We start from the raw sequence: 56,419 nt of genomic DNA on the forward strand, positions 1-56,419 counted from the left end.
GTGTTCAAGGCGTATCCCGACATCAAGCTGCTCGATGCGAAATTCGCCAACTGGAATCGCGACGACGCCTTCAAGGTCACGCAGGACTTCCTGACGCGTTTCAAGGAGATCGACGCGTTCTGGGCAGCCGATGACGACATGGCGTTCGGAGCGCTGCGCGCGATCGACCAGGCCGGCCGCAAGGACATCAAGGTGCTCTTCGGCGGCGCCGGTGCCAAGGACATGGTCAAGGTCATCCTCGACGGCAGCGACCCCCGTATCCAGGCCAATGTCAGCTACTCGCCGAAATTCATCTATGACGCGATCACGCTGACCGCGGAAGCGCGGCTGAAGGGCGAGAAGCTGCCGGCGACCACGATCATCCCCTCGGTGCTGATCGACAAGAGCAACGCCAAGGACTTCTACTACCCCGACTCGCCGTTCTGATCGGCGCCTTCTTGGTCTCAAGCGGTCGCCGTCACGGCGGCGACCGCTCTTTTCAGCACGGACAGGACATGAGCGAGGAATCTCCGCGCAAGCTGCGCTATGCGATGGTGGGCGGCGGTCGCGATGCTTTCATCGGCGCGGTCCATCGCCACGCGATCGCGCTGGACGGCATGGCCGAGTTCACGGCCGGCGCCTTGTCTTCGACGCCTGAACGCGCCGTCATGTCGGGGCGTGCGCTCGGCCTCGTCGACAGCCGTAATCATGGCGACTGGCGCGCGCTGCTCGATGACGAGTTGCGGCGCCCAGCCGATGAGCGCGTCGATTTCGTCTCGATCGTCACGCCGACCGATACGCATTTCCCGATCGCGCGGGCCTTCGTAACGGCCGGCTTCCATGTCGTCTGCGACAAGCCGCTGGTGCAGAGCAGCGCGCAGGCGCAAGCCCTGGTCGAGGCCGTAGCGGAACGCAAAACCGTCTTCGGCGTGACCTACAACTACACCGGCTACCCAATGGTTCGTCAGGCGCGCGACATGGTGCGCGACGGCACGATCGGGACGGTGCGGAAGGTCGTCGTCGAATACAATCAGGGCTGGCTCGCGACTGCGCTCGAGCGTGACGGCAACAAGCAGGCGAGCTGGCGCACCGACCCGGCGCGCAGCGGCATCGCCGGCGCTCTCGGCGATATCGGCTCCCATGCCGAGAACCTCGTCGCGACCGTCACCGGGCTGGAGATCGAAACGCTCGTGGCCGATCTCAGCGCCCTGGTGCCCGGCCGGCAGCTCGATGACGATGCGAGCGTCCTCCTGCGCTTCAGAGGCGGCGCTCGTGGCGTCCTGGTCGCATCGCAGATCAATGCCGGCCTTGAAAACGACCTGCGCCTGCGCGTATCCGGCACTCTGGGTTCGCTGGAATGGCGGCAGGAGCGCCCCAGCCGGCTCGTCCATTACAGGCTTGATGGCGCCATGACGGTGCTGACGCGGGGCTCTCCCTGGCTGAGTGCCTCCGCGCAGCTGGCAAGTCGCATTCCCGCCGGGCATCCGGAGGGTTTCATCGAGGCCTTCGCCAATATCTATCGCGGTGTCTTCGCCGATATCCGCGCAAAAGGCGCCGGCCACGCAGCTGATCCGCTCGAGACCGATTATCCGCGCGTCGAGGACGGGGCGCGCGGCGTGCGCTTCATCGAAAGCGCGGTCGAATCCTCCCGCGAGGGGAAGTGGCTGGCTTTCGGCCCAGGCCACGCGGCCGGCTGAACTCGTCTTTCAAAAACAATGTGGCGCGCCTTTCAGCGCGCCACATCCTGACGGGGCTCGAAAGCGGTTACTTTGCCCGCTTGGTGCCGACTTCCTCGTCCCAGCGGCGGAAGGCCAGGACCATCTTGTCGGGCGTCAGCGGCACCTCGATCTTGTTGTTGGCGATCAGGTCGGCATATTCGGGCCGGCCATATTCGGCGATCGCCTTCTGGCTGCTTTCCGGCGCCATCGAAAGCGGCACGTCCTTCACCGCCGGGCCCGGATAGAAATAGCCCTCGTCATAGGTGAAGGCCTGCTGCTGCGGCGTCATCGTGTGGCTGATGAGGTCGAGCACCACAGCGAGCTTATCGTTCGAGACGCCCTTCGGCACATACATGTACTGGGCGTCGGAGACCCAGTGGAAGCCCTTCAGCGTCTGGATCTTGGCTTCCTTGGGGACGATACCGAGCACGCGCGGGTTGATGTCCCAGCCGGTGGTCGAGATGATGATGTCGCGCGAACCGTCGCCGAATTCCTTCATCGTCGCGCCGGTGCCGGTCGGATAATATTCGACGTATTGGCCGAGTTCCTTGAGATAGGCCCAGGTCTTGTCCCAGCCATTGACCGGGTCCTTCGGGTCTTTGTCGCCCAGCAGATAGGGCAGGCCCATGATCCAGGTGCGGCCGGGGCCGGAATTGGCGGGGCGGGCATAGAGGAAGCGGTTGGGGTTCTGCTTGGCCCAGGCCAGCAGTTCCTCGGCCGTGGTCGGCACCTGCTTGACGCGGGCGGGCATGTATTCGAGCAGCGGGCCGGAGGGATAGTACACCACGCACATGCCTTGGCCGGAGCCGAGATTGTGCATGTCCAACGCTGCCGGCATCAGGATCTTGGCGGGATCGGGCAGCGAGGCAGCATGGTCCGGGAACAGCTTGACCCAGAGGTTCTGGTCGATGCCGGCCGCCAGGGCGTCGAGGCCGCCGATGACGAGGTCGATGTCGACGCGATTGGCTTCCTGCATCGCCTTGATCTTGCCCGGCAGTTCGGGGGCAGGGGCCTTGATGAAGGTCATGCGCGAGACGAGGTTCTTCTTGGCGTCCCGGTAGTTCTCCAGCGGCTTCTGGAGCAAGGCGAGCGCGCCGCCGACATCGATGATGTTCAAGGCGACAGGCGATTTCGGCAGGGGCAGGCCCTGTGCCGACACTCCTGTCGCATGCAGTGCGGCCAGCGTCGCGATGCCGCCTTCGACGAACTGCCGGCGCGAGGTGCCGGTCTTCTTATCCGAATGATCGTTCTTCATTGTTGTCTCTCCCTGTACTTTCGTTGCTTCCTGTTCCGTCAGGTTGGGCCTGCCGTCGATTGGCGCACCACAAGTTCGGGTGCGAAAATGTAATTTCTGGGGCCGGGCGAGCGCCCTTCGAGCCGCGCTACAATGCTCTCTATGGCGGCTTCCGCCATCTGCCCGAGCGGCTGCCGGACTGTGGTGAGCGGCGGGTTGCCGAGAGAGGCGAGGAACAGATCGTCGATCCCGACAAGCGACAACGCGTCGGGGATGCGCAAGCCCACTTCCCGAAAACCGGCCGACAGGCCGATCGCCAGGATATCGTTCATCGCAACCACGGCCGTCGGTCGAGAGTTGATCGCAGCAATGTTGCCGGCGGCGCTGCGCCCGAGTTCAGCGATCATGTCGTCGCCATGGCTATCCCCGGCCACCATGATCTCATGGATGCTAGCTTCCGCCTCCAGGCCATGCAGCGCGACTGCCTGCTGGAAACCCGCCAGCCGACCCGTGCGGCTGGCCGTCCGCGTCGGCGCCGTGACATAGACGATCCGGCGATGGCCGAGCTCGACGAGATGGCCGACGGCAAGCGCCATTGCGGCGCCATTGTCGAGGGACACGACATCCACGCGATCATCCTGCAGGTTCCGCGCGCGGGCATCGAAGGCGACGACGGCAAGGCCGCAATCGGCGAGGGCGCTGGCGTGCTGCTCGTTGAGCGGTGCCGAGCCGGTTATCAGGCCGCGCACGCCAAAAGCCGCAAGCTCCCGCGCGATAGCCAGTTCGCTGCCGGCGTCCCGGCGCGTGTTATAGAGCAGCGTCTGGTAGCCCCGTGCCTGTGCCGCCGTCTGGATGGCCATGGCGAGCTGTCCAAAAAACGGGTTTGCCACCGACGGCACTACGAGCCCGATGATGTCCGATTGCCCGGTCTTCAGCTGGCGTGCCACCCGGCTCGGCGAGAACGCGAGTTCGCTGATCGCCCGCTGCACCCGGGCCTGCGTCGCCGGCGCCATACGCTCCAGCCGACGGTTCAGGTAGTTCGAAACCGTCGAGACCGAAACATTGGCGCGATGCGCAACATCGAAGATTTTTGCAGCCATCGGGATCCCGTTCAGAGCGCTTGTATATCGTTATACTAAACCGATACACAGGCAATCGGGATTCTCGCCCCGGACTGCGCGAGCGGGATTGAAGGGCAGGGGCCATGGCGGGGAATGCAGCTCAGGACCTTCTCGACTGGCTGACGGGAACCCTGTTGCCGCTCTGGATCGCGCGCGCCTACGACCCGGCACGCCCGGGCTATGTCGAGGCCCTACAGGCCGATGGCACGCCCGAGGACGGGGACCGGCGAACCACGCTTGTGACGGCGCGGCTGGTCTATGTCTTCAGCCATGCCCATATCCTCGGCGTTCCCGGAGCGCTGGATGCTGCGCGCCATGGCCTGTCTTTCCTGCTGGAGCGCTGCCGACGCAGCGACGGCCGCTTTTCCCACTCCTGCACTGCCGCGGGCGAGGCTGTGGATGGCAAGTCGGATTTCTACGATCTGGCCTTCGTGATGTTCGCGCTCGGCTGGTATGCGCGGGCAACCGGCGAGGCCGAGGGGATCGCGCAGGCTGAAGAGGTGATGGCGTTCCTGGAAGACCATCTCGCCAGCCCGGCAGGCGGCTTTCTGGAGGATACGCTCGGCTCTCTGCCGCGCCGCCAGAACCCGCATATGCATATGCTGGAAGCCTGTCACGCGCTCGCCGAAACCAGCGACGACCCGCGTTGGCTGCGCCGCGCCGACGCCCTCGTGGCCCTGATGCAGGATCGTTTTCTCGACGATGCAACCGGCTCGCTGGGCGAGTTCTTCGATGACGATTTGAATCCCAACAGCGGACCGCAGGGACAGGTGAGGGAGCCGGGCCATCATTATGAATGGGTCTGGCTGCTCTACCACCACGAGCGACTGACCGGCTCGACCAGCGCCCGCAAGACCGCGCAGGAGCTTTACGCTTTTGCGGAGCGCTTCAATGCCGGCCCCGTTGCCCGGCCCGTCGTGAACGAGGTCGCTCCAGATGGAACCGCGTTGAACGATGCTGCGCTGCTCTGGCCTCAGACCGAGTATCTCAAGGCGCTGGCCGCGAGGATCGAGTTCGAGGGCGACGAGGCAGCGGCCGACCGGCTCGATGGCCATCTGCGCCTGATGTTCGATCTGTTCGTCGATAGGGAGACGGGGCTCTGGGTCAATCAGGTCGACCGGACAGGACGGCCGATCATCGCGCCAATCCCGGTCCGCGTGCTCTACCATCTGGTCCTGGCTATCGCCGAGGTTTGCCGGGTGAAGGGGCGGTAGACGCGGCGTCGAAGGTGGCGGAGTCTGCCCATGTATGATTCGCATAAGACATATTATGGAACTTAAATGGCGATCAGATTCGGGCTCCCGGGCGATATTTGTTCGCTACCATGACCCGAAAGAATATCGCGCTGCTTATTCAAGACGCCCTGGAACTGGCTGATCTTCCAGACGAATGTCTGGTCGAGCAAGGCGCTACCGGCGTCGATCAAGCGGCCGTGAAGCCGATAGCCCTCAGGCTGTGCGCCGCCTCGCGAATTGCGTCGCGAAAGGCAGCGATCGCGTCGGGCGCGCGAGGCTCGGCTGCAACCGCGAAATCGTAATGCTCCTCGGCCAGCGGCAGGAAGCCCAGTCCGCATGCCTCGGCCACCGGTCGGATCGCGATGCCCCAATCGGCTCGACCCTGTGCCACTGCGGCCGCGACCGCATTGTGCGAGCGTGGCTGGTTCCAGTAGCCTGGCGGTCTGGCGCCAGCCAGCAACTGGTCGATCAGGATGCGCGTGCCTGCGCCCTGGTTGCGGTTGACCATCAGGCAATCGGGATCGGCCAGAGCCGTCCTCACAGCCTCCTGGATATCGGCGGCGTGCGAGAATCTCGGATCGCCGTCGCGAAACACGATGCCTTGCAGCCGGCGCCAGCCCGGAATGAGGGTCATGCCATCGCCCAGAAACGGCGCGTTGTAGGTATTGGTCTTGGGATCGAACAGATGGATCGGGGCGAGGTCGCATTCGCCGCGCTTCAGCGCCGATAGTCCGCCAAGACTCCCGAGAGACAGAGAGCGGGCCGTCGAACCGCGATCCGCCAGACAGGCGATCACGGCATCGAGCCCGACACAATGGCTGCCCATGATGACGAGATCCGGCGTCGAAAGATGCGGCGTGAACAGCGTCACAGGCGCGATCGTGCCGGCAGGCAGCGCCTCGCTGAGAGCGTCGATCGTCACGAAGCCATCGGCCTGGGAAAAGGCCGTGACGGCGCCGGAGCCCTTGCCGACGGGAATAGCGACCATGCCTTCGGCGGCCTGCGCCAGCGACACCATGACGAATTCGGTCCGGCCGAGATCGGACGGGATACGCACCGGCACGCGGGCGCTGACCTTGATCTCTTCGCGCTCCGGCATGCCCGCAAGGATGCGCAGCACCGGCGCGACGATATCGTGGAAGGTGAACATCGCCGAAGTCGGAAAGCCCGGCAGGATGATGACCGGCTTGCCGTCGCAGACCGCCAGGCACAGCGGCTTGCCTGGCTTCAGCGCGACGCCATGGGCCACGATGCCGGGCGCGCCGAGACGCTCGACGATGCGATATGTCAGATCGCCCGCCCCCTTGGAGGTGCCGCCCGACAGGATGACTGCGTCGCAGCTCGCGTGAGCGCTGCGCATGGCCTCTTCAAGTTGAGCTGCGTCATCAGGATACGCGCCGAACCGATTGGCTTCGCAGCCATTTTCTTCCAGAGCAGCGGCAATGATGGGGCCGTTGGAATCGTAGATCGCGGCTGGCCGCAACGGCTTGCCCGGCTGTACGAGTTCGTCGCCGGTGGAGATGACGGCGACGCGTGGGCGGCGCCAGACCGGGGCTTCGGCAAGCCCGACCGCGGCCAGCATGCCGATCTCGCGCGCGCCGATCGAAATGCCCTTGCGCAGCAGCGTCTCGCCGCGAGCGATATCGGAGCCGGCGAAGGCGATGTTCTGGCCAGGCGCCACGGCGCGTCCTACGGCGAGTCTTCCGTCGAGCTCCGGCTCGGTCTGCTCGATCATGACCACTGCATCAGCCCCGCGCGGAATGGGGCCGCCGGTCGCGATCGGCGTTGCCGTGCCCGGCGCGACGGCAAGCCTTGGCTCCGTGCCGCAGGCGATGGTCTCGCCATTCAAGGCGAGCAGCACCGGCGCGGCCTCGCTGGCGACTGCGACATCCGCTGCTCGTACGGCGAAGCCATCCACGACCGAGCGGTCGAAGGGCGGCGTATCGACCGGCGCAGCGATGTCCCGCGCCAGCACGCGTCCGACCAATCGATCGAGCGGAACCATCTCCTCGCCGAGCGGCCTGGGCACAAGCGCAGCCCGGAAGCGAGCGATGGCCTCATCGCGCGACAGGACTGTAAGGAACTGGTCCTGATTGAGTTCGGGGCGTTGGATCATGCGCGGATCGGACCCAGTGGATCGTGAATCGGGATTGCAGCGAGCGGCGTTCCGGCCGCAGCACCTTCGCTTTCGGGCGGGATCAGCACGATAGCATCTGCCGCCAACAACGCCGCAAGCGTGACCTGCCCGACGGCAAGCGGCTCATAGCTGCCCCCGGACCGGCGCAGCAAAGCGATTTCGCTGAAGCCGACCATCGATACGATCTTGCGCGTCAGGGGGCGTGTCTCGACCCGCAGCGCCTGTCCGGTCAGCCGCGCGACGAGAGGCAGGATCAACGCATGGAACATCGCCACCATCCCATCGAAACGCGCCGGAAGGATGAGCGCCGGATCGCATCGCGCATCATCAAGCCTTCCGGCCCAGGCGCCTGGACGCAAAGCAATGCCGACCGATATCTGCCCCGCCGCCATGTCGGGTTCTGGCGCGTCGGTAAAAGCGAACGACAGGTCTGTGCGATCGCCCGCCGACGGCGCGCAGCCTAGCATCTCCAGGGTTGTGCGCAGCCAATGGCTTTCCGCCGTCCCACCGCCCTTCCCCGCCGGCAACAGAACCCGAAAGCCCGGCCGCCGCACCGCGACCTCGCGCATGCGGGCGATGTCCAATGCCAGCACCGTCGCAGGCGTGACGCGTTCGCCTTCGCGGATGATCGCGCTGCCCGCTGGCAGATCGGTGCCGGCCAGCGTGACGTTCTCTCCGGGATAGGCGGGTTGGCTGATTTCGATGAGCGCTCCGACCTGGCTGGCGGCATCGGCAGGCAGGATGGCGTCGGTTCCCGCCGGCAGCAGCTCGCCCGCTGCGATCGGCGTCGGAGATTCGACGACCAAGGCTGGCGCATAAGGCGAAGCGCCGATCAGCTCGGCCGAGACAACGGCGATGCCGCCGCGCTGAGCGACGGGCCGCTCCGGCACCGGACCAGGTGCCAGCACGGTCTCGCCGGCGACGAGGCCAAGCGCATCCCTGATGGGCAGCCTGACGGGCACGACCGCTTCGCGGCCGGCGAGCACGAGAGCGAGCGCCTCGGCGACCGATATCAGGCCCGGTGCCGACATGACATCAGCTCCTGACACTACATATTGAGCCGGATCATGCCGGCCTCCCCGACATCATATCCCCCGAGTTCCGCGGCCCTGCGGGCGAAGTCCGGCTGCAGCAGGAAGCGAAGCAATTTCTGTGGGCCGGGCTCGAAATAGCTGCGTCGCCGCAGAACCAGGTCGAAACGCTCCCAGGTCAGCGGCTGGAAGCCCAGGCCGTGGGTTGCGGCCACGGCGCGGGTAGCGATGCCGCAATCGGCCTCGCCGACCCGGATCGCAAGGGCGAGATCGGCGCCCGTCGGATAGGGGGCCGCGACGCAGTTCAATCCCGCCAGGGGTACGCCGAGGCGATCGAGCATCACCTTGAGGAGAAGCTGCGCCCCTGCCCCGGCCTGTCGCAGGCCAAAGCGCGCGCCGTTGGCCGTCGCCTGCTCGAAGCTCTTGAGACCGAGGGGATTTCCCGCTGCTATGACCAGCCCCTGCTCGCGCCTGGCCACAGAGACGACCACGGCATCATGCAGGCCCGAACGGGCCGCAACAGCCGAGAGGTTGGCGGTCTCGTCGGTTTCATGTCCGTGCAGATGGATTGCTGCCGCCGCCACCTCGTTGCGCTCGAGCCGGTCCAGACCTACTTCCGAGCCTTCCGCCAGCAATGCGAGCCCCGAATCCGACTGGCGGGCGGCCCATTCGAGCAGTGGGTCGTGACTGCCGCCGATGATCGCGGGCGGCGCCTCGGCCTGAAAGCCCTGCGGGTGCGACAGGCCAGCGGCAATCCAGCGATCCAGCGCGGCGCGCGGAAACAGCCATTTTCCAGTGACCTTGGAGCATGGCACCGCGCCCTGAGCCACGAGATCGTAGAGCTTACGCTCCTTGAGCTTCAGGTAGGCGGCGGCCTGATCGGTCGTCAGGTAGATATCGACCTGCATTGTTATGCGTATGACTGCAGATGTTACAGATTTTAATTTCTATAAGCCTGTCCCATAACAGGTGCAAGAAACAGATCAGGCCAGACAGGGAAGGCCGCCGCCAGTGGATGTCTCGGCAGCGTTTTCGGCAGCGATCGATCTCATCATCGGGCTCGATCCCGGCTTCCTCGGGATTGTCAGGCTCTCGCTCGGGGTGACGCTGTCTGCCGTGCTGATCGCCGCGATCATTGGGCTACCTCTCGGCGCCCTGCTGGCGCTATCGCGCTTTCCCGGTCGTGGTGGCGTGATCGTCTTCGTCAACGCCATGATGGGCTTGCCCCCGGTGGTGGCGGGGCTCGTGATCTTCCTGTTGTTGTCCCGTTCCGGGCCGATCGGCTTTCTCGGCCTGCTGTTCAGCCCGAGCGCCATGGTGCTGGCGCAGGCCGTGCTGGTGCTGCCGATCATCGTCGCCATCACCCGGCAATTGACCGAGAATCTCCATGGCGAGTATCGCGAGCACCTTGCCTCGGTCGGGCTTACCGGGTTTCGCGCCATTCCTACCCTGCTCTGGGATGGGCGTTTCGCACTTGCGACCGCCATTCTCGCCGGCTTCGGCCGGGCCAGCGCCGAGGTCGGCGCGGTCCTGATCGTCGGCGGCAACATCGCCGGCTATACGCGGACCATGACGACCGCGATCGCGCTGGAGACCTCCAAGGGGGATCTGCCGCTGGCCCTGGGCCTTGGCCTCGTGCTGATCCTGCTGACGCTTGTCATCAACGCCGTAACCTATGGCGCGAGCCGGGCCGGCGCACGCTTTGCTGGATGAGGGCGATGCGCGAGACGACATCGATCCTGCCGCTCTCCGCCGAGGATCTCTCCTTCGAGGCCGGCGGAAAGCTGCTGGTCTCGCAATTGCGCTTCGCGATCCAGCGCGGCGGGCTCACAGCCTTGCTGGGACCGAACGGCTCGGGCAAGTCGCTGACGCTGCGCCTGTGCCATGGCTTGATCCGACCCAGCGCCGGCAGGGTCGCATGGGGCGCGGAGAAGGGCGTTCTGGCTGGCGTGAAGCGCCATGCCATGGTGTTCCAGAAGCCCGTCATGCTGCGCCGCTCGGCACGGGCGAACATCGTTCATGCGCTGGCGGCGGCCGGGGTGGCGCGCGCAGAGCGCCAGGAGCGAGCTGTCGCGGCGCTGGCTCGTTTCGGCCTCGACGCTCTCAGTGAGAACCCCGCCCGGCTTCTGTCCGGCGGCGAGCAACAGCGCCTCGCCATTGCCCGCGCCTGGTCGCTCAGGCCGGAACTGCTGTTCCTGGACGAGCCCTGCTCGCAGCTCGACCCCGGCGCGACCCGCCAGATCGAGGAGATGCTGGCCGCTCTCAAGGCCGAGGGTGTCACGCTCGTCATGGCAACGCATGACATGGCGCAGGCACGCAGGATCGCCGATCGCGTGCTGTTCCTGCATCGCGGGCGGCTGGTCGAGGACAGCCCCGCCGCGAGCTTCTTCACCGCGCCCGCAAGCGCCGAGGCGCGCGCCTTCATTGCCGGAGAGCTGCTCTGGTGAACGCCCCCAGCCAACAACAGGAGACGATCATGCTCGCAAGACGCGGCTTCATTCTCACGCTCGGCGCCGCTCTAACCCTGAGCTCGGCAGTGTTGGCACAGGATGCCCGCCCACTCGCGCCGCCTGCCGGCAGCGATGCGGGAACGCATTTCATCACGGTTGCTTCGACAACCTCGACCGTCGATTCAGGGTTGTTCAACCACATCCTGCCACTGTTCAAGGCCAAGACGGGCATCGAGGTCCGCGTCATCAGCCAGGGAACCGGACAGGCGCTCGACACCGGGCGGCGCGGTGATGCCGACGTCGTCTTCGTTCATGCCCGCGCCTCCGAAGAGAAATTCGTCGCCGAGGGCCATGGCGGCCCGCGCCGACCGGTCATGTACAACGATTTCGTGCTGATCGGCCCCAGGAGCGATCCAGCCGGCGTGAAGGGCTCCAGCGATATCGTTGCCGCATTGAAGGCGATCCAGACCAAGGCTGTTCCCTTCGTCTCGCGCGGAGACAAATCCGGCACGCATCAGGCCGAGCTGGCCCTCTGGAAGGATGCCGGCATCGATCTCGCTGCAACGCGCGGCTCCTGGTATCGCGAGATCGGCCAGGGCATGGGCGCGGCGCTCAACACAGCGTCCGGCATGAACGGCTATGTGCTGGCCGATCGCGGAACCTGGCTCTCCTTCAAGAACCGGGGCGAGCTCGACATTGTCGTCGAGGGCGACAAGCGCCTGTTCAACCAATATGGCATCATGCTGGTGAACCCGCAGCGCCACGCGCATGTGAAGCAGGCCGCAGGCCAGCTCTTCATCGACTGGGTCCTCGGCGCCGAGGGGCAAAAGGCGATCGCCAGCTACAAGATTGACGGCCAGCAGCTGTTCTTCGCCAATGCCGCGGATGGTAACGCCTGAGGCGACGTGCCATAATCGACAAGGCCGGCGTTCTCCGCCACAACAATGGGATGCCGGCCGCCATCCCTCCCGTACTGCCCCCTCTCCTGGCCCCCAACCCGGCCGATCCCAGGCTGACGGAACGCGTGAGCGGAGTAGACGAGCGCGGCGAGCGTCTGGAAACCTCGGTCACGGTCGAACGGCCGTTGACGCTCTACCTGAACAGCCAGGAGATCGTCACGATGATGACGATCGGCGACTACCCGGACTATCTGGCGATCGGCTATCTGCTGAACCAGAATATGCTCAAGCCCACGGATATCGTCACCGGGGTCGACTATGACGAGGAACTCGAAGTGGTGGTGGTGCGCACCGATGCGCATACCAATTTCGAGGAGAAGCTGAAGAAGCGCACCCAGACTTCCGGCTGCGCCCAGGGCACCGCCTTCGGTGACCTGATGGAGGCGCTGGAAGAGATCGAGCTGCCCAAGGCGCAGCTGCGGACCTCATGGCTCTACCGTCTGACGCATGCCATCAACACCATGCCTTCGCTCTATCTGGAGGCCGGCGCGATCCATGGCTGCGTGCTCTGTCGAGAAGACCGCCCGCTGGTCTATATGGAGGATGTCGGCCGCCATAACGCCGTCGACAAGATCGCCGGCTGGATGTTCCGTCATGGCGAAAGCGGCGGGGACAAGATCTTCTATACGACCGGGCGCCTGACCTCCGAGATGGTGATCAAGACGGTGAGGATGGGTATCCCGATCCTCGTCTCGCGCTCGGGCTTCACCGCCTGGGGAGTCCATCTTGCAAGGCAATGCGGATTGACACTGATCGGGCGGGCCAAGGGCAAGCGCTTCCTGGCGCTGTCGGGCGAGGATCGTATCGTCTTCGACCAGGACCTGTCTTATGTCGAGGACGAGAGCGCCCGCCATCGCCGGAAAGGCTCCGATGACTGAAATCCCCCCCCCTACGCTCGGGGTCCTCTTGGCTGGTGGTCTCGCCCGACGCATGGGTGGCGGCGACAAGCCCCTGCGCGAGATCGGTGAGAAGACCCTGATCGAGCGGGTCGCCGAGCGTCTCACGCCGCAATGCGATGGCCTCGTCGTCAATGCCAATGGCGATCCGGCACGCTTTGCATTCCTGCACATGCCAGTCGTAGCCGATGATGTGCCGGGCTTTGCCGGGCCGCTGGCCGGCATCCTGGCCGTGCTCGACTGGACCGCCCTGAACCGCCCCGGCGTCGAATGGGTGGTGTCAGCTGCGGCCGACTCGCCGTTCCTGCCCCGTGATCTGGTGCGTCGGCTTCATGAGACGCGCCTGCTGGCGGGAACGAAGCTCGCCTGCGCCCAGAGTGGCGAACAGGCGCATCCGGTGATCGGGCTCTGGCCTGTCGCGTTGCGCGATGATCTGCGGCATGCGCTGGTGTTCGAGGATATGCGCAAGATCGATCGCTGGACGGCTCGACACGGCGTCACGGCAGCGATCTGGCCGACGGAACCGTTCGACCCGTTCTTCAACGCCAATACGCCCGACGAACTGGCTGAGGCCAACCTCATCGCCAACCGCTATCCCGACGCTTGATCGGATCCGGTCAGGTGGTAGTTTCGACGGCAGAACAAGCGCTTCCGCGCCAGCAGCGGAAACGACATGCAAGGAGAAGCGACATGAAGGTCATGCTATCCGCATTCGCGGTCGCCATCCTGCTTGCAGTGGGCGCGGGCACCCTGCTCAACACCACCTTCCAGCAAACGGCCGACCAGCGCTTCACCACAACCGGCGCGAAACTGAATCATGGCGAGGCCGGGAGCAATCTGGTCGGGCAGGACTGGTCCGGCCTGGCCCGGCCTTCCACGACTGAATAGTCCGCCAAGGCTGAGTTATCGGCGCGACGGCATGATCAGCGCAGCAGGGCGTAGGCGAGGAAGCCGACCATCTCGCCAGCCTGGATCTGCGTCACGCTTTCCGGCAGTTCGACGAGCCCATCCGTTTCCGTCAGCGACGTGATGATTCCAGCGCCCTCGCGCGGATGCTTTTGCGCTTCGACAACGCCATCGGCGGCACGGTTCAGCTGGACGCGGACATATTCGCGCCGCCCCTCTTTCTTCCGATAGTCGAAGGCCGAGCGGACTGGCAGCGCGAGCGGCGCCTGCGGCCGGCCGCCGCCAAGCGCGGCAAGAAATGGCCTGACGATATTGGCGAAGGTGACGAAGACGGCGACGGGATTGCCGGGCAGCCCTATAAAGGCCGCTGCCTCGCCCCCTGAGGCCGGGATCACGCCCATCGCCACCGGCCTGCCCGGCTTGATCGCAAGCCGCCAGAGCGCGAGCGTTCCGACCTGCTCGACCGCTGCCTTGACGTGGTCTTCCTCGCCGGTGGAAACGCCGCCCGACGTTAGGATCAGGTCGTGGCCCTGAGCCGCCTCCGCCAGCGCACGTGCCACCACCGCCTGATCGTCACCGAGAATGCCGAGATCAGTCACTTCGGCGCCGAGACGACGCAGCAGCGATTGCAGCATGAAGCGATTGGAATCGAAGAGCTGTGCCGGCCCGAGCGGGTTCCCGGGCGAGACGATCTCGTCGCCTGTCGAGAACACCGCGACCCGGACTTTCCGACGCACCGACAGGTCAGTCAGGCCCAGTGCTGCGGCGAGTGCCAGAGCCTCGGGCGTCACCAACTGGCCATCGTGCAGCGCCACGCTGCCCTTCGCCAGATCCTCCCCGGCCGGCCGGCTGTTGGCGCCCGGCTTCAAGCCTCTGGGCAGGACGACCTTGTCGCCCTCGCGCCGGGCATCCTCCTGCATGAACACCGTGTCGCTGCCGTCCGGCATCGGCGCGCCGGTGAAGATCCGCACGGCCTCCCCCTGCCCGATCGAACAGCCGGCGAGAGCGCCTGCGGCAACACGCCCCGCAACGGGCAGGACGGTTTCACCCTGTTTCAACAGATCGGCGAAGCGCACGGCGTAACCGTCGACAGCGGAATTGAAGAAGGGCGGCAGATCGTAGCCGGCCACGACATCACCCGCGAGGATGCGCCCCTCCGCATCGAGCAGGGGCAGAATCTGCGTTTGTGCAACTGGAACGAGATCGCAGTTGACGCGCGCAAGAGCGTCGTCGATCGAGAGGAGTCCGCCGCCAAAGGCGAACTGATCCGAGGAAAGCTGAGCCATGCTGAAGGCTTAGCACGCACGATGCCGTTGCGGGAGACGTGCCGGAAAGAACTCCCGCTTGGACCGGCCCACATCTCTCGAGCGAAGGCCCAGGGATGCAAACGGGCTCATTCGGCTGGTTGGGCGGCTCCAGGCGGCAGCTTGCGGCTCCTTGAGGCGACCTCCTCGACCCAGAGGGAGTGATGCTCCTTGGCCCAGTTGAGATCGACCTCGCCGATCGTCATCGCCTCAAGGGCGCCCTCCATGCCGAGCGTGCCGATATAGATATGGGCGAGGATGACGGCGATCAGCAGGACACCGGCGAGGCCGTGGATGATGTTCCAGAACTGCATCGCCAGCACGCCACCGGAGACGAAGGGGAAGATCAGGAAAATCCCCGAAACCGAGAGCGCTGCCCCACCGATCATGACGGCCCAGAAGACGCCCTTCTGCCCGGCATTGAACTTACGCGCTGGTGGATGGTCGTGGCCGATGATCCCGCCGCCCCGGCGCAGCCACTCCCAATCGAGGCGGCTGGGGATGTTGTGCCCGATCCAAACGAGGAACATGCCGGCAATCCCGAGCATGAAAGGCCAGGCGAGATAGTTGTGAGAGTATTTCGCCCATTCCGACAACGTCGCGAACGCATCCTCGCCGACCAGCGGCAGCAGGATGAATTTGCCGATCGTCACGTTAAGACCCGACAGAGCGAGGATGATGAAGCTGCCCGCCACGAGCCAGTGGATCATCCGCTCGAATGCCGAAAAGCGAACGATCTTGACGCCGGAAAAGCCCTTTTCCAAGCGAACCCGGCCGCGCACCAGGTAGAATACCACCAATACGGCGAGCATGCCGAGAATGGCGATGGCGCCGACCCAGTGCATCGCGCCCTGATGGAAAGCACGCCAAGCCTGCCCCTGCGGCTGGACGAGATTGGCGGCGTTCCGGTCGGGGATCGTGATGCGGCCCGACAGCGTTGTCCCCGTCCCCGGCGTGCCGGCACGCAAGGCCTCGATGAGCTGCCGCTCCTGCACCGATGACGCGGTCGGATTGACCGAGTCCGGTTGCTGCGCGACGGCCGGAGCCGCGACGCCGCAGGCCAGCGCGAACAGCAAGGCCATTGCGAGAGACCGAAGCGGATTGCGCATCGGGTGGTCCTCCCTCTCGGGCTGCCCACGATGCTGCGGGAGCCCTTTTGCGATGCGGTGGCGGGGTACCCTGCCACCGAAACAGATCAAACCGCGACGGTTTCCTTGTAGGCCGTCTGCCAGCCCCAGGCTCCGGAGCCATAGCCGCGCTTCAGCACGCGCTCCTTGTAGATGGTCGCGATCATGGCGCTGTCGCCCGCGAGCAGCGCCTTGGTCGAGCACATCTCGGCGCAGAGCGGCAGCTTGCCCTGGGCGAGGCGATTGGCGCCGTAGGCGGCGTATTCCTCGACCGAATTGTCGGCCAGCGGCCCGCCGGAGCAGTAGGTGCATTTGTCCATCTTGCCGCGCGTGCCGAAATTGCCGACGCGCGGATATTGCGGCGCGCCGAAGGGGCAGGCGTAGAAGCAGTAGCCGCAGCCGATGCACAGCTCCTTGGAATGCAGCACGACGGCGTCATCGGTGGTGTAGAAGCAGCTGACCGGGCAGACCGCCGCGCAGGGCGCGTCGGTGCAGTGCATGCAGGCCATCGAGACCGAACGCTCGCCGGGTTTGCCGTCATTGATCGTGACGACGCGGCGACGATTGATGCCCCAGGGGACATCATGCTCGTTCTTGCAGGCGGTGACGCAGGCGTTGCATTCGATGCAGCGGTCAGCGTCGCAGAGGAATTTCATACGGGCCATGATCTCGGTCCTCCCCTCACGCTGCCTGGATCTGGCAGAGCGTCGCCTTGCCTTCATGCATGCCCGTCACGGGGTCATAGCCGTAGGTCGTGATGGTGTTGACGCTTTCGCCCAGCACGATCGGCGAGGCGCCTGGCGGGTAATTGCCGCGCTGGTCGACACCCTGGTACCAGCCGCCGAAATGGAACGGCATCCAGGCGACGCCTGGGCCGACCCGCTCGGTCACCAGCGCCTTCACCCGGGCGCGGGCGCCCTCGGGCCCCGCGACCCAGACCCATTGGCCATCGACGATGCCCCGCTGGCCGGCATCGCGCGGATTGATCTCCACGAACATGTCCTGCTGAAGTTCGGCGAGCCATTTGTTGGAGCGCGTTTCCTCGCCACCTCCCTCGAACTCGACGAGGCGTCCGGAGGTCAGGATGATCGGGAAGCTCTTGGCGATACCGCTGGCGACCGCGCCGTTCTGGTAGGTTGCGCCGAGATTGGGCATGCGCAGCGTCCGCTCGTCGGCCCGCGTCGGATATTTCGCGACGAGATCGGGGCGCGGCGTGTAGATCGGTTCGCGATGCACCGGCACCGGATCCGGCAGGTTCCAGGCGATGGCGCGGGCCTTGCCGTTGCCGAAGGGGCAGACGTTTTTCTCGAGGCAGACGCGCTGGATGCCGCCCGAGAGGTCGGTCGACCAGCTGACGGTGCCGGGATTGCCGCCGCCGATCTGTTCGATCGTTGCCCTTTCTTCGGGCGTCAGATCGGCATCCCAGCCCAGGCGCTGGAAGACCGCATAGGTGAATTCCGGATAACCGTCCTGGATCGGCGAATCGAGGTTCCAGGAGTTCTGCGCGAGCAACGTCTCGCCATTGCGCTCCAGGCCGAAACGCGGACGGAAGGCGCCGCCACCATCCATGATGCGCAGATTGGTGTTGTAGAGGATGTGGGTGCCGGGATGGCGCACCTCGGGCTTCCCCCAGCACGGCCAGGGCAGGCCGTAATAGTCGCCGCCTACGTCGGCGGCGTCCTTGGGGGCGCGCAGCGAGACGATGTCGAACTTGCCCTGGTTGGCCATATGGGCCTTGAGACGCTCGGGCGACTGCCCGGTGTAACCGGTGGACCAGCCGCCGCGATTGATCTCGCGCAGCAGGGATTCGGCCTCCGGCTCGTCACCGAACTTGCCTTTGACCAGCTTGATGTTCTTGAACATCTCGGTGGCGAAGCCGAGCTTCTGGGCAAATTTGTAGATGATCCAGTAGTCGTTGGCGGATTCGAATATCGGCTCGACGATCTTCTCGCCCCATTGCAGTGAGCGGTTCGACGCCGTGCGTGTGCCGTCGCATTCGAAGCTCGTGCAGGCCGGCAGGACATAGGTGCCGTCGCGCCGGTTGTGGAGCGAGACGAAATTCGTCGGATGCGGGTCGATGATGACCAGCATCTCCAGCTTGCCGAGGCCTTCCACCGCGCCGGGCACACGGGGAATCGTGTTGCCGCCATGGCCCATGACGAACATCGCCTTGATGTTGTCCTTCTGGTCGACCTGATCCGTCGGGAGCAGTGTCGCGTCGAACCAGCGCGTGGAGGGAATTCCGGAGACCTCCATGTTCTGCTTGGCGGTTCGCGCGGCACGGCCTGCCTTGGCGGGCACATCGTCGAAGCGCGAGACGAAATAGTCGTAAGGCACGTCCCAGACGCGGGCCCAATGCCGCCAGGCGCCCTCGACCAGGCCGTAATAGAGCGGCAGATTGCTGACATCGAGGCCCAGATCGGTCGCGCCCTGCACATTGGTGTGGCCGCGGAAGATGTTGGCGCCGGTGCCCTCCTTACCGACATTGCCGGTGAGCAGAAGCAGCGTGCAATACGCCCGCACATTGGCGGTGCCCACGCTGTGCTGCGTCGCGCCCATGCACCAGATCAGGGTCGACGGCTTTTCGGTCGCGAACATCTTCGCGACGCGCTCAAGCTGCGCGCCGGGAACCCCGGTGACATCCTCGACGGTCTTGGGATCCCATTTCTCGACCTCTTTCAGCGCCTCGGACATGCCGTAGACACGCTTGGCCAGGAAATCCTTGTCCTCCCAGCCATTCTTGATGATGTGCCACATCAGGCCCCAGATCACCGGGATGTCGGTGCCCGAGCGGATGCGGACATACTCCGTGGCGTGGGCGGCGGTGCGCGTCATCCGCGGATCGATGACGATCATGTTGGCGCGGTTGATCTCCTTGCCGGAGAGCACGTGCTGCAGCGAGACCGGATGCGCCTCGGCCGGATTGCCGCCCATGATGATCATGGTCTTGGCGTTGCGGATGTCGTTGTAGGAGTTGGTCTGGGCGCCATAGCCCCAGGTGTTTGCGACACCCGCGACCGTGGTCGAATGGCAGATGCGGGCCTGATGGTCGACGTTGTTGGTGCCCCAGAACGCCGCGAACTTGCGCAGCAGGTAGGAGGCTTCGTTGGTGAACTTCGCCGAGCCGAGAATGTAGACGGAATCGGCACCGGACTTCGCCCGGATGTCGAGCATCTTGTCGCCGATCTCGTTGAAGGCCTGGTCCCAGGAGATGCGCTGCCACTGGCCGCCGACAAGCTTCATCGGGTATTTCACCCGGCGCTCGCCATGGACGATCTCGCGCACCGACGCGCCCTTGGCGCAATGCGTGCCGCGATTGATCGGGCTTTCCCAGGCCGGTTCCTGGCCGGTCCAGACGCCGTTCTGCACCTCGGCGCGTACCGTGCAGCCGACCGAGCAGTGGGTGCAGATGTTCTTCCTGATCGTGATCGCGACGCCGGGCTCCGGCGGCGAGATCGCTTCCGCGCGCCGCACGGCGCCCAGGCTCAACGCGCCGACAGCCGCCGCGCCGGCAACGCCGAGACCGGAACGGGCGAGAAAGGTGCGTCGGTCCATCACGCCCGAGGTCAAACCGCCGGCAAGACCCGCCAGGCGGCTGCGGGTCGCATCCTGGGACCTGCGCTTGATCAGCATGGCTTAAGTCCCCTCAGTAACGGTTGGTGCGATAAAAGGCCTGCACGTCGGGCGCGTCGGGCTGATAGCGCGCCTTGGTGCGCTCCGCCTTGGTCTCGCGAACCGACGATTTGCCTGGCTGCTGGGCCTCGGCCTCGGGCGCGGCACCAACGAGCGCGGCAGCCGCCACCGCGGTGGCGCCGGTCATCGCCTTCAGGACATCGCGGCGCAAGGCCGTGGTCCCCTGCCCGCCGACCTCCTGCCCCTTATCCGTCCCTGTCTCGTTCGACATCGGTCCGTCCTCCATCATCTGCTCCGGCGCCTAGGCGTCGAAGGAGAAAGCCTCGCTCTCGATTTCCATGAACAGCCGGCCCAACGCGCCGACGGCGCTGTAAAGGGGGCGGCCCTGAATCGTTTCCAGATCAGCGAAAAAACGCGCGGCCCAAGGCTTCAGATGTGCCTCGAAAAAGGCCTTCTCCGTCGCATAGCCGTCGCCGACTTCGCCCCTTGCCAGATTGGCCATCACATCGAACAGCAGCGCGATATGATCTTCCGGCTCGCAGGAGCCGTTCTCGCGGACGACGCCGAGCTCGACGAAAGACTGGCGCACCTCGGCAAGCGGCCGCTCATGCAGGAAGCCCGTCAGGTAATAGGATGCATAGGGCAGGAGCTCGCCGCGCCCGATCCCGATGAAGAGATCGAAGAACTCGCGATTGGCCGTCCCGAGATCGGTCTCGGATGCCGCCTGTGCGAGCTTCAGATGCGCCATGCCGAGCGGCGAGGCATCGCCCTTCAGGGCCGCCACCTGCTGCAACACCGCATCCGTGGGAGCCCTGAACAGCAGGCGGGCGAGCAGCCCGTATTCCGCCGCCCGGTGACGGTCCATTTCGTCGATTGCGGTCGCGCCATTGCCGGCTTGCGGCGCCGAATCGATGCTTGCATGGGTCTGGGGGTAGAGGTCAGGGCGCAACAGATGCCGGCCGACGCCCGTGATCTGCTCGACCGCTATGACGCGCTCGGGCGGGATGCGCTGCCAGTTCGAGACCGAAGGCTGCGAAATGCCGAGCGCGCGGGCGAGAGCACCTACCCCGCCGACGGCATTGATCGCCACTTCCAGGCCCTGCTCGCGCATCCTCTCGCCCGTTTTTGTGCCTCGGTCAGGTTCGGTGCATCTGTGAGGACACGTCCGATTCAAAGCCGAGGCTTATTCGGTTTAGAATAGCTACAAGCTATGAGCGCAGGGGGCAAGTTGGCCAATAGCCGCAGTCAGCCCGGCAGGGCGCCGCCATGCCGGCGCGGATTGGGCGCCATTTCGCTCCGTGTCGCGCGCGGGCTCGGGGGCTCGGAATGCTCGGAAGCGTCCATTTTTTTCCCCTGCCCGCCTTCTCCGATTCGATCCGCCAGCGGTAAGGGCTCGTTTTCCGGCAGTTTTGCTAGCGGCAGGTCGGCAGAAGCCACCGCTGCTTCGGTTGCGGCCTCGCCCTCTTCAGCCTGAGCCATATTGGGTTGGGCTATGGGTTTGATTGGTTCGCCGCGCTCCCCTGCAACCACGCGCTCGAACATGTCCGTCACTTCGCGGACCATCTCCGCGGATGTCTCCATCGGCCCGTAACCCGGAGCGCCTCCGGGGATGTTGTAGTCATAGGCATAGTCGAGAGCCGGATTGACGTAGTCGCGGATCGCAGGGTCGAGCAGCCACATGCGCCGTAAGGCGGCCGTGCGGATATCGGTTGGAACCCATGACTGCATGAAGGCCTGGAGGCTCTGGCCGGGCACGAGATCTTCGAGGCGCGGCAGTTCGGCGATGAGGTCCTCAAGTGTGCGGCCCTCCGGCAGAGCCGGTTCGGCGACCGGGGCCGCCACGGGCGCGGCAGCCTTCTCCGGGTCCCGCTTGCGCCGCGACCAGCGTGCAAGGAAGCCCTCCCCGCCCTCGTCGGCGCTCATGACTGCCCCCCGCCCGGCGGACGACGCAGATTGGCGGGGTGACCGAGCCCGACCGGCTCGACAGCGTTGTCGTCCTTCCGATCGCGCTTGCGCTTGAAGAAGGTCTGCTCGACATGATGCGCATCGAAGAAGGCCTGAAGCTCGACCGCGATCTCGTGCGGCATCGGCAGGGCTTCGACCCTGTCGGTCACGACATCGACGAAGGCCTCGCCCTCATAGGGGTCGATGGTCGCTCCGGCGACGCGCCAGAGACCCTCGCCGTCCTCGCGCAAGGCGACCCAGACGGCGGGGCGGCCCGATACGAGATTGTCGCGGTAATGGGAGGTTTCTCCGGAATGAAGGGTCAACTCGGCCGGGCCGAGATACCAGCGTTCAGACGTTCCCTCCTGCCCGATCAGCGTCTGCGGCGCGACCTCCGGCAGGCCCGGCAGGACAGCCTCGGGAAACCATTCGAAATCGATCCACGGATTGCTGAGCTTGCGCTTCACCGCGACGATACCGACCGTCATGTAGCGGACTGGCATGGCATCCTCCTCACGCTTGTGCGCCGGCCAGCGGCAGGCCGACGATGAGGTTCTGCGGCTTGAGGCGCAGCGTCATGTCCTCACTGAACGCCATGATGAGATAGACCGGCTTGCCGGCAATTTTAGGGGAGACATTGCGCGGATCGGCAAAGTCGAGCCGGAACAGCCCGCAGATGCGCGCCGCGACGGAAGGCTCGACCGCCTCGCCTTTCCAGAATGCGTTGCCGATCGCGGTCGCCTGCGCGTCGAGCCCGACGAACCAGCGCCAATCCGCATCCTCGATGCGCGCCTCTGGTGTCACGGTCACCGTGATGCCAAGCATGTGGCCGATCCAGATCTCGACGACGCGGCAGAGCGCCTCGCGCGCTCTGGGATCGCCGCCGACATTCAACGCCATCGAGAACGCATCCGAGCAGGACCAATAGGTTGCCGCGTTCGGCTCGCTCATCACCTCCAGTTCGGCCATGGCATCGCCGCCGAGCATCGCGGCCAGCGGCGCCGTATGCATCAGCGAACTGCGCTCCGCCTCAAACCCCTCGATCAATTCCGCATCGGCGAGCAGCAGCGTGCCGTCCCTGAAGGATGCCTTTTGCGGGCGGAAGAACAATTCAGCCGCACGAAGAACATAAGGATCATCGCAACCATCGAGCGCATTGCGCAGGATGAGATGCACGAGTTGGTTGAGGAACAGCGGCGGAATGCCCGCCGCGCCCTGTCGTATCATGTCGAGATAGGCCGCTTCGATGCTGGGACAGGCAAGCAGCCGATCGCGGAAACCGATCATGAACGCCCAGTTCTCGCGCGCGTCCTCGTCTTCAATCGCCGCGATCATCGCCTGTGGCACCGGCCGCGCCGGGGCTGTCATGAGCATGGCGTGCAGGGCGCGCTCGGCGGCACAGGCATCCTCGGGCGGTACCAGCTCCGGACGCGCGAGATAGGCGAGGATCATCTCGTCGGTGACGGCGAGGCCGCCGCCTTTGGTCGGCTGGGTCATATGATGGCCCGACGAGACCCAGAATTCCTTGATGGTGCGGGTCGCGTGGTTCACCTGCGGGTCTCCATCATGCCGATAAGATCGACCTGCTCCGCCACTTCGCCATCCTCGATCACTTCGTGATCCTCGATCACCTCATGGAAGGAGAAGGCCCGGATCTGCGCATGCAGGCTATCAGCGCCCGGCGCAAGCTCCCGCGGCTTGAGCGTGCGGAACTGCTCGCGGATTTCGCCATTCTCGACGAAGCGATGCATCGCGACCAGCGTGCCCTCGTCGTGATCGGCCAGCGAAACCGAGAAGGCGATTTCCTCCTCGGCTGCCATGCGGGCTGCTGCCATGTCCGGCGCGCCGAGTTCATCGCAGAGATGCCGCGCCAGCGCCCCGACCGCTGCCTCGCGTTCATCTGGCCGAATCGGCTGGACCACGCTCAGGGTCGAAAAGCCCAGACTGTCGACACCGACGAATCCGGCGCGGAACGCAGTGCGCTGCTTGCCATCGAAGCCGGCAGGATCACGCCCCCAGAAGAGGAACGAGCCCGCCACGGCCCACTCGCCCGGTTCCGCAGCATGCGCGAACACGAAACGATCGGACGGGTCGAGCCTGATGGTGCGGAGCATCTTCACAGTTTTGGCGCTCCCGTATCGCGATCATACCAGGCGGCGGCCTCGAGCCCCGAGCGAAAACTGCTGCGTCTGACGGCACTGGTCACGATCGAGCGCGTCAGGAGATCGCCGTCGCCATCCAGTTCGCGATCGTCGCCGGGGCGTTCCTTGGCAAGGCGGGCGAGATAATCGGAGGCAATCGGCTCAAAACCGTTGTTTTGCCAGATGTCGACCTGGCGCAGAAAGAAGCGGGCGAAACTCTCCACCAGCGTGGCCGGCCCGAGCCCGTCGAAGCCTTCATCGTCGAGCGCTGCCGCTTTGGGTGCCTGGCCGGGCTCGACGAGGCCGGCGAAGGTCACGCGGATGATCGCGCCGACGACGAGCCAATCCGGCACCGCATCCTCGGCGCAGCCCTCCGGCCAGCCGATGCGCGCGCCGCCGACGAGCCCGCCATCGAAACGGATGCAATCCGGCCAGTCGAACGTTACATCCCGCTCGGGCGGGCAATGGGCCGAGATTGCATCGCCGACGGCGTTCATGGCCATGAACAGAGCTTTTCGCGCCTGGGCGAGCGGCTCCAGTGGCTCCAGCACGACGGCGAACTCCGCGACATCGAAGCGCCGCACCCAGACGAGCGTCCCCGCCCCCTCCTCCGCGGCTTTACCGCAGGCATGGGCGAAGGCATCGCCGGATTCGCGGAGCGCCACGACCGAGAACCCGGGTGGAAGGGAAAGCGTTGCATGCGTGTCCGAGGCAATCAGCGGCATTGGAGTATCCGGAGCTAGCCGCCAGCACGCGGCCGAGGGTCGCATGATTTTTCTTTCGACCACTTCCAATATATGACGGGAATGGGCGGTGGAAAGTGCCGCCGACTGGAGAGCAGCATGGCAGCTGGCACCACCTTCCTCTGTTCCTGCGAGGAAACCATGCCCCTGCATGGGGAAACGGTGGCGAAAGCCTGCCGGACTAAGGTGCGGACCGCCCATCAGCTCTGCCGCAAGGAACTGGACTTCTTCAAGACCGTCCTGGCGCAGGACAGCGAGGTGACGGTCGCCTGTACCCAGGAAGCACCCCTGTTCGAGGAGGTCGCCGGCGATATCGGCTTTGGCGGCCGGCTGACCTTCGCCAATATCCGCGAGCAGGCGGGCTGGTCGAAGAATGCGAAAGCGGCAGGTCCGAAGACCGCCGCGCTGATCGCCGCTGCCGCCGAGGAGATGCCGCCCGTTCAGGCCGTGACGCTCGAATCGAAGGGCGTTGCGCTGATCTATGGCCGCGACGAGACCGCGATCACCGTTGCGCGCCGGCTGGCCGACACGCTCGACGTCACCGTCCTGCTGACGCGCCCCGGCGAGGTCACTCCGGCCGCGACGACCGATTTTCCCGTGGTCAAGGGCAGCATCACCTCTGCAAAGGGGCATCTCGGTACCTTCGACCTCGCCGTCGACGATTACGCCCTGCCCTCGCCTTCCTCGCGGCGGGCCTATCTCTGGCAGGCGCCGCGCAACGGCGCGTCCTCCTCCTGCGATATTCTGATCGACCTGTCGGGTGGCGCATCGCTCTTCCCGACCCCGGAGCTTCGGCCGGGATATCTGCGCGTCGATCCGCGAGACCTGACGGGCATCGAGCGGTTGATCGGCGAGGCACGCGGACTCGTCGGCACCTTCGACAAGCCGCGTTTTATCCAGTTCCGCGAGGATCTCTGCGCCCACTCCCGCTCCAAGATCACCGGCTGCACGCGCTGCCTCGATCTGTGCCCTACAGGGGCGATCTCGCCCTCCGGCGATGTCGTGTCGATCGATCCGGCCGTCTGCGCCGGCTGCGGGCAATGTGCGGCCGTCTGCCCGACGGGGGCCGCAGCCTATGCCCTGCCGCCCGCCGATGCCTTGATCCGCCGTCTCCGGAGCCTGCTCACGACCTATCGCGCGGGTGGCGGCGCAACTCCTGTGGTGCTGCTCCATGACGGCGACCATGGCGCCCCGTTGATCGATGCGCTGGCCCGTTTTGGGGATGGGTTGCCGGCTCATGTGCTGCCGCTCGCGGTTAACGAGATCACGCAGATCGGGCCTGAGATGCTGGCGAGCGCGCTGGCCTATGGGGCGGCGGGCGTGGTCATCCTCGGCCGCGCCAAGCCCAGGCACGACCTGATGGGGCTTCACGCCACGCTCGCCATGGCAGGCACCGTCGCCGATGCCCTCGGCTATGGCCGCGACATCCTGCGCCTCGTCGAGACCGATGATCCCGATCGCCTCGCTGCCGATCTCGCGCTGCCCTTCGCGACGAAGCCAGCTCCCACCCCTGCCAACTTCCTGCCCATGGGCGGCAAGCGCGGTCTGCTGGAGATCGCTTTTGGCGAATTGCATCGCGTGGCGCCGGCGCCTGTCGACGTCGTCCCGCTCGCCAAGGGCGCCCCTTTCGGCAAGATTCAGCTCGACAGGGACGCCTGTACGCTGTGCCTCGCCTGCGTATCCGCCTGCCCGACCAGCGCGCTTGCCGACAATCCCGACAAGCCTGCCCTGTCCTTCAGCGAGAGCCTGTGCGTGCAATGCGGCCTGTGCGAACAGACCTGCCCGGAAGATGCGATCTCGCTGGTGCCGCAGATCGACTTCATCGCCTGGAGCGAACCCAAGCGCGTCCTGAAGGAAGAAGAGCCTTTCCATTGCACCAGTTGCGCCAAGCCGTTCGGCACGCGTTCCACCATCGAGCGGATCGCGGCGAAACTTGAAGGGCACTGGATGTTCTCAGGCGCAAACGAGGCCCGTCGCGCCGCGCTGTTCATGTGCGAGGATTGCCGGGTCGAGCGCGTCGTCAACGAGAGCTTCGACCCCTATGGCGCACCTGGCCGCCCGGCCGTACGGACGACCGACGACTATCTGCGAGAGGCCAAGGCGGCAAAGGACAGGCTGAGCTGAGGCCCAGCCTCCTTCGGATCAGCCGGGCAGCCGATCAGCTGAGCATGCGCGTGTCCCCGCAGACCGAGACTTCCTGGCCTGAGATCGTTTTGGCGAAGGGCGAGGCCAGGAAGACGATCTGCTTGGCGATGTCGTTGGGGTCGACGAATTCCTTGATCGAGACGCCGGCGAACAGGCGCTGGGTCATCTCCTCATGCGAGATGTTGAAGCTGCGCGCCTTGTTGGCGATCACGCTCTGGATGCGCGGCCCTTCGACGAGACCGGGGCAGATCGCGTTGGCCCTGATGCCGAATTCGCCGAGCTCAGCCGAAAGCGCCTTGGTGAAGCCGATCACGCCCCATTTCGCGGCGCCATAGGGCGAACGCAGCGGAAAGCCGTGCTTGCCGGCCTGGCTCGACAGGTTGACGATGCTGGCATTGGCGGATTGCTTGAGGTGCTGGACCGCAAGCCGCGTGCAATTGAACTGGCCGGTGAGGTCGATGGCGAGACAGCTGTCCCAATCGGCAGGATCGATCTCGTCCACGCGCCCGGTCGGTCCGGCGATGCCGGCATTGTTGACGAGGCAATCGAGACCGCCAAGCGTCGTCAAGGTCTCTTCGAACAGTCTCGCTACGGCGCCACGGTCAGACACGTCGCAGACGGACTGCGTGATCGCCGGGTCGCTGCTGGCCATCGCCCCCATTGCCTCCCGATCGACGTCGCAGATATGCACCTTTGCGCCTTCGGCGGCGAAGGCCCGCGCCGTCGCGCGGCCGATACCGTTGGCTCCGGCGGTGATGAGAACGCGCAAGCCTTCGATCTGCAAATCCATCGTTTTCTCCCTTGATTGACGTCAGCTCGCCAGGCGGCCGACACTTTCGATATGAGCCGCAGCTGCCGCGATATCGGCTTCGAGCGCGGCACGGGCAGCGGCCGAATCACGCCGGCGCAGCGCATCGAGCAGGGCCGCATGCGCCTGCATGGCGCTGCCGCCTTTCAGCCGCCGCGGCTCGCCGCGCATGTCGATGTTCAGGATGGGGCCAGCCTTGAGCCAGAGCCGTTCGATCATCTCGATCAGGCTCGGCATGCCCGCCGCCTCATAGAGCGCGAAATGCAGGTCGCGATTGGCTGCGACTGCGCCGGCAGCGTCAGGCGGGTCGGCAGTGGCGGCTCGCCGGAAGGCCGCTTCATGCGCAGCGACCTGCGCGATCTGCTCAGGCGTCGCATGACGCGCCGCCTCCTCCGCCGCAAACCCCTCGACGACCAGCCTCAGGCGCGTCAATTCGCGGAACTGGCCGAGTGTCAGCATTGGCACGCGCACGGCCCGGCCGGGCAGCACTTCGAGCGCCCGGTCGGCCGCCAGACGGCTCACCGCCTCGCGCACCGGCATCATCGAGACACCCAGCGCCTCGGCAACGCGTCGCAATGAGAGCTTTTCACCCGGTGCAAGACGGCCTGCGACCAGGAGCGCGCGCAGTTCCGCGGTGACGCGTTCGCCCAGCGTCTCGCGAGTGAGCGCGCCGACCTCCTCCAGAACCCACGGATCGCGCGCCGCCGATACGCCGTCTTGCGCATCTTCGGGCGGGGGCGAGACACGGTCGGGTGGGGGCTGGACAGGGGCTATCATGTCTGCCAACCTAACTGTGATCACAGATCACGACAAGCGGCTCCAAAGACCGCAAGCCAAGAAAATCACGGGTCACATCAACCCGCGCACAGCGCGGAACGGTTCTGGGAGGAACGCGTATGACGGATCATCAGCAGTCGAAATTTCGTGTGTCGCGCCGTCAGGCGATCGCCGGCCTCGGTGCCGGTGTGGCGACTGGCCTCATCGCCAGCCCCTCGCTGATCCTGGCGCAAACACCCGACGCCATCCGCTACGGGCATCTAACACCGCGCACCGGCTTCCTCGGGCCGCTCGGCGAATATGGCGTGATGGCGGTCGACCTTGCCACGGAGGAGATCAATGCATCCGGCGGCGTGATGGGCCGCAAGCTCGAGGTGCTGAAGGAGGATTCGGTCAATCCGCAGACCGCCTCGACCAAGGCCGAGCGCATGATCGAGCGTGACAAGGTCGCCTGTATTCTCGGCGAGATCTCGTCGGCCTCCTGCCTGACGATCTCGCAGGTCGCCGCGCGCAACAAGACGCTCTTCGTCAACACCGGCGGCAATTCGGACGCGCTGCGCGGCGAAAGCTGCAACCGCTACATGTTCCATGTCGAGCACCAGAACTCGATGTATGTGAAAAGCTGTGGGCGCTCGCTGATGGCGCAGGGGCTGGTGAAGGGCAAGAAGTGGTTCTCGCTCACCGCCGACTACGCCTTCGGCCATGACCTCTTGAAGGTCGCCAAGCGCTTCATGGAAGCCAATGGCGGCCAGTTCGCCGCCGACAAGCTGGTGCCGACCGACGCGACGGACTTCTCGGCCCTGCTGCTCGAAATCCGCGCGGCCAAACCCGATCTCGTGATCTCGAACCTCGCCGGCAACCAGATCACCAATTTCCTGAAACAGTATTCGGAGTTCGGCCTGACCTTCCCGGTCGCCGGATTCGGCTTCGATACGGCGCTGGCCTGGGCGGCGGGCAAGGATAATTTCGGCGGCGTCTGGCCCTGCGTCTGGCACCATCTCATCGACACGCCGGAAACCAAGAAGTTCGTCGCCGCCTTCACCAAGAAATACGGCAAGCCGCCAGAGAACCAGGCCTGGGGCGACTATATGGCCGTCAAGATCATGGCGCAGTCGATGAACGAGTTGAAGAGCGCCGACACGGCCAAGATCCTCGAATATTGGGAGAAGGGCGCGAAATTCGACGTGATGAAGACCCGTCCCGGCTATTTCCGCGCCTCCGATCACCAGTTGATGAGCGAGATGTACACCATCACCGCCCTGCCGGCGGCGCAGGTCAAGAACCAGTGGGACCTCTTCACCTCCTCGCCCCCGGTACCCGGCCCCAATGAGGATCTCGAGGTCATCGCCACTGTCGGCGACGAAGCCGTCTGCAAGATGAGCTGAGGCTCCTCCGTCGTTCTCGGGCGGCGCGCAGCGTCGACCCGAGAATCTCATGGCGAGAGGCTTCTGGTTTCCGAGATGGTCGGGTCAAGCCCGACCATGACGCGCCGCTGATGCATCCCCGCGCACCGCATTCCCCAGCAAAGGCCAATCCTTGCTCACCCTCTTCATCCAGCAGGTACTGAACGGGCTGCTCGACGGGGTTTATTACCTCCTGATCGCGCTCGGCCTGTCGCTGATCTTCTCGCTCGGCGGCATCGTCAACCTCGCCCATGGCGCCTTCTATGCCATCGGCGCCTATCTCACGATCGTGCTTGCGCCCCATATCGGCTTCGGCGGGGCGATCATCGCCTCCCCGCTGCTGGTCGCGTTGATCGGCATCGTCGTCGAACGCGGCCTGTTCCAGCGCTTCTATCGCTCGGACCCGATTTTTTCGCTGCTGCTGACCTTCGGCCTCGCCATGGTGGCCGAGCAGTCCCTGCGCATGATTTTTGGCGCGCCGCCGCTCTCCTTCTCGATCCCCCCGGAACTGCGCGGCCAGATTTTCATCGGAGACTTCATCTATTCGCGCTACCGGGCGATGCTGCTGCTGATCGCGGCGGCCTGCGTGCTCGGCCTCTGGTTCCTGCTCCAGCGCACGTCCTTTGGCCGGGTCGTGCGCGCCGGCGTCCAGAACCCCGACATGGTCGGCGCTCTCGGCATCTCGCTGCAGCCCTATATGGTCGCCGTCGCCGGTATCGGCATCGGCCTTGCGGGGCTCGCCGGCGTGCTGCTCGCGCCGATCTATTCGATCCATCCGGCCATGGGCCAGGAGATCATCACGCCCGCTTTCGTCGTGGTCGTCATCGGGGGCCTGGGCTCGTTCTGGGGCGTCGTGGTGGCTGCCCTTATGGTCGGCCTCGTCAAGGGCATCACGATCGGGCTCGGTCTGACGCAATGGTCGACCGCCGTGATCTATCTGATGATGCTGCTCGTCCTGCTGTTCCGGCCACGCGGCCTGTTCGGCGAACGCATCCAGCGCTTCGAGTGAGGAACTAAGATGACTTCCTCCCAGCGCGATTATGCGCCACTCCTGATCGCCGCAGCCGGGCTGATCGCCTTGCCTTTCCTGATGCATGCGATCGGCCTCGGCACGACCTCGGCGACAGAGATCGTCGTCTTCGCCATCGCCTGCATGGCGCTGAACATCCTGGTGGGAACGACGGGGCTGGTCTCCTTCGGCCACGGCGCCTGGTTCGGGCTTGCCGCCTATGCGGCCGGGCTGATCCAGCGCAACTGGCTGCCGGGGCAGTTCGCCTTGCCTATCCTGCTCGCGGTCGCTTTCGTGGCGCTGCTGGCCTTCGTCTTCGGGGCGCTGATCCTGCGCCGCAAGGGTGTCTATTTCTCGCTGCTGACGCTGGCGCTCGCGGCGATGACCTATTCGGTCGCGTTCCGCTGGACCGCGGTGACCGGCGGTGAGGATGGCTTGGGCGGGATCAAGCGGCCACTGTTCCTCGGCATCGATTTCGAGGCGGCGCTGCCCTTCTACATGCTGGTCGCGACCATCGGCATGGTCGTCATCTACGCGCTCTGGCGCTTCCACCGCTCGCCTGTCGGCACGGTACTGGTCGCGATCCGCGAGAACGAGCAGCGCGCCCGCTTCCTCGGCTACGCGACAGACCGCTACAAGCTCGTGGCGTTCACGATGTCGGCGGGGCTGACCGGACTTGCCGGCTCGCTCCTGCTCTTCAACAACCGCATGACCTCGGCCGATCCGATCTCCGTCGCCTTTTCCGGCGAGTTGCTGGCTATGGTCGTGATCGGCGGCATGCGCTCGTTTCTTGGCCCTGCGCTGGGCGCCCTCTTCTTCGTGATCTTCCGCGACTACCTCTCCAGCATCACGCCGAACTGGCTGTTCTGGTTCGGCCTGCTTTTTGTGGCCTTCATCGTCTTCTCCCCGACAGGGCTCGTCGGCGTCGGGGAAAGGCTGCTACGGCCCTTCCGCAAGCAGTCGGCCGGAGATGCCGCGATGTCGGCGCGTCAGGCCGGCGCGGTCACGCTGCCCGATTTCATGAAGCCGGCCGATATCGTCGACGGGCCGATCCTATCGGCAAGGGGGCTCGCCAAGAGCTTTGGCGGCATCAAGGCGGTCGAAGGCGTGGACATCACCATGCATGACCGGCGGCTGCACGCGCTGATCGGCCCCAACGGCGCCGGCAAGACGACCGCCTTCAACCTGATCTCCGGCCTGTTCGCGCCCGACCGCGGCGAGGTCAGGCTGCGCGACCGCCAGATCGGCGGCCTTTCACCCGAAGCGATCACGCAGGCAGGCATCGGCCGCGCCTTCCAGATCACCAACCTGTTCCCGACACTGTCGGTTGCGGAGAACGTAAGGCTGGCCGTGCAGGCGCGAGCGGTCGAGCGTTTTAATCCCTGGCGCGCCGCATCCTCGCTTGCCGAGGTCAACGACCAGACCAAAATCGTGATCGAGACCATGGGTCTGCGCGGAATCGACGGCGCCGAGGCTGGCTCGCTCAGCTATGGCGGCCAGCGCCTGCTCGACATGTCGCTCGCACTCGCCACGAAGCCGCGGGTGCTGCTGCTCGATGAGCCGCTGGCGGGTCTGGCGGCTGCCGAGCGTGAGCGCGTCGGCAATCTCATCAAGTCGATCTCGACCGACCTGCCGGTGCTGTTGGTCGAGCATGATATCGACCGCGTCTTCGCCATCGCCGACCATGTCACGGTGATGAACGAGGGCAGCGTTCTCGTCGACGGCACGGTCGAGGATGCACGGTCCTCTCCGCGCGTGCAGGAGGTCTATATCGGCTCGGGCGCGCATGCGCTGGCGCAGAAGCCACGCACCAGCGCCGCAAACGAGACCGTGCTGCTGGGTCTCGACGGCGTCGATACCTATTACGGCAAGAGCCATATCCTGCGGCAGGTTTCCTTCGACGTTCATGAGAACGAGATTGTCGCCCTGCTCGGTCGCAATGGCGCCGGCAAGTCTACCCTGCTCAAGACCGTCACCGGCATTGCCCCGCCCGCGACCGGCACGATCACGCTGGCGGGAAGCGACATTGCCGGACGACCCCCCGCTGCGATCGCCCGCGCCGGGATCGCCTATGTGCCGCAGGGGCGCGGGCTCTTCGCCGGCATGAGCGTCAAGGACAATATGGAGCTCGGCCGCCTCAAGCGCGTCACCGGCAACGGCACGCATTGGGACGACGACAAGATCTTCGCCTTCTTCCCACGCATCAAGCAGCGCTGGCATTCGCCTGCCGACTATCTGTCGGGCGGCGAACAGCAGATGGTGGCGGTGGCGCGTGCGCTGTCGGGCGATACCCGCGTGCTGCTGCTGGACGAGCCTTTCGAGGGGCTGGCGCCTGCGGTGGTCGAGGAGCTTTTCGAGGCTTTCGACAAGCTCAGGCAGGAGATCGCCATCGTGATCGTCGACCACCATCTCGATCTCGCCCTGGCGCTGTCGGACCGGACCGTCGTGCTCGAACGTGGCGCCGTCGTGCATACCGGCCCCTCGCGCGCGCTCAGCCAGGATCTGGCATTGCGCCGGCAGGTGCTGTGGCTGTGACGAGCTTTCTCTTCCCCTCAGCCCTCATCCTGAGGAGCGCCCATCGGGCGCGTCTCGAAGGATGCTCCAGATCGCTCCGGAGCCTCCTGAAACATCCTTCGAGACGCCGCTGCGCGGCTCCTCAGGATGAGGGCTGAGAGATGGATCGGACACCAAAGGACCTTACTGCATGACCAAGATCGCCATCGTCGGCTCGGGCCTTATCGGCCGCGCCTGGGCCACCGTCTTCGCCAGCCATGGCTTCGAGGTCGCGCTGCACGACGTCGCAGCGGGTGCCGCCGAAGCTGCCCGCGCCCATATCGGCACAAATCTCGAGGAACTTGCCGGCCACGGCCTCGTCGCCGACCCCAAGGGTTCGCTCAGCCTCATCCGCGTGGCTGCGGGGCTTGCGGATGTCCTGGAAGGAGCTGATCTCGTTCAGGAAAACGGGCCGGAAACCATCGAGGCCAAACGGCAGCTGTTCGCGGAGATGGATTCGATCGCGCCCTCCTCCACCATCCTTGCCTCTTCGACCTCCTTCATCATGGCGTCGGCCTTCAGCGAGAGCCTGAAGGGACGGGCGCGCTGCCTCGTCGCGCACCCGGTCAACCCGCCCCATCTCGTGCCGATCGTCGAACTGGCGCCTGCCCCGTGGACCGACCCCGCTGTGGTGGAGCGCGCCAAGGCGATCTACGAACAGGCCGGCCAGGTTCCGATCACCCTGCGCAAGGAGAAGCCCGGCTTCGTCCTGAACCGGCTGCAGGCCGTTCTGCTGGCGGAAGCGTTCCGCCTTGTCGGCGAGGGCGTGGCAAGTGCCGAGGATGTCGACAAGACGATCCGCGATGGGCTGGGCCTGCGCTGGTCGTTCATGGGGCCGTTCGAGACGATCGAACTCAATGCGCCGGGTGGCATTCCCGATTACTGCGCCCGCTACGGTGCCTCCCTGACCCGCATGGTCGCCGATAGCGCGGGCGGCGATCCCTTCGGGACAGAGACTGTCGCGACTGTGATGAGCGAATGGCGGGGCGTGCAATCGCCCGAGCGGGTCAAGCGGCTCAGCGACTGGCGCGATACCCGGCTCGCTGCTCTGCAAGCCCACAAGCAAGCGTCAGCTCGGAAGCCCGAATGAAACACGCCGTCATTCCGGGGCTTCGCGCAGCGAAGAGCCCGGAACCCAGAACCGCAAGCGGCAGGCCAAGAACGCCAACATATCGACGGCGTCGCTTCTAGGTTCCAGGCTCGCGGCTCCGCCGCGCCCCGGAATGACGCCGTGGTTCGCAGCCCACGTTCAATCGAAACCAAAGGACCCCACGCCATGGCAAAGAACCGCAAAGTCATCATCACCTGCGCGGTCACGGGCGCGATCCACACGCCCTCGATGTCGCCTTATCTGCCGGTGACGGCGGACGAGATCATCGACGCGGCCGTGGGTGCAGCCGAAGCCGGCGCGGCGCTGGTGCATGTCCATGCCCGCAACCCCAGGACCGGCCAGCCCGACCAGTCGCCGGAAGCCTTCGAGCCCTTCCTGAAGGTGATCAAGCAGCGCTCGAACTGCGTGATCAACATCACCACGGGCGGCGCGCCGACGATGGGCATCGAGGAGCGTCTGGGCCCTTGCGCGCATTTCAAGCCCGAGGTCGCCTCGCTCAACATGGGCTCGATGAATTTCGGGCTCTACCCGATGCTCGCGCGTTTCAAGGACTTCAAGCATGACTGGGAGCGGCCCTATCTCGAGGGTTCGAAGGACCGCATCTTCAAGAACACGTTCCAGGATATCGAGAACATCCTGACGACCTGCGCCGAGAACGGCACGCGTTTCGAGATCGAGTGCTACGACATCGGCCATCTCTACACGCTGGCGCATTTCGTGGATCGCGGGCTCGTCAAGCCCCCCTTCTTCGTCCAGTCGGTGTTTGGCATCCTGGGCGGCATCGGCCCCCATCCAGAAGACGTCATTCACATGAAGCGCACGGCCGACCGGCTCTTCGGTGACCAATATCAGTGGTCGGTGCTGGGCGCGGGTCGCCATCAGCTGCCCATCGCCGCGATGGCGGTCTCGATGGGCGGAAACCTGCGCGTGGGGCTGGAGGATTCGCTCTGGCTCGGGCCGGGCCAGTTCGCCAAATCGAACGCCGACCAGGTCAAGGCCGCGCGAATGATCATCGAAGGGCTCGGGCTGGATGTCGCGACGCCCGAGGATGCCCGCGAAATGCTGGAGCTCAAGGGCGCGGACAAGGTCGCGTTCTAGCAGGCCGTGCACTTGTCGCCCCTTGCATGACGATCTCGCAGGATCAGCTTTCCTGCGAGATCCTCATGCCGTCGAACGCGACTTCAATCCCCGAAGGCAAGCGACTGGAAAGGCTTGCGAAATCCAGGTCGACATGCAGGTTCGTCAGGATCGCGCGGCGCGGTTTCAGGGCAGCGATCGCCTCGAGCGATTGCGCCAGATGGAAATGGCTGGGATGCGGCGTCTCCCGCAGGCAGTCGAGGATCAGCACATCGAGATCAGCCATCGCGCTCATTGCAGCCAGCGGAATCAGGCTGACATCGGGCGCATAGGCCAGTCTGCCGAAGCGAAAGCCGAGCGCATCATAGTTCGGGCCATGTTCAAGCCTGAACGGCTCGGCCTCGATCGCGCCGCCGGCGCCCTCGATGACGAGCGGGCGCCCCGCATCCATCCGGCCCAGATCGAGGATCGGAGGGTAGTAGCTGCCCGGCGGCGTCTCGAAGAGATAGCCGAAACGCGATTTCATCGATGCGCCGGTCACCGCGTCGGCATAGACCGGAATCCGGCGCTTTGCATGCAGCACGAGCGCGCGGAGATCGTCGATGCCATGGGTGTGGTCGGCGTGATCATGGCTGAGCAGGACCGCGTCGAGCGCGGGGACCTCGGCATCGATCAGCTGCTCACGTAAATCAGGCGATGTATCGACGATGAGACGCGTGGTTCCCTCAACGCTGGAGCGTTCGACGAGGATCGAGCAGCGCCTGCGGCGGTTCCTCGGATCGGCAGGGTCGCAAGCGCCCCAGCCGGAGCCGGGACGCGGCACGCCGCCGGAGGAACCGCAGCCAAGGATGGTCACCGTCAGCGTCATGGGGCTGCGATCTCAGGCGACCCGCGCGACAGGCGCCGCGTGGTCCATCTTCCAATAACAGCGGCGGGCATTCTCTGTCGTCAGGCGGGAAATCTCGTCGAAGCCGACGCCTAGGGTGTCGCCGAGAACACGCGCCGTTTCAACCACATAGGAGGGTTCGTTGCGCTTGCCCCGGAACGGAACCGGCGCAAGATAAGGCGCATCTGTCTCGACCAGAAGGCGGTCGCGCGGGATCATACGGGCGATCCGGCGGAGGTCTTCCGAGGTCTTGAAGGTCAGGATTCCCGAAAAGGACACGTAGAGCCCCATCTCCACGCCGGCCATGGCGAGCGCCTCGCCTGCCGTGAAGCAGTGCAGGATGGCGGGAAAGGCACCTTTCCCCATCTCCTCGCGCAGAATGGCGATCATGTCGTCATCGGCCTGGCGGGCATGGATGACGAGCGGCAACTGCGTTATCCGCGCCGCTGCGATGTGAGTGCGCAGGCCTTGAGCCTGCGCCTCGCGCGGGCTCTTGTCGTAATGATAGTCGAGCCCGGCCTCGCCGATCGCGACGCAGCGCGGATGCCGCGACAATGCGACGAGCTGCTCGACTGTCACGTCCAGTTCCTCATGCGCGCCATGGGGATGCGTGCCGACGCTGCACCAGACCGAGGCAAAGCGCTCGGCAAGAGCGGCATAGGTGGCGAAGCGCGCGACGCGGGTCGAGATCGTGACCATGCGGCCGACCCCCGCAGCTTCGGCGCGCGCGACATAGGCCGGCAGCTCCTCCGCGAAATCGGGAAAGTCGAGATGGCAGTGCGTGTCGATCAGCATCAGGCCGCCTGCCCGTCTTCGGGCTCGACAAAGCGCGGGAAGATCGCGCTCGGCGCCGGCAGCGCCGTACCGCTCACGAGCCTGCCGCCCTCGCCCAGCGCGGAGAAGTTGCGGGCGTCCTGGCCGACGCCCAGCAGGTCGAGCAGCTTTCCTGCCGCGTCGGGAATGACCGGCAACGCCAGGATCGCGACCTGGCGCAGGGTTTCAGCCGTGACGTAGAGCACGGTGTCGCGCCGCGCCGGATCGGTCTTGGTCAGGCGCCAGGGTTCGTTCGCGGCGAAATAGCGGTTCGCCTCGGCCACAACGGCCCACAGATCGGCCAACACGACGTGCAGTGCGAAATCCTGCATCGCTGCGCGCGCCTTGCCGAGCGCCCCGTCCGCCAGCGCCAGCATGGCCTCGTCGCCCTCGGTCAACGCTCCACGGGCGGGAACCATACCATCGCAGTTTTTGGCGATCATCGACAGCGAGCGCTGCGCAAGGTTGCCGAGGTCATTGGCGAGGTCGGCATTGATGCGTCCGACGATCGCCTCGTGGCTGTGATTGCCGTCCTGGCCGAACGAGACCTCGCGCAGGAAGAAATAGCGCAGCTGGTCGACGCCATAGGCATCGGCGAGCGCGAAGGGATCGACGACGTTGCCGAGCGACTTCGACATCTTCTCGCCCTTGGAGAGCAGAAAGCCATGGCCGAAGACGCGCTTGGGTAGCGGCAGCCCCGCCGACATCAGGAAGGCCGGCCAATAGACGGTGTGGAAGCGCACGATATCCTTGCCGATGATATGAACATCGGCCGGCCAGTAGTGCCAGCGCGGGTCAGTCTCGTCGGGAAAGCCGCAGCCGGTGACGTAATTGTTCAGCGCATCGACCCAGACATACATCACATGCCGCTCGTCGCCGGGAACCGGAAGTCCCCAGTCGAAGGTGGTGCGGCTGATCGAGAGATCCTCGAGCCCGCCTTTGACGAAGGAGACGATCTCGTTCTTGCGCGTCGCTGGCGAAATGAAGTTCGGCACATCCTCGTAGAGCTTCAGCAGCTTGTCCTGATAGGCCTTGAGGCGGAAGAAATAGCTCTCTTCCTCGACCCATTCGACAGGCGTGCCCTGCCCGCCCAGGCGCGTACCGTCAGCCAGGAGCGTGGTTTCCTCCTCGCCATAGAAGGCCTCGTCGCGCACCGAATACCAGCCGGCATATTTTGCCAGATAGATATCGCCATTGGCCTCCATCCGGCGCCAGAGCTCCTGCGTCGACGGAACATGGTCGGCGTCGGTGGTGCGGATGAAACGGTCGAAGGAGCAGCCCAGCCGCTCTTCCATCTGCTGGAAGCGTTCCGCGATCTGATCGACGTAAGCCTTGGGCGCAAGACCGTTCTGGGCGGCGGTGCGCTGCACCTTCTGCCCATGCTCGTCGGTCCCCGTCATCGCGAAAACGTCGTAACCGTCGAGGCGCTTGAAGCGCGCGATCGCATCCGACGCCACCATCTCATAGGCGTGGCCGATATGCGGCGGCCCATTCGTGTAGTGGATCGCGGTCGTCAGGTAGAATTTAGGGGCCGTGGCCATCTTGTGTCCGAAAGGTTCGCTTCACGCTGCGCGCGACCGGCGAACCGCATCCGACAGATCATGAAACATGGTCATCACGAGCGGGCGGCGATCGAGATTGTAGGTTTCCACCTCTCGAGCCGCGCGAACCAGCTTTTCCCATACCTCCGCGAGCGGTGCAAGGCGGGCCGGGCGCGCCGCGGCATGCGCATGGAGATGATCGGAAAGCCAGCTCTGCACGGTTTCGATCATCACTGCGAAATCGCGCTCCCCCGCCTTTCCGGCGACATCCTCGGCCAGGGCGAGCAAAGCGGTCAGGTCGATGCCGGGCAAGGCATCGAGACGCGCGCGCACCGCCTCGACCAGCGCCAGCGTTTCGGGGTCGACATAGGTCAAGGCGCGTCGAACCGAGCCGTCAGACAGGCCAGCCGCGCGGGCGAGCGCGGAATCGTCATAGGGACCGCCCATCCGCTCCAGCGCGATCCGGCCGGCCTCCGCGACATCGGCGTCGCTCAACGCATCGAAGCTCAGAAGCCGGCAACGCGAGCGGATCGTCGGCAGCATGCGGCCGGGCGCATGTGCCACGATCAGGAAGAGCGCGCGCGGCGGCGGCTCCTCGAGCAGCTTAAGCAAAGCGTTGGCGGCCGAGCGGTCCATATCCTCGGCCGAATCGACGATCGCGACCCGCCATCCGCCCTCTGCCGCGCTCGATCCGAACCGATCGAGCACGCGCCGGACCGAGTCGACGGGAATGTTGCTGGTGTAGCTCTTGCCATCGGGCTTTTGCGTGCGGCGCAGCAGATGCAGGTCGGGATGGGACTGCGCCATGACCCGCCGGGTCGCTGGATCCGCTTCCGGCATGGCGAGGGATGCAGCCCCCACGGCACGCTGCGCAGGGTCTCCGGAGGCGAGTACGAAGCGCGCGGCGCGATAGGCGAAGCTTGCCTTGCCGATGCCCTCGGGCCCGCCCAGCAGCCAGGCATGGTGCATCCGCCCCGAGCGCAGCGCTGCAAGGAAGCCTTGCTCCTGCACCTCATGGCCAACGAGCGCCAGCGTCTCGCGCGGATGCGGCGCGTTCGGCAGCCGGTCGGGTTCGTCGCTCGTCTCGCGCATCAGGCGTCCTGCGGAATGGGTAGGCGTTCTCGCAGTGCAAGCCACGCCGCCTCGGCCAGGGCCGCGGGCGTCTGCGTCGCATCGATAACGACGCAACGTTCAGGCTCGCTCTGCGCAATGCCGAGATAGGCTTGCCGGAGCTTGCTGTGGAAAGCCAGCGCCTCGCTCTCGAAACGGTCCCGGGTCTCGCCCGGCGCCCGTCGGCGCGCTGCACGGGCGAGCCCGATCTTCGGATCTAGATCGAGGATAAGCGTGAGGTCCGGCAATAGGCCTTCGATGGTCACACGCTCGAGTTCGGCCAGAAGGCCAGGGTCGATGCTGCCGAGTTCACCCTGGTAGGCTCGGGTCGAGTCGATGAAGCGATCGCAGATCACCCAGTCACCACGCGCAAGCGCCGGTCGGATCAGGCGGTCGATGTGGTCGATGCGCGCGGCGGAGAACATCAGCGCCTCGACGAAGGGGCCATGCTCCTTGATCTGCCCGGAGAGAATGGTCTGGCGGATCGCCTCAGCCTTCGGGGAGCCGCCCGGTTCACGGGTCACCACGACGTTGATGCCGCTGCCCTCGAGCCGCTCCGCCAGAGCGCGCGCCAGCGTCGACTTGCCGGCGCCCTCCCCGCCTTCCAGCGTGATGAAATGTCCTGTCGTCACGATGCCGCTCAGCTCCGGCCCAGCGCCTTGCGGACCCAGCCGGTCGCGACCTCCATGAGGGCGTCGAATGCCCGGCTTTGAAGCGTGCCGGCCTGGACCGTCTCGGCCGCATAGAGCGGGATATCAAGCGTTTTGACGTCGCCGCGCGTGACCAGCAGCCGCGCAACCTCCGCGCCCTCCTGGACAGGCACCGTAAGCGGACCGCGATAGACGATGCGGGCATTGATCCGTTCGCTGCTACCGCGTGGTAGCAGCAGGTTGACCGGCCCCTTCGCCTTCAAGGCGACACGGCCCTTCTCGCCGCCATAGACACTGGCCTCGCCGACGATGTCGCCCTCCGCGAAGATCCTGCGCGGCTCGAAGGCACGAAACCCCCATTCCAGCAGCTTGCGGCCTTCATTGGCGCGATCGCGCGCCGTCTTCAGCCCGTTGACCACCACGATGAGGCGTTGGCCGTTCTGCACGGCCGAGCCCACGAGCCCGAAGCCCGCATCGTCGATGTTGCCGGTTTTCAGCCCGTCGGCGCCGATATCCATCGCCAGCAAGGGATTGCGGTTCTGCTGCCTGATCTTGTTCCAGGTGAATTCACGCTGGCCGAAAATCTTGTAGAGCTCTGGATAGGTCTTGATGATGTGGTCGGAGAGCCGCGCCAGCTCGCGGGCGGTGACCTTCTGCTCGGGGTCGCCCATGCCGGTGGCGTTGCGGAAGACGGATTTGGTCAGCCCCAGCGCCCGAACACGCTCCGTCATCAGCCGGGCGAAATTCGCCTCATCGCCCGCGACCGCCTCCGCGAGCGCGATCGAGGCATCGTTGCCGGACTGGACGATGATGCCCTGCAGGATATCGGAAAGCTTCACCCGGCTGTGGATCTGGGCGAACATGGTCGATCCGCCGGAGATGCCGCCGCCCTTGCGCCAGGCGTTTTCGGAAATGCCGATCTCGCTGTCGAGGGTCAGCCGCCCCTGGGCGATCTCCTCGAACGCAACGAGGACGGTCGCGATCTTCGCGAGGCTCGCCGGGACCATCAGATCGTCGGCGGCTTTCTCGTAAAGCACCGCGCCGCTGGCGGAATCGAGCAGCACCGCGAAAGGGGCCTGCGACTGAAAGCTCTGCGCCTGCGCCGGCACGGATGAGAGAAGCCCTGCCACAGCCAGAATCAGCGCCGGAACAACAGTGCTCCACGCCGGCGGCGACTCAAATCTCTCAAGGCGAAAGGCAGAACCGCTCATGCTCTGATGTGAAGCAGAGCCCGGCGCGAGCGGTCAAGCCTCGAACGCGTCAATTCCGCGCTAGCGACTGCAGTGCCTGAGGAGCGAGATCGCGGTTGAACGGATGCGTCTTGGCAAAACGCTGCGTCGGCGCAAGTTCTGGGGCAGCGAAAAGGCTTGCCACGCTCGTCCGCGCGGGGATTTGCGCCGAGCGCGGCCGGGCGGGAACAACAACCGGGGTCCCGGCGTTTGCAATGGTGTCGAGATCGAAAGGCCGATTCGGCGGCAGTGGTGCTCCGCGCACTGGCACGCCGACCGATGAGGATGTCGAAACGAGCGTGGCGGCGATCGGCGGCTGCGGCGCAATCATGCGCGTTGCCGGAGCGTAAGCCTGGGCGACGGGCTGCGATACCGCTTGTTCGATGACAGGTTCAGGACGCGTATCTTGACGCATATCCTGGAGATCGGCGCTGCGCGAACGGGACGTGGCGACCGAGTCGGTGCTTGCGACCATGGTCGGTGCGCTGGTTCCCGGGACGGCGGCGGGCTGGCCGTCGGTGCGTAGCGTTGCGAGCAGCAATTTATCGTCAGAGCCGCCCAGCGAAGCCTGGCCCAGATATTCGAGCTTGATCCGGGCGGTGCCGAGATGGCGGAACGCCAGGGCATCCGCCGTACGTTGTGAAACGTCCATCAAGCGGTTGCCATGATAGGGGCCGCGGTCATTGACCCGCACGATGATCGAGCGGCTGTTCAACAGGTTGGTGACGCGGGCATAGGCAGGCAGCGGCATGGTCGGGTGCGCGGCGCTGATGCCGTTGCGGTCATAGACCTCGCCATTGGCGGTGCGCCGCCCGTGGAAGGCCTCGCCATACCAGGAAGCGGTTCCCACAGCCGTGAAGCCGAGCGGTTTGTCATAGGGGGTATAGCGCTTCCCGGCCACGGAATAGGTCTTGCCGATCATCTGGCGACCGCCGCCCTTGGGCACCTCTTCCCCTTCCGCGACGACGCGCGGGCTGGCAGGGCCATATTTGGCCTGGGAGAAAGCGCCGATCTCTTTCGAACGGCCGCGCTTGGCGACCTGATCATTAGCGCAATTGGCCAGGAACAGGCCGGCCAGGGCAACGCAGCCCAGGCGCGTGACACGTGCTGCGGTGCTCGAACAAGATGCTGCGCCTTGATCAGAAACGACGTCTAGCGGCGGCGAGGCGGAGCCGGATTCGGTTGAAGCAGACAAGGGTGCCGATGCCGAAGAGCGTGCGCCTCGTATCATTCCGTCGATCCGCTTTCTGCGCCGAAAACCAACGTGCCGGCCAAGCCGCATCAGCGGCGAAACCGAAGTTTTCGGTCAATCCTGTTAAGGGATCGTTAAATCGGCGACAGGTGATCGCAGTGCCGTTAACGAGACATCCCGTGTGCCCTTGGGCGGGCACAAAGGTGTCGGAAATGCGGCACAAGTCAACCCGCCGCACTTTTGGCCACAGTTTTCCACGGAGCGTGACGTCTACGCCACGCCTGCGCCGACATTCGAAATGGGAATGTTCGAAGGCATTTTCCAGCGCGAAAACAGTTCGTTGAAAGCTTTTTGCGGTCCGGACTTGCCAAATCGCGACGCGCCCGGCATTGACTGTCGTCGCCGGAAGGGTGGCCGAGTGGTTTAAGGCAGCGGTCTTGAAAACCGCCGTAGGTGAAAGCCTACCGTGGGTTCGAATCCCACCCCTTCCGCCAGCACACCGCCAGCAGGCCGGCCGCCATCATCCCGAGAATCGTCGGCGCCCGCCCCGTCTTCTCCCGCTGCAGCCTAAAATCGTCGGGCGAACGCCCGACCGACCCGTCTCGGCGCTACCTGTTCGAGCGAAACTCGCGAGGTGTGCAGCCCGTCGCTTTTTGGAAGGCGCGCGCGAAATTGGCTGGAGAGGAATATCCCATCTCTGCCGAAACACGGGTGATCGAGCCATTCGTGTGCCTGAGCAACTCGGTGGCCCGCTGCAAGCGGGCCGCATTCGCCAGGCTGCGAAAATCGGTGCCAGCCTGACTTAGCTCACGTTGCAGCGTTCGGACGCTGGTAGCCATCGGTCGCGCGACGCGATCGATGGACACGCTGCCGGTGAGAACCTGAGCCCGGACCTGCTCCATGACGACGTCGAGCAGATCGCGTGGAGCGCCGCCGGGCCGGTCTCGGGCCACGTCCTCGATGGTGACGATGGGCCATGCCCCACGGTTGGGAGCAGCCGACAAGAGGTGGCGCTCCATGACGATCGTCACGGCGGGCGCGTGGAACAGGACGGGGCACTGGAAGAGATCTTCGAACAGCCCGATCTGGCGCGGCCTGCTGATATTGAGTTCGATGCGCAGTGGCCGCCAGTCAAAAGGCAAATAAGCCCTGAGGACGCTGAGCAGAACGCCGGCAGCCGCTCCGGCGATCATGTCGTAGCCCCCGTGGCCAGCCAAGGCAAAGACGTAGCTATAGCGTGCCTCGTCGCCGACGATGGCGACGGACATCCTGTCATGGGTGCTGTGATAAGGCAGCGCCGCAATGGCCCGCTGGATGGATTGGCCGAGGGTATCGGCTCCCAGAACGTAGCTCCCGAAGCTGCCGTAATTGCCTGCGTTCATCATCGGCGCGATCAGGAGCCCAAGATTGGGCTCGCCGGCCACCCTTGCCGCGGCATTCACGAAGCCGAGGACTGCGGCATGCGGGATGAAACAATTGCGGCCTTCGGTCAGCTCCAGATCGAAGCCTGCCGCGCGGTTTGCCCGCAGAAGCGCGCTTTCCCCGATTTCATGACGCAGGAATGCCGGCAGCCCGTGCAGGATGTGGCTCGAGATGACTGGGATCTCAGCCACGCGCTGGACGCTCCGGAATGTCGCAAGGTTGGCGCAAAATGAGTGGTCTCAAGATCCGATTACTGCTTTGTCACATACTACGAGTGCTGCCGGCAAACGGAAAACCCGATTTGGCCGTTGGCATAGCTTTGGTATGGCTGAAGGAACGTGCGTCCGTGAGCGGGAGGAAATTGATCAGGCTAGCGAAACTGACACTCTTCGCGACCTTGTCGTGTTCGGGAGTGGTGCTGGCGGAAGATTCAACGGGCAGCCCCGGCGATCTGGCCAAGGCGGCGCAGAACCCCGTTGCCGACATGATCAGCGTGCCGTTCCAGAACAACTTCAACTTCAATGTCGGTCCGCACAAACAGCTGCAGAATGTCCTCAACATCCAGCCGGTGATTCCGATCACGCTGAACAAGGATTGGAACCTGATCACGCGCTGGATCACGCCTGTGATCTCGCAACCGGCCCTGACGGTGAATGGCGACCGCGAGTTCGGCCTGGGCGACATCAACCCCAGCTTCTTCTTCTCGCCGAAGCAGCCGACGCACGGCATCATCTGGGGCATCGGCCCAACCGTCGTACTCCCCACCGGCACCGACAAGACCCTCACGTCGGGTAAGTACTCGGCGGGGCCAGCCTTCGTAGCCCTGGCAATCGAAGGGCCCTGGGTCGTCGGCGTCCTCGTCAACAACGTTTGGTCCTTCGCGGGCAAGAGCAACCGCAGCACGGTCAACGCAATGACGCTGCAGCCGTTTGTGAACTACAATTTCCACGGCGGCTGGTACCTGACATCCTCCCCCGTCATCACCGCCAACTGGGAAGCCGGCCAGGGCGACCGCTGGACGGTACCAATCGGAGGCGGTTTCGGGCGCGTGTTCAAGATCGGCCATCAGCCGGTCAATGCGCAGCTGGCAGCGTACTATAATGTCGCAAAGCCCAGCGGCGCCGCCGATTGGCAGCTGAGGGCCCAGCTCCAGTTCCTGTTCCCGAAATGATGGGCGAACAAGCCGCTCATGGGGTGCCTCTCGGATGTCGTGGTCGCGCCAAACGCCGACATACAAGCGGCTCTGAATTGGCCGTTACTGCATTGTCAATCATCGCCGACGTCGCGTAACTTCATCTTGCTACCTATGCGCGCTCAGCCACAACACTGCGAACCATAAGGAAGTGTTCAAATGATCACGAAACGCGATCTGCTTGGCTCTGCTGCGCTGGCGGCGCTCACCGCCACGATGGCGAAGGCCGACATCGTCTCCCCCCCGGTCATTGAGCAGAACAATGCCGAATGGCCCAGCCTGTTCGAGGCCAAGGACATCGCCGAAGAAGGCTTCATCTACGGCCTGCCGCTGGTGATGTATTATGCGGTGATGCAGGAGTTCGCCGTCGATAGGAACTCGGGGCAGTTCAAGGCACCGTTCAACGAAATCAAAAACCTGAACCATGTCGCCACCCCGGCGGACACGGCAATCATCACGCCGAACAGCGACACCCCTTACTCGTTCATCTGGATGGATTTGCGGGCTGAACCGATGGTGATCTCGGTGCCGGCGATCGAAAAGGAGCGCTATTACTCGGTCCAGCTCATCGACGGCAACACCTACAATTTCGGCTATATCGGCACGCGCGCCACGGGGACCGAGCCGGGCGACTATCTGGTCGTCGGGCCGGACTGGAAAGGTGGAACGCCCAGCGGGATCAAGAAGGTCTTCTCATCGACGACGCCGTTCCCGCTCGCGATTTTCCGCACCCAGCTTTTCAATCCCGGCGACATGCCGAACGTTGAGAAGGTCCAGGCCGGCTACAAGGGGCAACCGCTTTCCGCCTTCCTCAAGCAGCCCGCCCCGCCCGCCGCGCCCAAGCTCACCTTCGTTCCCGCCAGCACCGCCGGGATCAGGCATAACTTCTTCGAGTATCTCGACGCCGCCCTGCAATTCGTCCCCGAGACGGCAAGGGACAAGGCGGTTCGCGCGAAGCTTGCGAAGATAGGCATCGGCCCCGCCAAGACCTTCGCGTTCAAGGATCTGTCGTTCGAGCACAAGGCCGAAATATTGGTGGCCATGAAGCAAGGCAACGGCAAGGTCGACAAATGGCTGGCCGGGGGAAACAAGAACATCAACGGCTGGAATGTCGGCTCGTTCTTCGGCGACGAGGCCTTCTATAACGGTGATTGGATCATGCGGGCCGGGTCTGCCAAGGGCGGCCTGCTTGGCAATGATGCCGTGGAAGCGATGTACCCCTATACCCGCACCGATGCGACCGGCGAGGCGCTCGACGGCAGCAAGCACAAATACACGATCACTTTCGCGCCTGGCCAGTTGCCGCCCGTGAATGCGTTCTGGTCGGTTACGATGTACGACGGCAAGAGCCAGTTCCTGGTCAAGAACCCGATCAATCGCTACCTCATCAACTCTCCGATGTTGCCGGCGATGAAAAAGGACGCGGATGGCTCGGTGACTCTGTACATCCAGAAGGACAGCCCCGGTGCGGACAAGGAAGCAAACTGGCTTCCGGCGCCGGATGACAAGATCTATCTCGTGATGCGCCTCTATTGGCCGAAGCCTACACCGCCTTCGATCCTGCCGGCGGGCACAGGAACATGGCAGCCACCGGGCGTGAAACGGGTCTGATAGTAGACGAGAGGCTTGGGACGCCCCCTAGTCGCAAGGTCATTGCGATAACGCGGTCGTGTTCCGTTCCGTCTCCAGATTCGGCGTAATATTCAATCGGAATTCTTGCCAAGGCGACCCGAAACCGGGTCGCCAATATAATCGGCTTGCCATTTTCGCTCAAGACTTGCGGCTCTTATACTTTTAAACAGGAGATCATCATGTCCAAAACTCTCGCTGCCATGGCCTTTTCACTCGTCTGCGCAGCCTCGTCTTCGGCGACGGCCCAGGTTCCGCTCACGAGCTATGTCGATGCCAAGGGCTTCATCGATGTCCAGGCCCTGACCTGCGCGCAACTCGCCGGGACCTTCCAGGAGGACGCCGACTTACTTTCTGCCTGGTATAGCGGTTGGTATAACGGCCTCGCCAAGAAGCATTTCCTTGACCTGAAGAAGGGCAAGGTCGTCGAGCACGAGCTCATCGTCTACTGCAAAGCCAATCCCGAGAAGAAGATCATCGAGGCGCTTGCGGTCGTGTTCAAGGATGAGCGCGCCAAGCTCGGAATTCACCTGAAGTGAATATTTGAAGCATCGGCAATCAATTCGGGTAGCGCCAATCTCAGCCAGGATAGAACGTCATGAGCACATATATCTCAGTCGGGATTGCGCTATCACTCGGACTGGTCCTTGCAGGCTGCCAAACTTCGCAATCAAGGCAACAGCAGCTTGCCGCGATTTGTGCTGATCCGGCCAACCGGCAGCCCAATACCCTCTACTGGGCAGAATGTCAGTCGCTTTACCCGTCGACGAGCCGGCAGTTGCAAAAGGATTACGCGCTTGGGGCTCCGACAGGCGACTGAGGTTCGGGACCGGCCGTGCCGTAAGAGAACGCGCGCGGGCCAGAGAAACCTTACGAGCAGATCAATATTGCATAGCCCCACAGTCTCTCCGCCATTCTCAAAGGATTCATTGGATATGCCACCCCGCACTATAAAAATCTGTGCCGGAATTGCCTTCGCAGCGTGCTCGATCACCGCGCAAGCTGCCGACCTGCCTTCGCGAAGGATCGAGCCCGCCCTTCCCTTGCCGCCTGCATTTACCTGGACCGGTTTCTATGTCGGTGCCCAGGCCGGCTGGGCGCAGACCAGAACCGAGTTGACCGCAGGCGCCGCGATTGCCGGTCGAGCCGCGGTTGCTTCGTTGCCCAGCCTGGACAAGAACGGCGCCGCGGTCGGCCTGATGGTGGGCTACAACTACCAGATCGGCCAGTTGGTCCTCGGTGGCGAGATCGATGGCTCTGCCCTCATCACCGGAAAACAGCGTCATACCGCACTGACCGGCGACTTCATCACCGCCCATACCAATTGGGTGGGCTCGGCCAGGCTGCGTGTCGGTTATGCCTTCGACCGGTTCATGATTTACGCAACAGGTGGTCTCGCATTGGCCGCGCCGAAATCCACGGTGACGGGCACAGGTTACTCCTACGGTGCTGGCGATAGCGCTCAGCTCGGCTGGACACTGGGCGCCGGGGCCGAATACGCTATAACGAACAACTGGATCGCTGGTCTGGAGTATCGGTACTCGCAGTTCCAGGAGGATACTTACGCCTATCCAGCCGGTGTCGGCGGGCTTGGGATCGTCGGCTTCAAGCATCAGCTGAGCACTAATCAAGTTATCGGCCGGCTGCTCTACAAGTTCTGATCGTCTCGGCCAGACTGCGCGCAGGCCGTCAAAATTCCATCTCACCCTTCACTTTCGAACGGGGCTACGACATGAAGTATGTAATCTTCGGCTTCGGGGCCTTGGCCCTGGCGGCGACCCTCTCTCCGACGGACGCGAGCGCTGTCGTTTGCGCACGCGGGGTCGTGCGGGCTGGTTGCGCAGGGCCTAGCGGAGCGGTCGTTGTGCGTCGCCCGGTCGCTCCACGTGCCGTGGTTGTCGCGCCCGTGCGACGCGGGTGTACGATCGTCAACGGCAGGCGCGTGTGTCGCTGACGTCGGGCCAGGCCCCATTCAGCCGGAGAGCAGATGCCCGCTGCGGAGCCTTGTCCAGCCTTTCTTGCCCAGCCTTTCTTGCCTAGGCTTTGCAACGTCGGATGAGGCGCTGCAGCGAGATCGCCAATTCGTCTTCGCTGCGCCCTTTCGCAACCTCAACTCTGAGCTTGGTCAATCATTGCCCGCTTTTGGTCGTGAATGGGGCTGTCTTTAGCTCGCGGACCAAGGTGGCGACGAGTTCAGCCGCTGGCATCGCACGGGCGAGCGGAGCCCCCTGACCGGCCCAGTGAGCGCCATAACCATGCTCGCTTTTGGCTTTTGCGGCGGCATGGAGTGCCTTGCCGGCGTCATACGCGATCGGATAATCCGGCGGCATCCGGTCAGCGACGCTTTGATGGAGGTCGGTAAAGCGACTGGCGAGGGACCGCGCCGGCCGACCCGAGATGAGCGATGTCAGCCGTGTATGATGGGCGCCCGGCCCCGCCAGAGCCGCGCGATAGGCGTCATCGGCCGCCGATTCCGGACAGGCTATGAAAGCGGTGCCCAGCTGAGCGGCGATAGCGCCAAGATTGAGCGCGGCAGCAATGCCGGCGCCATCCATGATGCCGCCCGCGGCGATGACCGGTAGCTTGCTCTTTGATACGAGGACGCGTGTCAGAGCGACGGTTCCCAAGGCATCGTCGGGAGCGGCCGGATCGAACACGCCGCGATGCCCTCCAGCCTCGATGCCCTGCGCCACGATCACATCGATCCCGGCGGCTTCGATCTTCCGGGCCTCCTCAAGGCTGGTCGCCGTCGCAAGCAACATTGCGCCTGCCTGCTTCAAGCCCTGGATAGCCTCGGTTGAAGGCAGGCCGAAATGAAAACTGACGACCGGTGGCTTCGTCTCGATCAGCATCGAGAGCATTTCGGCATCATCGGCAAAGCTCTTGTAGATCGTCCGCAGTGACTTCGGAGGCTCTGCCCCGAACTCCGCAAAGAGCGGCGACAGCCATTCCAGCCACGCCGTCTCGCGCTCGGGATCGGCTTTTGCTCGGCCGTGCACGAATACATTGATGTTGAAGGCGCGATCGGTCCGCGCTCTCAGATCCGCAATCATGGCACGGGCGCCAGCGGCATCCGTTGCGCCTACGCCGAGTGAGCCCAGCCCGCCAGCATTGGACACGGCGGCAGCAAGGGCAGGTGTTGAAACACCCGCCATCGGCGCCTGCACGATCGGCGCCGCAATTCCCAGCCTGTCCAACATTCCGGCCTCCTTGGTTCGGCAAAGTTCGTTGACTCAAATTCTCAAAAAGAGAATACATAATCGAATTCGTTTCTCAATGGAGAATTTGAGTGGATTTTGCCGCGCTCGCCGTTTTTCGAACCGTGGCCAGGGAGCAAAGCGTTACTCGCGCAGCGGAACTGCTCGGGCGCGTGCCGTCGAATGTCACAACCCGCATTCAACAGATCGAGGAAGCAGTCGGCGTGCCGCTGTTCCTCCGCGAGCGAAAGGGCATGATGCTCACTGCGGCGGGACGGACATATCTCGACTACGCAGAGCGGATCTTGAACCTCGCGGATGAGGCCGTTCAGGCCGTCAATCCGGCAGGGCCGGCCGGAGTGCTACGCATCGGCTCGATGGAATGCACCGTCGCAAGTCGATTACCTGTGCCGCTTGCCCGTTTCAACGAGCGTTGGCCCGAGGTTACGATCGACCTTTCGACAGGGCCGACCAGATATTTGATCGATTCGCTCTTTGCGCATCGCGTCGATTGCGCACTGATCGCCGTTCCGTCGGGCGAGTGGTGGCTGGGACCGCACGATCTCGACAAAACCCCAGTCTTTCGCGAGGACCTCGTGCTGGTTCTTCCGCATGGGCATCCCGAGGTGCGGTGCGCGCAAGATCTCAAACCGAAATCCCTGGCCGCCTTTGCACCGGGCTGCACCTACCGCATGCTCGCCGAGGAATGGCTGACCGGCTTTGGCATGGTGAAAGGGCGGTTCGCAGTCCAGGAGGTTCGCTCCTATCACGCCATGTTCGCCTGCACGACGGCAGGTTCCTGCTTCAGCATCATGCCCCGCACCGTGCTCGACTTGTTGCGTCTCACCGGCGCCGTCGAGGAGAAGGCACTGATGCGGGTCGATACCTATCTTGCCTGCCGGCCTGGATTTTCAACGCCCGCCTTCAACGAATTCCGCGACATGCTCGCCGGGTTCTCGGACATCAAGGCTGAGGCCGATGCCTACAGCAAATGAGCAGGGGGCAACAATCGCCGCTGCGCTCGTGAGCTTGCCGTCATTGCGAGGAGCGAAGTGACGAAGCAATCCAGGAGGACGTAGCGCTCTGCCGCGCTGGATTGCTTCGCTGCGCTCGCAATGACGGTTCAGACCGATCGAAACCTGCTCTGGCGCCACCAATATGGCCGCGCCCCCTCCCCGCCGCGGCGTTTCCGACAGCTATTCGTGACATAGGAACAGTCTATTAGGCCGGCTACACCGATCCGATTATCGTCGCGATCCGTACAATCCTCGCGGTCGGGTCAGGTCAATGTTCGATATCAGACAGCGGGCCGCTTCAGAGAATGACGGCCCTGTCGCTCTTTTGCTGGATGTCGAGACGGCCACCCTCGGCCATATCCTGACCGGGGGTTTCATGGCGCCATCGATCCAGCGGCTGAACGACGACGGACGCATCTGCGGCCCGGCCCTGACGGTCAGCGTGCCGCCCGATGACGGGGTGATCCTCGGCCATGCGATGACGCTGGCACGGCCGGGCGATGTCGTCGTCATCGATCGGCAAGGCGACGAGCGCCATGCCTGCTGGGGCGCCGTGATGACCGCGGCTGCGCTTGCGGCAGGCGTTGCCGGCGTCATCATCGACGGCTTCGTCACGGATGTCGCGGCGATCCGCGCTGCCGGCCTCCCCGTCTGGTGCCGCGGGCGCTCGCCGCTGACGACGAAACTGCTCGGACGCGGCGGCTCGATCCATGCCGATGTGACCTGCGGCGGCGTGCGCGTGCGCTCCGGCGACCTGATCCTGGCCGATGAGAGCGGGGTCTGCGTACTCGGTCCCAGCGAAGCCCTGGAGCTCGCTGAAAAGGCACTTGCGATGCAGGCGACCGAGCCGGGGATCATCGCGCGGCTCGCGGCGGGCGAGCGGATCGACGAGATCAACGGCTCGCGGGCCCTGATCGAACAAGCCCGGGCGACCGGCACGGCAGAGAGCTGAATTCACCCGGCCAGAGGCGGCGCCGGGACGGCAGACGACGCAAGAAGCAGACGACACAAAAACAACAGGGGATTACAGCCATGATACGATTCAGGATCGCCGCCCTCGCGGGCGCCATCGCCTTTGCCTCTCTGGGGCTGTCCGCCCCGCCGGCGCAGGCCGGCAAGGCGGACGACACGTTGAACGCTGCCTTCGCGCTGGAGCCCGAGGCGCTCGACACCTACAAGATCGCCGGCCGCGAGGGGCTGATCCTCGCACGCCATATCTATGATGGTCTGCTCTACAAGGATCTCGACAGCGGCGAGATCAAGCCGGCGCTGGCCAAGGCCTGGCGCTTCGTCGATCCCACGACGATGGAGTTCGATCTCCGCGAGGGCGTGGTCTTCCACAATGGCGCGAAATTCACCGCCGACGACGTGGTCTACACCCTCAACACCGTGCTCGACCCGAATTACGGCACACGTTTCCGCATTGCGGTCGACTGGATCGAGAAGGTCGAGAAGGTCTCGGACTTCCAGGTCCGCATCAAGATGGCAAAGCCCTTCGCGGGCGCTGTCGAGATGCTGGCCGATGCGCTGCCGATCTATCCGGCTGCCTATTTCAAGGAGGTCGGCTCGGCCGGCATGGCGGCCAAGCCTGTCGGCACCGGCCCCTACAAGCTGACCGAGATGACCCCGGGCATCCGCTACGCCTTCGAGCGCTTCGATGGTCACTACGCCGGCAGCCCCAAGGGCAAGCCCGCCATCGGCAAGATCGTCGTGCGCACGATCCCGGAGCTCAACACCCAGTTCGCCGAGCTTCTGGCCGGCAAGCTCGACTGGAGCTGGCGCATTCCGCCCGACCAGGCCGCCCGCCTCGCCAGCCGCATCCAGATCGTCAACGGTCCGATCATGCGCATCGCCTATGTCGGGCTCGCTGTGAACGCCAAGGGCAAGGACTATCCGACCAAGAACCTGCTGGTGCGCCGCGCCATCAACCACGCCGTCAACCGCGAAGCCATCGTCAAGGCTTTCGCCGGCGGCGCCTCGCAGGTGCTGAATGCGGCCTGCAATCCCAAGCAGTTCGGCTGCGCGCAGGATGTCGCGACCTATGCCTATGATCCGGCGAAGGCGAAGGCGCTTCTCACCGAGGCCGGCTTCGCCAACGGCGTCGACATCGAGATGGTCTTCGCCGCGATGCCGCGCCCGGTGGCGGAGGCTGTCGCCTCCGACCTTGCCAAGGTCGGCATCCGCGTGACGCTGAACGAGCAGCAATATGCGGCCGGCGTGCAGAAGTGGCGCGCGGGCGAACTGCCGGCCTTCTTCACAAACTGGGGCAGCTACGGCACAGGCGACGTCGCCTTCATCATCTCCAACTTCTTCGGCGGCGGCGCCGACGACCTGGTGCAGGACAAGGAGGTCATCGACCTCGTCACCGTCGCCGACACTGCCCAGGACCGGACGCTGCGGCAGGAGAACTATGCCAAGGCGCTAAAGAAGATCGCCGATCAGGCCTATTGGCTGCCGATGTACGACTTCAACATCAACTATGGGCTGTCCTCGTCGCTCGTCTTCAAGCCGCATCCCGACGAGTTCGCCCGCTGGTGGTTGTCGAGCTGGAAGTAGGCACCCGCACCGAGCCGTCACTACGGGCGACCGCAGCGAGACCCGGAATCCTTCGTAAAGCGCGGCGCCCTTCGATGGATTCCGGATCGGCGCCGCTTCGCGCCTTGTCCGGAATGACGGCGCGTTCGGAGCAGATCCTGAGCCCCGCAACAGCCTCTGGACAGAGAACGCCATGCTGCCCTTTCTAGCGCGACGCCTGATCGTCGCCGTTCTCGTCGCACTCGCGGTGTCGGCGGTCGCTTTCGGGTTGATGTTTGTCTCCGGCGACCCCGCCGTCGTGCTCGCCGGCCAGGCCGGCCGGGCGCAGGATGTCGAGTTGATCCGGCAGGCCTATGGGCTCGACCGGCCGATCGTGATCCAGTTCTTCAGCTGGCTCGGCAAGGCGTTGCGCGGCGATTTCGGCACGAGCCTCTATTTCAACCTGCCGGTGGCTTCGATCGTCGGCGAGCGGCTGCCCGTGACGCTGCTGCTCGGCAGCGCCGCCTTCTTGCTCGCCATGATCGTCTCGGTGCCGCTCGGCATCGTCGCCTCGCTGAAGCCCGGCGGCGCGCTGGACCGCGCGGCCCTTCTGCTCGCCGTCCTCGGACAGGCGATCCCGAGCTTCTGGCTGGGGCTGATCCTGATCGTCGTCTTCGGCGTCTGGTACGGGCTCGTCCCGATCTCCGGCACCGAGACCTGGCAGGGTTACATCCTGCCGGTGATCGTGCTGAGCTACTACGCCATGCCGGCGCTGATGCGCCTGACGCGTGCCGGCATGATCGATGTGCTCGGGGCCGACTATATCCGCACCGCACGCGCCAAAGGGCTCGCCCGGCTGCGCATTCTGCTGGTCCACGCCTTGCGCAACGCGGTGCTGCCGCTGGTCTCGCTGGCCGCCGTGCAGTTCGGCATGATGCTGTCGGGCTCGATTGTGATCGAGAGCGTCTTTGCCATCAACGGGCTCGGGCGGCTCGCCTGGGAATCGCTGCTACGCAGCGACCTGCCGGTCGTCCAGGCGATCATCCTGATCCTCTCCCTGATCTATGTGACGCTGACGACGGTCGCCGACCTCATCAACGCCTGGCTCGACCCACGCCTGAGGAGCGCCTGATGACGACGCTCGAACTCGACACCCACATCCTGCAGCGCCGCAAGCTCTGGCGCAGGGTCGGCCGCAGCGCGGGCATCCGCATCGGCGGCGGCCTTTTGGTGCTGATCGCCTTCATCGCCTTGTTCGCGCCGCTGCTCGCGCCGCATGATCCGATCGCGCAGGATCTGACGCGCCGCCTGCTGCCGCCGTTCTGGCAGATGGGCACCGATCCGTCGCATTGGTTGGGAACCGACCATCTCGGCCGCGACTATCTCTCGCGGCTGATCTATGGCGCGCGGGTCTCTCTGGGAATCGGGCTCGGCGTGACGCTCTGCGCCGGTTTGATCGGCACGATGCTGGGGCTGCTCGCCGGCTATTTCGGCGGCAAGACCGACATGCTGATCAGCTTCATCATCACCACGCGCCTCTCCTTGCCGATCGTTCTGGTCGCATTGGCCGCGGTCGCGCTCGGCGGAGCTTCGCTGCAGACGCTGGCGATCGTGCTGAGCCTGCTGCTCTGGGACCGCTTCGCGGTCGTCGTCCGCTCGGCGACGCAGGGGCTGCGCAACCGCGAATTCGTCCAGGCCACTGTCTCGTTCGGTGCCTCCAGCCTGCATGTCATGCTGCGCGGCATCCTGCCCAACCTGCGCAACACGCTGATCGTCGTGGCGACGCTGGAGGTCGCCAATGTCATCCTCCTCGAAGCGGCCCTGTCGTTCCTGGGACTCGGCGCACGACCGCCGACCCCATCCTGGGGCCTGATGATCGCGGAAGGCCGCGAGCAGATCCTGTTCGACCCCTGGCTGATCGCCCTGCCCGGTTCCGCACTTTGCCTGCTGATCCTGGCGGTCAACCTGCTCGGCGACGGCGTGCGCGACGCGCTCGATGCCACAACCTCCTGACCCCGCGCTGGCGACGCCGGACGTCTCGCGCTTGCGCGAGCGGCACGAGCCATGCATTGGAAGCGCAGACCCAGCCTCGTTTCCGCCGCCGGCCGTCAAGACCGGAGCGAACTTGACGCGAGGCGCAAGCTGCGTTGCGATCCCGTTTCGTGGCGGGACAGCCGCAGGCGCGGCTCCCGGCGGCGATACAGACGGGACGCTCAGGAGACCGTTCGTGAATGCAAAGCGCCCAAAACTGCATCACCTGAACTGGAACCTGCTTCACACGTTCCTGGTGATCGTCGAGGAACGCAGCATCACGCGCGCGGCCGACAGGCTGCTCGTGCGCCAGCCTTCGGTCAGTGCGGCCCTGCAGCGGCTCGAGGAAACGCTCGGTGGCCAGCTCGTTCAGCGCGACAGCAGGCGCTTCGTCCTGACCAAACGCGGCGAGCTACTCTACAAGGAATGCGTTGATATCTATCGCAGCGTCGCCCGGATCGGCGACAAGCTGTCGGAAGAGCATGATGAGCTGACCGGGCTTGTACGGCTCCAGGTCGTCACCCATGTCGTGCTGCCGGCGCTGGATCGTGCACTG

The 56,419-nt window shown here is 64.8% G+C and carries 53 protein-coding genes and 1 tRNA gene (2 of these 54 running past the window's edge); 27 read left to right on the forward strand and 27 right to left on the reverse strand.

Annotated features, from left to right (window positions below):
- Both C4S73_RS05955 and C4S73_RS05960 read left to right on the forward strand, forming a co-directional pair.
- On the forward strand, nucleotides 1-426 hold the 3' portion of the coding sequence (locus tag C4S73_RS05955) for a substrate-binding domain-containing protein (protein WP_103871553.1). Its footprint begins 549 nt before the window's first position; the window shows 426 of its 975 coding nt (coding positions 550-975); the start codon falls outside the window, past its left edge; the stop codon is at nucleotides 424-426.
- A gap of 68 nt (nucleotides 427-494) precedes the next feature.
- Nucleotides 495-1,676, forward strand: a complete 1,182-nt coding sequence (locus C4S73_RS05960; protein ID WP_103871554.1) for a Gfo/Idh/MocA family protein — start codon at nucleotides 495-497, stop codon at nucleotides 1,674-1,676.
- A 67-nt stretch (nucleotides 1,677-1,743) separates the two neighbouring features.
- Here the strand turns inward: C4S73_RS05960 and C4S73_RS05965 are convergent, their stop codons facing one another.
- On the reverse strand, nucleotides 1,744-2,952 hold the full coding sequence (locus C4S73_RS05965) for an extracellular solute-binding protein (protein WP_103871555.1): 1,209 nt from the start codon (nucleotides 2,950-2,952) through the stop codon (nucleotides 1,744-1,746).
- 38 nt (nucleotides 2,953-2,990) lie between these two features.
- Entirely contained in the window at nucleotides 2,991-4,031 is a 1,041-nt protein-coding gene (locus tag C4S73_RS05970; RefSeq protein WP_103871556.1) for a LacI family DNA-binding transcriptional regulator, read from the reverse strand.
- Between the two features lie 104 nt (nucleotides 4,032-4,135).
- Here C4S73_RS05970 and C4S73_RS05975 point away from each other — a divergent pair, with 104 nt between their 5' ends.
- Nucleotides 4,136-5,266: an AGE family epimerase/isomerase gene (locus C4S73_RS05975; RefSeq protein WP_103871557.1), complete on the forward strand. Its 1,131-nt coding sequence runs from the start codon at nucleotides 4,136-4,138 to the stop codon at nucleotides 5,264-5,266.
- A gap of 208 nt (nucleotides 5,267-5,474) precedes the next feature.
- On the opposite strand, the gene C4S73_RS05980 is transcribed toward C4S73_RS05975, so the two are convergent.
- The 3 genes from C4S73_RS05980 to C4S73_RS05990 are packed head-to-tail and all read right to left on the reverse strand — an operon-like array spanning nucleotide 5,475 to nucleotide 9,363.
- Complete coding sequence (locus tag C4S73_RS05980) at nucleotides 5,475-7,403, reverse strand: molybdopterin biosynthesis protein (RefSeq protein ID WP_103871558.1); 1,929 nt, start codon at nucleotides 7,401-7,403, stop codon at nucleotides 5,475-5,477.
- Complete coding sequence (locus tag C4S73_RS05985; RefSeq protein WP_103871559.1) at nucleotides 7,400-8,455, reverse strand: MoeA family protein; 1,056 nt, start codon at nucleotides 8,453-8,455, stop codon at nucleotides 7,400-7,402. The genes C4S73_RS05980 and C4S73_RS05985 overlap by 4 nt, the downstream gene beginning before the upstream one ends.
- A 17-nt stretch (nucleotides 8,456-8,472) precedes the next feature.
- Nucleotides 8,473-9,363, reverse strand: coding sequence for a helix-turn-helix transcriptional regulator (locus C4S73_RS05990; protein ID WP_103871560.1), 891 nt, complete (start codon nucleotides 9,361-9,363; stop codon nucleotides 8,473-8,475).
- A gap of 103 nt (nucleotides 9,364-9,466) precedes the next feature.
- Between C4S73_RS05990 and C4S73_RS05995 the strand changes: the two genes are divergently transcribed.
- The 6 genes from C4S73_RS05995 to C4S73_RS06020 all read left to right on the forward strand — a co-directional run bounded on the left by C4S73_RS05995 (nucleotide 9,467) and on the right by C4S73_RS06020 (nucleotide 13,648).
- Nucleotides 9,467-10,168, forward strand: a complete 702-nt coding sequence (locus C4S73_RS05995) for an ABC transporter permease (RefSeq protein WP_425290318.1) — start codon at nucleotides 9,467-9,469, stop codon at nucleotides 10,166-10,168.
- Between the two features lie 5 nt (nucleotides 10,169-10,173).
- Complete coding sequence (locus C4S73_RS06000; protein WP_103871855.1) at nucleotides 10,174-10,902, forward strand: ATP-binding cassette domain-containing protein; 729 nt, start codon at nucleotides 10,174-10,176, stop codon at nucleotides 10,900-10,902.
- A gap of 29 nt (nucleotides 10,903-10,931) precedes the next feature.
- Nucleotides 10,932-11,804, forward strand: coding sequence for an ABC transporter substrate-binding protein (locus tag C4S73_RS06005; RefSeq protein ID WP_103871561.1), 873 nt, complete (start codon nucleotides 10,932-10,934; stop codon nucleotides 11,802-11,804).
- A 50-nt stretch (nucleotides 11,805-11,854) separates the two neighbouring features.
- Complete coding sequence (locus tag C4S73_RS06010; protein ID WP_103871562.1) at nucleotides 11,855-12,742, forward strand: formate dehydrogenase accessory sulfurtransferase FdhD; 888 nt, start codon at nucleotides 11,855-11,857, stop codon at nucleotides 12,740-12,742.
- The gene (gene mobA / locus C4S73_RS06015) at nucleotides 12,735-13,367 is read left to right on the forward strand and encodes a molybdenum cofactor guanylyltransferase MobA (RefSeq protein ID WP_103871563.1); all 633 of its coding nucleotides are present in this window, start codon (nucleotides 12,735-12,737) and stop codon (nucleotides 13,365-13,367) included. The genes C4S73_RS06010 and mobA overlap by 8 nt, the downstream gene beginning before the upstream one ends.
- Nucleotides 13,368-13,450: 83 nt before the next feature.
- Complete coding sequence (locus C4S73_RS06020) at nucleotides 13,451-13,648, forward strand: hypothetical protein (protein ID WP_103871564.1); 198 nt, start codon at nucleotides 13,451-13,453, stop codon at nucleotides 13,646-13,648.
- 35 nt (nucleotides 13,649-13,683) lie between these two features.
- On the opposite strand, the gene C4S73_RS06025 is transcribed toward C4S73_RS06020, so the two are convergent.
- The 11 genes from C4S73_RS06025 to C4S73_RS06075 form a co-directional block, all read right to left on the reverse strand.
- Nucleotides 13,684-14,952, reverse strand: a complete 1,269-nt coding sequence (locus C4S73_RS06025; RefSeq protein ID WP_103871565.1) for a molybdopterin molybdotransferase MoeA — start codon at nucleotides 14,950-14,952, stop codon at nucleotides 13,684-13,686.
- 107 nt (nucleotides 14,953-15,059) lie between these two features.
- Nucleotides 15,060-16,079 (reverse strand): formate dehydrogenase subunit gamma, encoded by a 1,020-nt coding sequence (locus tag C4S73_RS06030; RefSeq protein WP_244595457.1) that lies wholly within the window; start codon nucleotides 16,077-16,079, stop codon nucleotides 15,060-15,062.
- An 86-nt stretch (nucleotides 16,080-16,165) separates the two neighbouring features.
- Nucleotides 16,166-16,762: a formate dehydrogenase FDH3 subunit beta gene (gene fdh3B, locus C4S73_RS06035; RefSeq protein WP_103871567.1), complete on the reverse strand. Its 597-nt coding sequence runs from the start codon at nucleotides 16,760-16,762 to the stop codon at nucleotides 16,166-16,168.
- 16 nt (nucleotides 16,763-16,778) lie between these two features.
- Entirely contained in the window at nucleotides 16,779-19,730 is a 2,952-nt protein-coding gene (locus C4S73_RS06040; protein ID WP_103871568.1) for a formate dehydrogenase subunit alpha, read from the reverse strand.
- 13 nt (nucleotides 19,731-19,743) lie between these two features.
- A complete protein-coding gene (locus tag C4S73_RS06045; RefSeq protein ID WP_146071286.1) occupies nucleotides 19,744-20,001 on the reverse strand; it encodes a hypothetical protein in 258 nt (85 codons plus the stop codon).
- A gap of 30 nt (nucleotides 20,002-20,031) precedes the next feature.
- Nucleotides 20,032-20,841, reverse strand: a complete 810-nt coding sequence (locus C4S73_RS06050; RefSeq protein ID WP_103871570.1) for a Cro/CI family transcriptional regulator — start codon at nucleotides 20,839-20,841, stop codon at nucleotides 20,032-20,034.
- A gap of 134 nt (nucleotides 20,842-20,975) precedes the next feature.
- Nucleotides 20,976-21,653, reverse strand: a complete 678-nt coding sequence (locus tag C4S73_RS06055; RefSeq protein ID WP_103871571.1) for a DUF3306 domain-containing protein — start codon at nucleotides 21,651-21,653, stop codon at nucleotides 20,976-20,978.
- Nucleotides 21,650-22,177, reverse strand: a complete 528-nt coding sequence (locus tag C4S73_RS06060; protein ID WP_103871572.1) for a DUF3305 domain-containing protein — start codon at nucleotides 22,175-22,177, stop codon at nucleotides 21,650-21,652. The genes C4S73_RS06055 and C4S73_RS06060 overlap by 4 nt, the downstream gene beginning before the upstream one ends.
- A gap of 10 nt (nucleotides 22,178-22,187) precedes the next feature.
- Nucleotides 22,188-23,204, reverse strand: coding sequence for a DUF6352 family protein (locus tag C4S73_RS06065; protein WP_103871856.1), 1,017 nt, complete (start codon nucleotides 23,202-23,204; stop codon nucleotides 22,188-22,190).
- 17 nt (nucleotides 23,205-23,221) lie between these two features.
- A complete protein-coding gene (locus C4S73_RS06070) occupies nucleotides 23,222-23,788 on the reverse strand; it encodes a DUF6505 family protein (protein ID WP_103871573.1) in 567 nt (188 codons plus the stop codon).
- A 2-nt stretch (nucleotides 23,789-23,790) separates the two neighbouring features.
- Entirely contained in the window at nucleotides 23,791-24,711 is a 921-nt protein-coding gene (locus C4S73_RS06075) for a biotin/lipoate--protein ligase family protein (RefSeq protein WP_244595458.1), read from the reverse strand.
- On the opposite strand from C4S73_RS06075, the gene C4S73_RS06080 reads away from it, so the two are divergent.
- Nucleotides 24,658-26,682, forward strand: coding sequence for a 4Fe-4S binding protein (locus tag C4S73_RS06080; RefSeq protein WP_244595459.1), 2,025 nt, complete (start codon nucleotides 24,658-24,660; stop codon nucleotides 26,680-26,682). The genes C4S73_RS06075 and C4S73_RS06080 overlap by 54 nt on opposite strands.
- 34 nt (nucleotides 26,683-26,716) lie before the next feature.
- On the opposite strand, the gene C4S73_RS06085 is transcribed toward C4S73_RS06080, so the two are convergent.
- Nucleotides 26,717-27,493, reverse strand: coding sequence for an SDR family oxidoreductase (locus C4S73_RS06085; protein ID WP_103871575.1), 777 nt, complete (start codon nucleotides 27,491-27,493; stop codon nucleotides 26,717-26,719).
- Between the two features lie 21 nt (nucleotides 27,494-27,514).
- Nucleotides 27,515-28,288: a GntR family transcriptional regulator gene (locus C4S73_RS06090; RefSeq protein WP_103871576.1), complete on the reverse strand. Its 774-nt coding sequence runs from the start codon at nucleotides 28,286-28,288 to the stop codon at nucleotides 27,515-27,517.
- A gap of 119 nt (nucleotides 28,289-28,407) precedes the next feature.
- Between C4S73_RS06090 and C4S73_RS06095 the strand changes: the two genes are divergently transcribed.
- The 5 genes from C4S73_RS06095 (at nucleotide 28,408) to kce (ending at nucleotide 35,462) form a co-directional block, all read left to right on the forward strand.
- Nucleotides 28,408-29,673 (forward strand): ABC transporter substrate-binding protein, encoded by a 1,266-nt coding sequence (locus C4S73_RS06095; protein ID WP_103871577.1) that lies wholly within the window; start codon nucleotides 28,408-28,410, stop codon nucleotides 29,671-29,673.
- A gap of 151 nt (nucleotides 29,674-29,824) precedes the next feature.
- Nucleotides 29,825-30,700 (forward strand): branched-chain amino acid ABC transporter permease, encoded by an 876-nt coding sequence (locus C4S73_RS06100; protein ID WP_103871578.1) that lies wholly within the window; start codon nucleotides 29,825-29,827, stop codon nucleotides 30,698-30,700.
- Nucleotides 30,701-30,709: 9 nt separating this feature from the next.
- Nucleotides 30,710-33,235 (forward strand): branched-chain amino acid ABC transporter ATP-binding protein/permease, encoded by a 2,526-nt coding sequence (locus C4S73_RS06105; RefSeq protein WP_103871579.1) that lies wholly within the window; start codon nucleotides 30,710-30,712, stop codon nucleotides 33,233-33,235.
- A 169-nt stretch (nucleotides 33,236-33,404) separates the two neighbouring features.
- Nucleotides 33,405-34,343, forward strand: a complete 939-nt coding sequence (locus tag C4S73_RS06110; protein ID WP_103871580.1) for a 3-hydroxyacyl-CoA dehydrogenase — start codon at nucleotides 33,405-33,407, stop codon at nucleotides 34,341-34,343.
- A 186-nt stretch (nucleotides 34,344-34,529) separates the two neighbouring features.
- On the forward strand, nucleotides 34,530-35,462 hold the full coding sequence (kce, locus tag C4S73_RS06115) for a 3,5-dioxohexanoate:acetyl-CoA acetone transferase (protein ID WP_103871581.1): 933 nt from the start codon (nucleotides 34,530-34,532) through the stop codon (nucleotides 35,460-35,462).
- A 43-nt stretch (nucleotides 35,463-35,505) separates the two neighbouring features.
- Here the strand turns inward: kce and C4S73_RS06120 are convergent, their stop codons facing one another.
- Genes C4S73_RS06120 through C4S73_RS06150 form a run of 7 tightly spaced genes read right to left on the reverse strand, consistent with a single transcriptional unit; the run spans nucleotide 35,506 to nucleotide 42,865 of the window.
- Nucleotides 35,506-36,309, reverse strand: coding sequence for an MBL fold metallo-hydrolase (locus C4S73_RS06120; RefSeq protein ID WP_103871582.1), 804 nt, complete (start codon nucleotides 36,307-36,309; stop codon nucleotides 35,506-35,508).
- Nucleotides 36,310-36,321: 12 nt separating this feature from the next.
- Nucleotides 36,322-37,122: a TatD family hydrolase gene (locus C4S73_RS06125; RefSeq protein ID WP_103871583.1), complete on the reverse strand. Its 801-nt coding sequence runs from the start codon at nucleotides 37,120-37,122 to the stop codon at nucleotides 36,322-36,324.
- On the reverse strand, nucleotides 37,122-38,681 hold the full coding sequence (gene metG, locus C4S73_RS06130) for a methionine--tRNA ligase (RefSeq protein WP_103871584.1): 1,560 nt from the start codon (nucleotides 38,679-38,681) through the stop codon (nucleotides 37,122-37,124). Before metG ends, C4S73_RS06125 begins: the two co-directional genes overlap by 1 nt.
- A gap of 21 nt (nucleotides 38,682-38,702) precedes the next feature.
- The gene (locus tag C4S73_RS06135; protein ID WP_103871585.1) at nucleotides 38,703-39,773 is read right to left on the reverse strand and encodes a DNA polymerase III subunit delta'; all 1,071 of its coding nucleotides are present in this window, start codon (nucleotides 39,771-39,773) and stop codon (nucleotides 38,703-38,705) included.
- Nucleotides 39,773-40,423 (reverse strand): dTMP kinase, encoded by a 651-nt coding sequence (gene tmk / locus C4S73_RS06140; protein WP_244595460.1) that lies wholly within the window; start codon nucleotides 40,421-40,423, stop codon nucleotides 39,773-39,775. The genes C4S73_RS06135 and tmk overlap by 1 nt, the downstream gene beginning before the upstream one ends.
- 8 nt (nucleotides 40,424-40,431) lie before the next feature.
- Entirely contained in the window at nucleotides 40,432-41,652 is a 1,221-nt protein-coding gene (locus C4S73_RS06145; RefSeq protein ID WP_103871587.1) for a D-alanyl-D-alanine carboxypeptidase family protein, read from the reverse strand.
- A gap of 49 nt (nucleotides 41,653-41,701) precedes the next feature.
- Nucleotides 41,702-42,865 carry a septal ring lytic transglycosylase RlpA family protein gene (locus C4S73_RS06150; protein ID WP_244595461.1) on the reverse strand — a complete coding sequence of 388 codons (1,164 nt, stop codon included), beginning with the start codon at nucleotides 42,863-42,865 and terminating at the stop codon, nucleotides 41,702-41,704.
- A gap of 401 nt (nucleotides 42,866-43,266) precedes the next feature.
- On the opposite strand from C4S73_RS06150, the gene C4S73_RS06155 reads away from it, so the two are divergent.
- Nucleotides 43,267-43,356: transfer RNA gene (locus C4S73_RS06155), tRNA-Ser, on the forward strand.
- 114 nt (nucleotides 43,357-43,470) lie between these two features.
- Here C4S73_RS06155 and C4S73_RS06160 read toward each other — a convergent pair.
- Nucleotides 43,471-44,475 carry a helix-turn-helix transcriptional regulator gene (locus tag C4S73_RS06160; protein ID WP_103871589.1) on the reverse strand — a complete coding sequence of 335 codons (1,005 nt, stop codon included), beginning with the start codon at nucleotides 44,473-44,475 and terminating at the stop codon, nucleotides 43,471-43,473.
- Between the two features lie 38 nt (nucleotides 44,476-44,513).
- On the opposite strand from C4S73_RS06160, the gene C4S73_RS06165 reads away from it, so the two are divergent.
- The 5 genes from C4S73_RS06165 (at nucleotide 44,514) to C4S73_RS06180 (ending at nucleotide 48,766) form a co-directional block, all read left to right on the forward strand.
- Nucleotides 44,514-45,455: a hypothetical protein gene (locus tag C4S73_RS06165; RefSeq protein WP_244595462.1), complete on the forward strand. Its 942-nt coding sequence runs from the start codon at nucleotides 44,514-44,516 to the stop codon at nucleotides 45,453-45,455.
- 180 nt (nucleotides 45,456-45,635) lie between these two features.
- Nucleotides 45,636-47,087, forward strand: coding sequence for a DUF1254 domain-containing protein (locus tag C4S73_RS06170; protein ID WP_103871591.1), 1,452 nt, complete (start codon nucleotides 45,636-45,638; stop codon nucleotides 47,085-47,087).
- A 200-nt stretch (nucleotides 47,088-47,287) separates the two neighbouring features.
- Complete coding sequence (locus C4S73_RS06175; RefSeq protein WP_103871592.1) at nucleotides 47,288-47,644, forward strand: HdeA/HdeB family chaperone; 357 nt, start codon at nucleotides 47,288-47,290, stop codon at nucleotides 47,642-47,644.
- Between the two features lie 59 nt (nucleotides 47,645-47,703).
- The gene (locus C4S73_RS27855; RefSeq protein ID WP_146071287.1) at nucleotides 47,704-47,925 is read left to right on the forward strand and encodes a hypothetical protein; all 222 of its coding nucleotides are present in this window, start codon (nucleotides 47,704-47,706) and stop codon (nucleotides 47,923-47,925) included.
- A gap of 115 nt (nucleotides 47,926-48,040) precedes the next feature.
- Nucleotides 48,041-48,766, forward strand: coding sequence for an outer membrane protein (locus tag C4S73_RS06180; RefSeq protein ID WP_103871593.1), 726 nt, complete (start codon nucleotides 48,041-48,043; stop codon nucleotides 48,764-48,766).
- A gap of 468 nt (nucleotides 48,767-49,234) precedes the next feature.
- Here C4S73_RS06180 and C4S73_RS06190 read toward each other — a convergent pair whose 3' ends face one another.
- Nucleotides 49,235-50,305: an NAD(P)H-dependent flavin oxidoreductase gene (locus C4S73_RS06190; protein WP_103871595.1), complete on the reverse strand. Its 1,071-nt coding sequence runs from the start codon at nucleotides 50,303-50,305 to the stop codon at nucleotides 49,235-49,237.
- Nucleotides 50,306-50,394: 89 nt separating this feature from the next.
- Between C4S73_RS06190 and C4S73_RS06195 the strand changes: the two genes are divergently transcribed.
- The 6 genes from C4S73_RS06195 to C4S73_RS06220 form a co-directional block, all read left to right on the forward strand.
- Nucleotides 50,395-51,297 carry a LysR family transcriptional regulator gene (locus C4S73_RS06195; RefSeq protein WP_103871596.1) on the forward strand — a complete coding sequence of 301 codons (903 nt, stop codon included), beginning with the start codon at nucleotides 50,395-50,397 and terminating at the stop codon, nucleotides 51,295-51,297.
- A 292-nt stretch (nucleotides 51,298-51,589) separates the two neighbouring features.
- Nucleotides 51,590-52,270 carry an RraA family protein gene (locus tag C4S73_RS06200; protein ID WP_103871597.1) on the forward strand — a complete coding sequence of 227 codons (681 nt, stop codon included), beginning with the start codon at nucleotides 51,590-51,592 and terminating at the stop codon, nucleotides 52,268-52,270.
- Between the two features lie 80 nt (nucleotides 52,271-52,350).
- Nucleotides 52,351-53,874: an ABC transporter substrate-binding protein gene (locus C4S73_RS06205; protein ID WP_103871598.1), complete on the forward strand. Its 1,524-nt coding sequence runs from the start codon at nucleotides 52,351-52,353 to the stop codon at nucleotides 53,872-53,874.
- A gap of 172 nt (nucleotides 53,875-54,046) precedes the next feature.
- On the forward strand, nucleotides 54,047-54,964 hold the full coding sequence (locus C4S73_RS06210) for an ABC transporter permease (protein WP_103871599.1): 918 nt from the start codon (nucleotides 54,047-54,049) through the stop codon (nucleotides 54,962-54,964).
- Nucleotides 54,964-55,845, forward strand: a complete 882-nt coding sequence (locus tag C4S73_RS06215; protein WP_103871600.1) for an ABC transporter permease — start codon at nucleotides 54,964-54,966, stop codon at nucleotides 55,843-55,845. The genes C4S73_RS06210 and C4S73_RS06215 overlap by 1 nt, the downstream gene beginning before the upstream one ends.
- 214 nt (nucleotides 55,846-56,059) lie before the next feature.
- On the forward strand, nucleotides 56,060-56,419 hold the 5' portion of the coding sequence (locus tag C4S73_RS06220; RefSeq protein WP_103871601.1) for a LysR family transcriptional regulator. Its footprint extends 624 nt past the window's final position; 360 of the gene's 984 nt are visible here — the first part of the coding sequence; its start codon is at nucleotides 56,060-56,062; its stop codon lies off the right edge, out of view.

The sequence above is a fragment of the Allobosea lathyri genome (assembly GCF_900108245.1).
GTDB lineage: Bacteria > Pseudomonadota > Alphaproteobacteria > Rhizobiales > Beijerinckiaceae > Allobosea > Allobosea lathyri.

Coding starts and splice junctions, on each gene's coding strand:
- C4S73_RS05985 (WP_103871559.1), bottom strand. CDS start 8,455: ATGTCGGCACCGGGCCTGATATCGGTCGCCGAGGCGCTCGCTCTCGTG.
- C4S73_RS05990 (WP_103871560.1), bottom strand. CDS start 9,363: ATGCAGGTCGATATCTACCTGACGACCGATCAGGCCGCCGCCTACCTG.
- C4S73_RS05970 (WP_103871556.1), bottom strand. CDS start 4,031: ATGGCTGCAAAAATCTTCGATGTTGCGCATCGCGCCAATGTTTCGGTC.
- C4S73_RS06025 (WP_103871565.1), bottom strand. CDS start 14,952: ATGGCTCAGCTTTCCTCGGATCAGTTCGCCTTTGGCGGCGGACTCCTC.
- C4S73_RS06045 (WP_146071286.1), bottom strand. CDS start 20,001: ATGTCGAACGAGACAGGGACGGATAAGGGGCAGGAGGTCGGCGGGCAG.
- C4S73_RS06000 (WP_103871855.1), top strand. CDS start 10,174: ATGCGCGAGACGACATCGATCCTGCCGCTCTCCGCCGAGGATCTCTCC.
- C4S73_RS06200 (WP_103871597.1), top strand. CDS start 51,590: ATGTTCGATATCAGACAGCGGGCCGCTTCAGAGAATGACGGCCCTGTC.
- mobA (WP_103871563.1), top strand. CDS start 12,735: ATGACTGAAATCCCCCCCCCTACGCTCGGGGTCCTCTTGGCTGGTGGT.
- C4S73_RS06105 (WP_103871579.1), top strand. CDS start 30,710: ATGACTTCCTCCCAGCGCGATTATGCGCCACTCCTGATCGCCGCAGCC.
- metG (WP_103871584.1), bottom strand. CDS start 38,681: ATGGCCACGGCCCCTAAATTCTACCTGACGACCGCGATCCACTACACG.
- C4S73_RS06145 (WP_103871587.1), bottom strand. CDS start 41,652: ATGAGCGGTTCTGCCTTTCGCCTTGAGAGATTTGAGTCGCCGCCGGCG.
- C4S73_RS06050 (WP_103871570.1), bottom strand. CDS start 20,841: ATGCGCGAGCAGGGCCTGGAAGTGGCGATCAATGCCGTCGGCGGGGTA.
- C4S73_RS06070 (WP_103871573.1), bottom strand. CDS start 23,788: ATGCTCCGCACCATCAGGCTCGACCCGTCCGATCGTTTCGTGTTCGCG.
- C4S73_RS06175 (WP_103871592.1), top strand. CDS start 47,288: ATGTCCAAAACTCTCGCTGCCATGGCCTTTTCACTCGTCTGCGCAGCC.
- C4S73_RS06005 (WP_103871561.1), top strand. CDS start 10,932: ATGCTCGCAAGACGCGGCTTCATTCTCACGCTCGGCGCCGCTCTAACC.
- fdh3B (WP_103871567.1), bottom strand. CDS start 16,762: ATGGCCCGTATGAAATTCCTCTGCGACGCTGACCGCTGCATCGAATGC.
- C4S73_RS05965 (WP_103871555.1), bottom strand. CDS start 2,952: ATGAAGAACGATCATTCGGATAAGAAGACCGGCACCTCGCGCCGGCAG.
- C4S73_RS06215 (WP_103871600.1), top strand. CDS start 54,964: ATGACGACGCTCGAACTCGACACCCACATCCTGCAGCGCCGCAAGCTC.
- kce (WP_103871581.1), top strand. CDS start 34,530: ATGGCAAAGAACCGCAAAGTCATCATCACCTGCGCGGTCACGGGCGCG.
- C4S73_RS06020 (WP_103871564.1), top strand. CDS start 13,451: ATGAAGGTCATGCTATCCGCATTCGCGGTCGCCATCCTGCTTGCAGTG.
- C4S73_RS06080 (WP_244595459.1), top strand. CDS start 24,658: ATGGCAGCTGGCACCACCTTCCTCTGTTCCTGCGAGGAAACCATGCCC.
- C4S73_RS05975 (WP_103871557.1), top strand. CDS start 4,136: ATGGCGGGGAATGCAGCTCAGGACCTTCTCGACTGGCTGACGGGAACC.
- C4S73_RS06040 (WP_103871568.1), bottom strand. CDS start 19,730: ATGCTGATCAAGCGCAGGTCCCAGGATGCGACCCGCAGCCGCCTGGCG.
- C4S73_RS06095 (WP_103871577.1), top strand. CDS start 28,408: ATGACGGATCATCAGCAGTCGAAATTTCGTGTGTCGCGCCGTCAGGCG.
- C4S73_RS06055 (WP_103871571.1), bottom strand. CDS start 21,653: ATGAGCGCCGACGAGGGCGGGGAGGGCTTCCTTGCACGCTGGTCGCGG.
- C4S73_RS06030 (WP_244595457.1), bottom strand. CDS start 16,079: ATGCGCAATCCGCTTCGGTCTCTCGCAATGGCCTTGCTGTTCGCGCTG.
- C4S73_RS06075 (WP_244595458.1), bottom strand. CDS start 24,711: ATGCAGGGGCATGGTTTCCTCGCAGGAACAGAGGAAGGTGGTGCCAGC.
- C4S73_RS06060 (WP_103871572.1), bottom strand. CDS start 22,177: ATGCCAGTCCGCTACATGACGGTCGGTATCGTCGCGGTGAAGCGCAAG.
- C4S73_RS06125 (WP_103871583.1), bottom strand. CDS start 37,122: ATGCTGATCGACACGCACTGCCATCTCGACTTTCCCGATTTCGCGGAG.
- C4S73_RS06205 (WP_103871598.1), top strand. CDS start 52,351: ATGATACGATTCAGGATCGCCGCCCTCGCGGGCGCCATCGCCTTTGCC.
- C4S73_RS27855 (WP_146071287.1), top strand. CDS start 47,704: ATGAGCACATATATCTCAGTCGGGATTGCGCTATCACTCGGACTGGTC.
- C4S73_RS06085 (WP_103871575.1), bottom strand. CDS start 27,493: ATGGATTTGCAGATCGAAGGCTTGCGCGTTCTCATCACCGCCGGAGCC.
- C4S73_RS06010 (WP_103871562.1), top strand. CDS start 11,855: ATGCCGGCCGCCATCCCTCCCGTACTGCCCCCTCTCCTGGCCCCCAAC.
- C4S73_RS06210 (WP_103871599.1), top strand. CDS start 54,047: ATGCTGCCCTTTCTAGCGCGACGCCTGATCGTCGCCGTTCTCGTCGCA.
- C4S73_RS06190 (WP_103871595.1), bottom strand. CDS start 50,305: ATGTTGGACAGGCTGGGAATTGCGGCGCCGATCGTGCAGGCGCCGATG.
- C4S73_RS06110 (WP_103871580.1), top strand. CDS start 33,405: ATGACCAAGATCGCCATCGTCGGCTCGGGCCTTATCGGCCGCGCCTGG.
- C4S73_RS06165 (WP_244595462.1), top strand. CDS start 44,514: ATGAGTGGTCTCAAGATCCGATTACTGCTTTGTCACATACTACGAGTG.
- C4S73_RS05960 (WP_103871554.1), top strand. CDS start 495: ATGAGCGAGGAATCTCCGCGCAAGCTGCGCTATGCGATGGTGGGCGGC.
- C4S73_RS06170 (WP_103871591.1), top strand. CDS start 45,636: ATGATCACGAAACGCGATCTGCTTGGCTCTGCTGCGCTGGCGGCGCTC.
- C4S73_RS06135 (WP_103871585.1), bottom strand. CDS start 39,773: ATGCGCGAGACGAGCGACGAACCCGACCGGCTGCCGAACGCGCCGCAT.
- C4S73_RS06120 (WP_103871582.1), bottom strand. CDS start 36,309: ATGACGCTGACGGTGACCATCCTTGGCTGCGGTTCCTCCGGCGGCGTG.
- C4S73_RS05980 (WP_103871558.1), bottom strand. CDS start 7,403: ATGATCCAACGCCCCGAACTCAATCAGGACCAGTTCCTTACAGTCCTG.
- C4S73_RS06180 (WP_103871593.1), top strand. CDS start 48,041: ATGCCACCCCGCACTATAAAAATCTGTGCCGGAATTGCCTTCGCAGCG.
- C4S73_RS06090 (WP_103871576.1), bottom strand. CDS start 28,288: ATGATAGCCCCTGTCCAGCCCCCACCCGACCGTGTCTCGCCCCCGCCC.